The organism is Rhodococcus sp. 06-235-1A (assembly GCF_002258785.1).
Taxonomy (GTDB): Bacteria; Actinomycetota; Actinomycetes; order Mycobacteriales; family Mycobacteriaceae; genus Rhodococcoides.
Window position 1 is genome coordinate 230,685 of record NZ_NOYI01000002.1, and the last position, 57,671, is coordinate 288,355.

51 protein-coding genes and 1 riboswitch (2 of these 52 cut by a window edge) are annotated in these 57,671 nt (G+C 64.7%); of the genes, 28 read left to right on the top strand and 23 right to left on the bottom strand.

From position 1 onward, the window contains the following. Positions 1–411, bottom strand: the start of a protein-coding gene (locus tag CH275_RS01000) for a GNAT family N-acetyltransferase (RefSeq protein WP_094674637.1). Its footprint begins 774 nt before the window's first position; the window shows 411 of its 1,185 coding nt (coding positions 1–411); the start codon lies at positions 409–411; its stop codon lies beyond the left edge, outside the window. Positions 412–559: 148 nt separating this feature from the next. Between CH275_RS01000 and CH275_RS01005 the strand changes: the two genes are divergently transcribed. Next, positions 560–1,213 (top strand): HAD family hydrolase, encoded by a 654-nt coding sequence (locus tag CH275_RS01005; protein WP_094674350.1) that lies wholly within the window; start codon positions 560–562, stop codon positions 1,211–1,213. Here CH275_RS01005 and CH275_RS01010 read toward each other — a convergent pair. After that, complete coding sequence (locus tag CH275_RS01010; protein ID WP_094674352.1) at positions 1,184–1,711, bottom strand: GNAT family N-acetyltransferase; 528 nt, start codon at positions 1,709–1,711, stop codon at positions 1,184–1,186. The genes CH275_RS01005 and CH275_RS01010 overlap by 30 nt on opposite strands. A gap of 49 nt (positions 1,712–1,760) precedes the next feature. Between CH275_RS01010 and CH275_RS01015 the strand changes: the two genes are divergently transcribed. From CH275_RS01015 to CH275_RS01030, 4 genes are all read left to right on the top strand, one after another. Further along, a complete protein-coding gene (locus CH275_RS01015; RefSeq protein ID WP_094674354.1) occupies positions 1,761–2,300 on the top strand; it encodes a hypothetical protein in 540 nt (179 codons plus the stop codon). Between the two features lie 42 nt (positions 2,301–2,342). Beyond that, positions 2,343–3,017: a class I SAM-dependent methyltransferase gene (locus tag CH275_RS01020; RefSeq protein WP_094674356.1), complete on the top strand. Its 675-nt coding sequence runs from the start codon at positions 2,343–2,345 to the stop codon at positions 3,015–3,017. Positions 3,018–3,218: 201 nt separating this feature from the next. Beyond that, a complete protein-coding gene (locus tag CH275_RS01025; protein WP_094674639.1) occupies positions 3,219–5,414 on the top strand; it encodes a sensor domain-containing protein in 2,196 nt (731 codons plus the stop codon). Positions 5,415–5,637: 223 nt separating this feature from the next. Beyond that, positions 5,638–6,054: a hypothetical protein gene (locus CH275_RS01030; protein ID WP_094674641.1), complete on the top strand. Its 417-nt coding sequence runs from the start codon at positions 5,638–5,640 to the stop codon at positions 6,052–6,054. A 12-nt stretch (positions 6,055–6,066) separates the two neighbouring features. Here CH275_RS01030 and CH275_RS01035 read toward each other — a convergent pair whose 3' ends face one another. Next, positions 6,067–6,552, bottom strand: a complete 486-nt coding sequence (locus CH275_RS01035; RefSeq protein ID WP_143546666.1) for a hypothetical protein — start codon at positions 6,550–6,552, stop codon at positions 6,067–6,069. Positions 6,553–6,607: 55 nt separating this feature from the next. On the opposite strand from CH275_RS01035, the gene helR reads away from it, so the two are divergent. After that, positions 6,608–8,824, top strand: coding sequence for an RNA polymerase recycling motor ATPase HelR (gene helR / locus CH275_RS01040; protein ID WP_094674360.1), 2,217 nt, complete (start codon positions 6,608–6,610; stop codon positions 8,822–8,824). Here helR and CH275_RS01045 read toward each other — a convergent pair. Continuing rightward, the gene (locus tag CH275_RS01045) at positions 8,785–9,684 is read right to left on the bottom strand and encodes a LysR family transcriptional regulator (protein ID WP_094674362.1); all 900 of its coding nucleotides are present in this window, start codon (positions 9,682–9,684) and stop codon (positions 8,785–8,787) included. The genes helR and CH275_RS01045 overlap by 40 nt on opposite strands. Before the next feature lie 72 nt (positions 9,685–9,756). On the opposite strand from CH275_RS01045, the gene dapA reads away from it, so the two are divergent. The 6 genes from dapA to CH275_RS01075 all read left to right on the top strand — a co-directional run bounded on the left by dapA (position 9,757) and on the right by CH275_RS01075 (position 16,684). Next, the gene (gene dapA, locus CH275_RS01050; protein ID WP_218828738.1) at positions 9,757–10,701 is read left to right on the top strand and encodes a 4-hydroxy-tetrahydrodipicolinate synthase; all 945 of its coding nucleotides are present in this window, start codon (positions 9,757–9,759) and stop codon (positions 10,699–10,701) included. 6 nt (positions 10,702–10,707) lie between these two features. Then, positions 10,708–13,092, top strand: coding sequence for an ATP-binding cassette domain-containing protein (locus tag CH275_RS01055; protein WP_094674366.1), 2,385 nt, complete (start codon positions 10,708–10,710; stop codon positions 13,090–13,092). 6 nt (positions 13,093–13,098) lie between these two features. After that, the gene (locus CH275_RS01060) at positions 13,099–13,665 is read left to right on the top strand and encodes an isochorismatase family protein (protein WP_094674368.1); all 567 of its coding nucleotides are present in this window, start codon (positions 13,099–13,101) and stop codon (positions 13,663–13,665) included. Positions 13,666–13,672: 7 nt separating this feature from the next. Beyond that, on the top strand, positions 13,673–14,350 hold the full coding sequence (locus tag CH275_RS01065; RefSeq protein WP_094674370.1) for a GAP family protein: 678 nt from the start codon (positions 13,673–13,675) through the stop codon (positions 14,348–14,350). 23 nt (positions 14,351–14,373) lie between these two features. Next, positions 14,374–15,174: a HugZ family pyridoxamine 5'-phosphate oxidase gene (locus CH275_RS01070; RefSeq protein ID WP_094674372.1), complete on the top strand. Its 801-nt coding sequence runs from the start codon at positions 14,374–14,376 to the stop codon at positions 15,172–15,174. A gap of 106 nt (positions 15,175–15,280) precedes the next feature. Beyond that, the gene (locus tag CH275_RS01075) at positions 15,281–16,684 is read left to right on the top strand and encodes an NAD(P)/FAD-dependent oxidoreductase (protein ID WP_094674374.1); all 1,404 of its coding nucleotides are present in this window, start codon (positions 15,281–15,283) and stop codon (positions 16,682–16,684) included. 87 nt (positions 16,685–16,771) lie between these two features. Here CH275_RS01075 and CH275_RS01080 read toward each other — a convergent pair whose 3' ends face one another. From CH275_RS01080 to CH275_RS01115, 8 genes are all read right to left on the bottom strand, one after another. Next, complete coding sequence (locus CH275_RS01080; protein WP_094674376.1) at positions 16,772–17,440, bottom strand: urease accessory protein UreD; 669 nt, start codon at positions 17,438–17,440, stop codon at positions 16,772–16,774. 3 nt (positions 17,441–17,443) lie between these two features. Further along, the gene (ureG, locus tag CH275_RS01085) at positions 17,444–18,148 is read right to left on the bottom strand and encodes an urease accessory protein UreG (RefSeq protein ID WP_094674378.1); all 705 of its coding nucleotides are present in this window, start codon (positions 18,146–18,148) and stop codon (positions 17,444–17,446) included. A gap of 38 nt (positions 18,149–18,186) precedes the next feature. Continuing rightward, on the bottom strand, positions 18,187–18,876 hold the full coding sequence (locus tag CH275_RS01090) for an urease accessory protein UreF (RefSeq protein ID WP_094674380.1): 690 nt from the start codon (positions 18,874–18,876) through the stop codon (positions 18,187–18,189). Continuing rightward, complete coding sequence (locus CH275_RS01095; protein ID WP_094674382.1) at positions 18,876–20,597, bottom strand: urease subunit alpha; 1,722 nt, start codon at positions 20,595–20,597, stop codon at positions 18,876–18,878. The genes CH275_RS01090 and CH275_RS01095 overlap by 1 nt, the downstream gene beginning before the upstream one ends. After that, entirely contained in the window at positions 20,597–21,229 is a 633-nt protein-coding gene (locus CH275_RS01100) for an urease subunit gamma (RefSeq protein WP_094674384.1), read from the bottom strand. Before CH275_RS01100 ends, CH275_RS01095 begins: the two co-directional genes overlap by 1 nt. Positions 21,230–21,314: 85 nt before the next feature. Beyond that, positions 21,315–22,583: a DUF6986 family protein gene (locus CH275_RS01105; protein WP_094674643.1), complete on the bottom strand. Its 1,269-nt coding sequence runs from the start codon at positions 22,581–22,583 to the stop codon at positions 21,315–21,317. Positions 22,584–22,588: 5 nt separating this feature from the next. Then, the gene (locus tag CH275_RS01110) at positions 22,589–23,050 is read right to left on the bottom strand and encodes a PaaI family thioesterase (protein ID WP_094674386.1); all 462 of its coding nucleotides are present in this window, start codon (positions 23,048–23,050) and stop codon (positions 22,589–22,591) included. A 225-nt stretch (positions 23,051–23,275) separates the two neighbouring features. Continuing rightward, positions 23,276–24,037: a hypothetical protein gene (locus CH275_RS01115; protein ID WP_094674388.1), complete on the bottom strand. Its 762-nt coding sequence runs from the start codon at positions 24,035–24,037 to the stop codon at positions 23,276–23,278. A gap of 179 nt (positions 24,038–24,216) precedes the next feature. Between CH275_RS01115 and CH275_RS01120 the strand changes: the two genes are divergently transcribed. From CH275_RS01120 to CH275_RS01130, 3 genes are all read left to right on the top strand, one after another. Further along, a complete protein-coding gene (locus CH275_RS01120; protein WP_094674389.1) occupies positions 24,217–25,692 on the top strand; it encodes an iron chelate uptake ABC transporter family permease subunit in 1,476 nt (491 codons plus the stop codon). A 101-nt stretch (positions 25,693–25,793) separates the two neighbouring features. Further along, positions 25,794–26,789, top strand: coding sequence for a FecCD family ABC transporter permease (locus tag CH275_RS01125; protein WP_373453662.1), 996 nt, complete (start codon positions 25,794–25,796; stop codon positions 26,787–26,789). Further along, positions 26,786–27,658 (top strand): ABC transporter ATP-binding protein, encoded by an 873-nt coding sequence (locus CH275_RS01130; RefSeq protein ID WP_094674391.1) that lies wholly within the window; start codon positions 26,786–26,788, stop codon positions 27,656–27,658. Before CH275_RS01125 ends, CH275_RS01130 begins: the two co-directional genes overlap by 4 nt. A 7-nt stretch (positions 27,659–27,665) precedes the next feature. Here CH275_RS01130 and CH275_RS01135 read toward each other — a convergent pair whose 3' ends face one another. Both CH275_RS01135 and CH275_RS01140 read right to left on the bottom strand, forming a co-directional pair. Beyond that, positions 27,666–30,188 carry a bifunctional lysylphosphatidylglycerol flippase/synthetase MprF gene (locus tag CH275_RS01135; protein ID WP_256990815.1) on the bottom strand — a complete coding sequence of 841 codons (2,523 nt, stop codon included), beginning with the start codon at positions 30,186–30,188 and terminating at the stop codon, positions 27,666–27,668. Positions 30,189–30,316: 128 nt separating this feature from the next. After that, positions 30,317–31,618 (bottom strand): alpha/beta hydrolase, encoded by a 1,302-nt coding sequence (locus tag CH275_RS01140; protein ID WP_094674392.1) that lies wholly within the window; start codon positions 31,616–31,618, stop codon positions 30,317–30,319. A gap of 199 nt (positions 31,619–31,817) precedes the next feature. Between CH275_RS01140 and CH275_RS01145 the strand changes: the two genes are divergently transcribed. The 4 genes from CH275_RS01145 (at position 31,818) to gndA (ending at position 36,853) form a co-directional block, all read left to right on the top strand. Next, on the top strand, positions 31,818–32,234 hold the full coding sequence (locus tag CH275_RS01145) for a BlaI/MecI/CopY family transcriptional regulator (RefSeq protein ID WP_094674393.1): 417 nt from the start codon (positions 31,818–31,820) through the stop codon (positions 32,232–32,234). 23 nt (positions 32,235–32,257) lie between these two features. Further along, the gene (locus tag CH275_RS01150) at positions 32,258–33,214 is read left to right on the top strand and encodes a M56 family metallopeptidase (RefSeq protein WP_094674394.1); all 957 of its coding nucleotides are present in this window, start codon (positions 32,258–32,260) and stop codon (positions 33,212–33,214) included. A gap of 278 nt (positions 33,215–33,492) precedes the next feature. Further along, positions 33,493–35,235 carry a DEAD/DEAH box helicase gene (locus tag CH275_RS01155; protein ID WP_094674395.1) on the top strand — a complete coding sequence of 581 codons (1,743 nt, stop codon included), beginning with the start codon at positions 33,493–33,495 and terminating at the stop codon, positions 35,233–35,235. Positions 35,236–35,401: 166 nt separating this feature from the next. Next, positions 35,402–36,853 carry an NADP-dependent phosphogluconate dehydrogenase gene (gene gndA / locus CH275_RS01160; protein WP_094674396.1) on the top strand — a complete coding sequence of 484 codons (1,452 nt, stop codon included), beginning with the start codon at positions 35,402–35,404 and terminating at the stop codon, positions 36,851–36,853. Between the two features lie 66 nt (positions 36,854–36,919). On the opposite strand, the gene CH275_RS01165 is transcribed toward gndA, so the two are convergent. Next, positions 36,920–37,381 (bottom strand): DUF4262 domain-containing protein, encoded by a 462-nt coding sequence (locus CH275_RS01165; protein ID WP_256990803.1) that lies wholly within the window; start codon positions 37,379–37,381, stop codon positions 36,920–36,922. A 229-nt stretch (positions 37,382–37,610) separates the two neighbouring features. On the opposite strand from CH275_RS01165, the gene CH275_RS01170 reads away from it, so the two are divergent. The 9 genes from CH275_RS01170 (at position 37,611) to CH275_RS01210 (ending at position 50,102) form a co-directional block, all read left to right on the top strand. Next, complete coding sequence (locus CH275_RS01170) at positions 37,611–38,855, top strand: DEAD/DEAH box helicase (RefSeq protein ID WP_256990804.1); 1,245 nt, start codon at positions 37,611–37,613, stop codon at positions 38,853–38,855. Then, entirely contained in the window at positions 38,852–39,751 is a 900-nt protein-coding gene (locus CH275_RS01175) for a DMT family transporter (protein WP_094674398.1), read from the top strand. The genes CH275_RS01170 and CH275_RS01175 overlap by 4 nt, the downstream gene beginning before the upstream one ends. An 11-nt stretch (positions 39,752–39,762) precedes the next feature. Beyond that, on the top strand, positions 39,763–41,199 hold the full coding sequence (locus CH275_RS01180) for a GuaB1 family IMP dehydrogenase-related protein (protein ID WP_094674399.1): 1,437 nt from the start codon (positions 39,763–39,765) through the stop codon (positions 41,197–41,199). 358 nt (positions 41,200–41,557) lie between these two features. Continuing rightward, positions 41,558–42,937: a hemolysin family protein gene (locus tag CH275_RS01185; protein ID WP_094674400.1), complete on the top strand. Its 1,380-nt coding sequence runs from the start codon at positions 41,558–41,560 to the stop codon at positions 42,935–42,937. Further along, positions 42,930–44,072, top strand: a complete 1,143-nt coding sequence (locus tag CH275_RS01190; RefSeq protein ID WP_094674401.1) for a hemolysin family protein — start codon at positions 42,930–42,932, stop codon at positions 44,070–44,072. The genes CH275_RS01185 and CH275_RS01190 overlap by 8 nt, the downstream gene beginning before the upstream one ends. Continuing rightward, positions 44,073–44,987 (top strand): 3-methyladenine DNA glycosylase, encoded by a 915-nt coding sequence (locus CH275_RS01195; RefSeq protein WP_094674402.1) that lies wholly within the window; start codon positions 44,073–44,075, stop codon positions 44,985–44,987. It begins immediately after the preceding gene. A 65-nt stretch (positions 44,988–45,052) separates the two neighbouring features. After that, the gene (locus CH275_RS01200) at positions 45,053–47,227 is read left to right on the top strand and encodes a malate synthase G (protein ID WP_094674649.1); all 2,175 of its coding nucleotides are present in this window, start codon (positions 45,053–45,055) and stop codon (positions 47,225–47,227) included. A 16-nt stretch (positions 47,228–47,243) separates the two neighbouring features. Next, positions 47,244–48,959, top strand: coding sequence for a substrate-binding and VWA domain-containing protein (locus CH275_RS01205; protein ID WP_256990805.1), 1,716 nt, complete (start codon positions 47,244–47,246; stop codon positions 48,957–48,959). Positions 48,960–48,962: 3 nt separating this feature from the next. Further along, positions 48,963–50,102, top strand: a complete 1,140-nt coding sequence (locus tag CH275_RS01210; RefSeq protein WP_094674403.1) for a metallophosphoesterase — start codon at positions 48,963–48,965, stop codon at positions 50,100–50,102. A gap of 60 nt (positions 50,103–50,162) precedes the next feature. On the opposite strand, the gene gcvP is transcribed toward CH275_RS01210, so the two are convergent. The 8 genes from gcvP to CH275_RS01250 all read right to left on the bottom strand — a co-directional run. Then, positions 50,163–53,015 (bottom strand): aminomethyl-transferring glycine dehydrogenase, encoded by a 2,853-nt coding sequence (gcvP, locus tag CH275_RS01215; protein WP_094674653.1) that lies wholly within the window; start codon positions 53,013–53,015, stop codon positions 50,163–50,165. 191 nt (positions 53,016–53,206) lie between these two features. Then, a riboswitch (glycine riboswitch) is annotated at positions 53,207–53,304 on the bottom strand. A gap of 12 nt (positions 53,305–53,316) precedes the next feature. Continuing rightward, positions 53,317–53,997 carry a MerR family transcriptional regulator gene (locus CH275_RS01220; RefSeq protein ID WP_094674655.1) on the bottom strand — a complete coding sequence of 227 codons (681 nt, stop codon included), beginning with the start codon at positions 53,995–53,997 and terminating at the stop codon, positions 53,317–53,319. Positions 53,998–54,264: 267 nt separating this feature from the next. Further along, positions 54,265–54,738 carry a bifunctional nuclease family protein gene (locus tag CH275_RS01225; protein WP_094674404.1) on the bottom strand — a complete coding sequence of 158 codons (474 nt, stop codon included), beginning with the start codon at positions 54,736–54,738 and terminating at the stop codon, positions 54,265–54,267. Between the two features lie 97 nt (positions 54,739–54,835). Further along, entirely contained in the window at positions 54,836–55,573 is a 738-nt protein-coding gene (gene ftsR, locus CH275_RS01230) for a transcriptional regulator FtsR (protein ID WP_094674405.1), read from the bottom strand. Next, positions 55,570–56,067 (bottom strand): oxoglutarate dehydrogenase inhibitor Odhl, encoded by a 498-nt coding sequence (gene odhI, locus CH275_RS01235; protein WP_094674407.1) that lies wholly within the window; start codon positions 56,065–56,067, stop codon positions 55,570–55,572. The genes ftsR and odhI overlap by 4 nt, the downstream gene beginning before the upstream one ends. A gap of 212 nt (positions 56,068–56,279) precedes the next feature. After that, entirely contained in the window at positions 56,280–56,684 is a 405-nt protein-coding gene (gene gcvH / locus CH275_RS01240; protein WP_094674409.1) for a glycine cleavage system protein GcvH, read from the bottom strand. A 40-nt stretch (positions 56,685–56,724) separates the two neighbouring features. After that, complete coding sequence (locus CH275_RS01245) at positions 56,725–57,477, bottom strand: DUF881 domain-containing protein (RefSeq protein ID WP_094674411.1); 753 nt, start codon at positions 57,475–57,477, stop codon at positions 56,725–56,727. A 3-nt stretch (positions 57,478–57,480) separates the two neighbouring features. Then, a protein-coding gene (locus tag CH275_RS01250) for a small basic family protein (protein WP_094674413.1) crosses the window boundary here: on the bottom strand, positions 57,481–57,671 show its 3' end. It continues 253 nt past the right edge of the window; the window shows 191 of its 444 coding nt (coding positions 254–444); the start codon falls outside the window, past its right edge; its stop codon occupies positions 57,481–57,483.

Here is a 57,671-nt window from a genome sequence, read left to right on the forward strand (position 1 = left end):
CCCGGCAGTGCGCGCAACGGCAGAAGACTCGCTCCCGATCACGACGCATTCCGAGTCCGCGATAGCAAGCCACAGACGGGCGATGGCCTCGTCGCTCCACGCCGAGGAGCCGTCCATGGCCAGACCACCGACCGCAGTGGCGGTGTCCGAGACGCAATCGGTCGGAACGACGAAGATGAATCGCGTATCGCCCGTAGTGAATTCACCCACTGTGCGGCTGACTGCTTGCAGCCCGGCGGCACTCAAGACAGGTAGGGCGACCACTATGGTGACCCCTCGGAACTCCTCGATGAAGAAGTCTCGCTCGGACACGGGCACGCCGCTTGATGTCAGTTCGACTGCCGTCTCGCGTGGTGCCGCCCGTCTCGGCCGCAGTGTGCGCGGATTGGCTGACACGTCATCGTTCGTCATGATTGCTTCAGTCTGGACTGTGTGCACCGCACCCCGCAACGTGATCGGAACCGAATGGCGGACATGCGATATATCGGGCGATCCATTATCGCCGTTCGTTTTCACATTCGAATGCGACGGCCGCCCGCAGGCTCGTTATGCTGCGAGGATGGCGACGCGAGGGATCGTGTTTTTCGACATCGACGGAACACTCGTGCCAACGACGTCCAGCGGCAGTTTTCTCGCCGCGCGCCTCGGCCACCACGAGGAACTCGATGACGCCGAGCGGCGGTACGCGGCAGGTGAGCTGACGAACGCCGAGGTAAGTGTCATCGATGCCAGGGGGTGGCGCGGCGTCGATATCAGCACCGTCGATCGATGGCTCGACGACCTTCCGCTGATCAATGGCATCGGAGAGGTGGCGTCCTGGTGCCGCAGTCATCGGATCGAACCGGTACTGGCCTCGCTGGCTTGGCAGCCCGTCAGTCGTTCGATTTCGAGGCGATATGGCTTCACCGTCAACGGTGGACCCCGAGTCGGCGTCTCCGGGTTCGTCTACAACGGGACCGTGGCCGAACACTTCGACGAATACGACAAGCGCGATCGGGCGCTCGCTCTTGCAGTCGAGCGGCACGTGCGAGCGCAGCAGTGCTGCGCGATCGGTGACAGTCGTTCTGATGTTCCCCTGTTCGAGGTTCTGCCCACATCGCTCGCCCTGAACGCCGGCCCGGACGCCCAGGAGGCAGCAAGCGACGGCATGGATACCCAGGATTTGACCGAGGTCATTCCATGGTTACAGGAATGGGAACTCGGCCTCGACTGAACCTCCAGTACGCTGCGTCCGGCGAACGAGTCTGCGCTCGACTCGACCCGATGCTGCGTCCGTCTGCGTGTCGTCCGTTCCGATCCACCCTGCGTTCTCGTACACGCCGATCGCACGTTCGTTGTCCTCGATCACCCACAGCACGCAGGTCTCGCAGCCGACGGAGTCTGCAAAACTGTCGACCGCACGCAGCAAGCGCGTGGCAATCCCCTCTCCCCAAACCTCCGGATCGACAGCAAGGTAGAAAAGTTCGAGGACATCGCCCAGAGGTGCACCCAGCGCGAACCCGACAGATCTACCGCGGCGCTCTGCGACGAGAACACATGCGTCGACGAACTCCAGCCGGCGTCGAATGCCTGCCACCGCCGCCGAAACGTCTCCCGGTTCCACACTTCCATCGCGGATCGCTGTCGAGCGAACCCAGATCGACGCCAACATCTGCGGATCATCGACGTCCCTGGCGTCGACAGAGCGGATGGCACAGTCAACGGATTCCATGGGGTCAGGATACGTTCCATCGACACCGCTGCCGCGATATTCTCGGGCGATGGCCACCAACCCCGCAGTCAGGATCTCCCGGTTGCGTGCGTTGATCGACCACCCCCGCACGGGTAGCTCGGAACGGGACACCGCTCAGCGCATGCTGAATCGGATACTTCGCACGTCGCGGCCGATCACGGACGCTCACCGACAGTACGGTTCGGGGTACAGCCGGCTCGGCCGACATGCTGGCCTCGACAGCATCGCCGAGATGATTCGCGATGACATCACCATGGCCCGGACCAATCGGCTTTCCGCAGCCGAACTATCCGAGGTCGCCCCTCTCGATCCGGTTGCCAACGCACCCAAGGACATACAGATCGACGTCGACGTACTCCACGACTGCGAGATCGTCGTCACCATCAGCTGCATTCCAACCGCTTGGGGCTGGTGCCGCGACGGCGGAATCGACGTCTACTCCCCCGCGCTTCGTGCACTCGTGGATGAGCTCGCGTCGATCGTCGACAGCTTCGACCATTCCGGGGAAGACATCACGAACCGATTCTTCGGTCGAGTTCGCGTCGGAGACACCACTGTGGTGTGGTGACACTGCCGTAGCTCCCGGAAATCCTGAGAGGCGATCGATTCGATGTCAACGCTGTCCACCCGAGCCGGAGCGGCCCCGTACACCAAGCTTGTCCTCCGAGTGTACGACCTCTGGGTCGTCCTGATCTCGAACAATTACGGGTGGCGATGCAACAGAGCGCATTTCAGCGATCTCTACCGTCAACACATCGGCCACCGCCACCTCGAAGTCGGTCCCGGATCGGGCTGGGCACTCGCCAACATCGATCTCCCCGCCGATATCGAACTCACCCTCCTCGACCTCAATGCCAACTCACTCGATCACACGGCATCCCGATTGAATCTCTCTCTCACACTGATCGAGCACGATGTTCTACTGCCCCTGAATGCAAGCGTGGACAAGTTCGATTCGGTGGCGATCAACTACGTTCTACACTGCCTCCCCGGAGAGTGGTCCACCAAGGCCACAGCGCTGACGAACCTTGCGCGGACTCTGACGCCGGAGGGTGTGTTGTTCGGATCGACAGTGATCGGTGTCGACCAGAACTTCTCCGTGCTCGGTAAGGTATTGATGTTCGCCTACAACAAATTCGGCGTGTTCGGGAATCGCCGGGACGATCTGCCGGGCCTTCGTCGAGTACTGTCCGAGAGGTTCGAGCACGTCGAGGTGACGATGGTCGGCAATGTCGCGCTCTTCGTGGCTCGACGCCCTCGTCGACACGCCCGCGCAAGTCCGTAGATCCCGAAGGTCCATCAGCTCGACCATCAGTCGCGCAGCGCCTACGGACCCGCACCCTCCGCCTGGGTCACGCGATACGGTGAAGGGGAACGGTTGGACCACGGATGAACTCTTCGTGGCAATCGTGCACACGGATCGCACCCGCCGAATAGCATCGAACCGGTGCCGCTCGGATTACGGGTGAGTCGGATCGGAGGGGCCGTGGACGACATCACGGGCATTCCAGTGGACCTTCGGTCGTTTCTCGATCGATTTCCCGACTTCGTATCACTGTCCGACTTCTCGGGAAAGATCCTGTACATCAATCCGGCCGGCTTGGAACTGATCGGATCGGCGAGTCTTGCAGCCGCCGTAGAGCTGAGTGCCCTCGAATTCCTCACCCCGGATGGGCTCGAACTCGCGAATGACATCGGAGCCGGTCTGCGCGCCGATGGAATGTGGGAGGGTTACTGCGAGTTACGGCATCACGTGACCGGCACCAGCATTCCGGTGGTTGTCACCGCCTATGTGATCCATTCCGACAACGGTCGGGCGGACGTGGTCGTCTCCACCATTCGCCACCGACAGACAGACGAACGGCGCAATGCTCGAATGGCCGCCGATGCACTCGTCGCAGGCCGGCACGCTCGAGAGCAGAAGGCTCTCGCCGATCTCAGCAGATTCGCCGTCATCGCCGACTTACCGACACTGCTCACCGCCGCTACCGATACCGCAGCAACGTTGATCGGCGTCGGAAACTCGGCAATTGCCCATCTCGAACGTCCCGACGATCCCTACCTGACCATGGACGCAGCAAGCGGCGTACTCGGTGTACGGCAAAGTGTTCCATCGGGCGACGGTTCGTTGATGGGATACGTTCTGGCGAATTCCGAGTCGGCAGTATGCAACGACCGCACTGTCGAGACGCGCTTTCGCACCGAGACCATGGCAGCGTTCGGACTCCGGAGCGGAGTCGGAGTTCCGATCCTCGACGTCGCCGGCGACGCCTGGGGCGTGCTCACGATCCACAGCGCGGAGGCCCGTCACTACCGCGACGAGGAAGTGTCGTTTCTCGGTTCCGTCGCCGGGATCGTGTCCGCAGCGAACCGGCGGATCGATCTGGAACGCCAACTGAGACGACGCAGTACGCACGACGCACTCACCGGGCTACCCAACCGCACGCTCGCCTACGACGTCATCGATGCTGCACTGGCCCGCGCGCGGCAACAGTCCGCCACCGTCGCACTGCTGCTGCTCGACATCGACGATTTCAAGATCATCAACGACAGCCTGGGCCACGAAGCCGGAGACAAGGCATTGGTCAAGTTCGTCTCCCGACTCGTCTCGGCGATTCGGGAGGCGGACACGGTCGCACGCCTGGGCGGCGACGAGTTCCTGATCGTGTGCGAAGGCGTGGACAGTGTCGCGCATGCCGAAGAACTCGCACGACACATCACCAGTTCCATCGCGGTGCCGTTTTCTGCCGTCGATGTTCCGATCCCCCTCAGCGCGAGTATCGGCATCGCTGTGTCCGATCCGAATTCGACGCGACAGGAGCTCATCCATCGCGCGGACTTGGCCATGTACCGTGCAAAGGACAGTGGCACAGGCGGTCACGCCGTCTTCGATCCCACCGACCTCTACGACGCAGATCGCATCAGGTCACTGTCGATCGATCTCCGAGCGGCGCTGCGGGCCGACGAACTCACTCTCGCCTACCAACCACTGGTGGACATCGCCACACGGAAAATCGTTGCAGTGGAGGCACTCGCCCGCTGGAATCACCGCGAACTCGGGCCTATCGAACCAAGCGAATTCGTCGGAGTCGCCGAAAGAACAGGTCTTGCAACACCATTGGGTGCGTGGGCGCTACGTACCGCATGCACGGCCGCGGCGCGGTGGCGAACGTTCTCCGACATCGTGGTTCGCGTCAACGTCAGCGCGCTTCAACTGCGCGATCCCGACTTTCCCACCGAGGTCGCGTCCGTGCTGGCAGAGACGGGACTACCTGCCTCCGCTCTCGGACTCGAAGTGACCGAAACCGTGTGGGTCGCCGATACCGAACGGGTCGCCGATACTGTCTCCGCCCTGCACGCCATGGGGGTGGCTCTCCTACTAGACGACATGGGTAAAGGCCACAGCTCCATGTCGTATCTCGATCGTTACCCCATGTTCGAGTGCTTCAAGATCGACAAGTCGTACATAACCCGGCTTCCTGCCCCTCGGGCTCGCGCGATCGTCTCGGCCATCGTCGCGCTTGCCCGGGCATTCGACGTAACCGTCGTCGGCGAAGGGGTCGAGACAGAGGAACAACTCGATGCATTGGCCGCCGCGGGATGCGATTTCGCCCAGGGGTTTCTGTTGGGACGACCGGTCGACGCCGGTGCAATCGCGGATTTGCTGCTCGCCGGTCCATGAGTCACGAGCGGCCGAGGAGTTCGTGATAACGTGCCGAACCAGAGCTACTCGCATAGCCACCCCAGCTGCAGCAGGCACCCGCGCCGCCTCGGTCAGCGCTCGACGGGGCAAGGTCTCTCACGGATCTGCGACCGAACCTCACTACCTGATGTTGTACGCCGTGTCCTCGACTTCCGACCGGTGCAGCGGTGCGCGGGGCCGGTGCACAGAAACCGGAACTGCAATGACGAAGAACCACGCCGAGAAGCGAGCCGCACGGGCGTACGCGCAATCGCACTCACTCCCCTATCGTCAGGCGCTGACGTCGATGAGAGCCGCCCGCGCCGACCGCATGTCGTTGTCTCCCTTCGCGCAGCGCCTGCTCATCGAGGCTGTCGAGGGATGCGGCATCCGACACTGGGCGCGCGTCGACGAATGGGACGGGGTCGGGCGGGTAGCGATAACCGATCTCGGGGGCGAGCGGTTCGTACTCACCGTCGACAGCGTCCTGGTGGTGCTTCGCGAACACCTCGACCACAACCCGACTCTGCGACCGAACGACATCGACAGCTATTTCGCCGACGAGGCCGTGCAGTCCATTCTGTTCGGCGGCATCATCTACCGACTCGAACTTCATCGCGGTAGGGGTCTGGTCGCATGATCCCCAGTCGAATCAACCTTCTCGCAGCCTGTTTCGGCGATAGTCGGCAACGACAACGAGCAGCCCCGGAATTCCTGCCACAGTCCAGGGCACCACCGCGCCCAACGTCGGAACGACCTGCACCACTCCGAGACCGCAGAAGTCCGACGAGTTTCCACATACGATCGCGTCGTACGGCGCTGCGGTAAGAAACACGAACAGGGCGGTGGTCAGAAAAGACAGCACCCCTGTCGCTACTGCGGCACCGATTGCTATCCGCGGCGCGGACAACCTCCACCAGCACGACGCGAGCAACGCCACGCAGCCGATGAGCCCAACCAGCGCTGTCGCCGCACCGACCTCGCCACCGTGGCTGTCGACGGTCGGACCGAGAAGAAAGCCGAGTTGAACTGCGCCACCGGCAAGCAGGCCGGTTCCGGCGAGAGGAAGACATCCACTCAGTAGCACCGAAGTGCGATCGGGCGAGGGGTTCGGAAAGCGACGACTACCTCTTTCCACTTTCAATGTATAGCGCACCCCGGGGCTTGCGGCAAGACCCCGTAGAGGGCTCAGAATGGCTCGCTGCAACCGCGAATCATTCGATCGGAGTTTTGTGAAACCTGTACAACCCAGCGTCTTCGACCTCCCGGAGCGTCTCGCTCGCAAGCGCGATCCGGAGTTGATCAGTGTTGACCAGCAACACTTTTCGGAAATACATTCGAGTATCGAGACATCTCGAGCCGAGACGATAGAACGGCTGAACACCGCGCAAAGGTCGTCGGGCCGGATGGGTCAGGAGGTGATGGAGCGGGACTTCGAAATCCACCGATTGAACGGACGCCTCGGTTCCCTTCGTCGCTACGGGGTCGATCTGTGCCTGGGCCGCATGGTCACCGCCGATTCGGACGAACCGGTCTACATCGGCCGCCTCGGACTGCTGGCGAGCTCGGGCGTCCAACTTCTGGTGGACTGGCGCTCCCCCGCTGCCGAACCATTTTTCGGAGCTACCCATGCGAATCCTATGGGCTTGACGAGTCGGCGACGCTACCGCTGGACGAACGGCCTCATCACGGATTATTGGGACGAGGTGTTCGACCCGACGGGACTCGACACCGGTGCCGCACTCGACGATCAGTCGGCATTCATCGCCAGCTTGGGTACCGAGCGTTCCGCGCGAATGCGGGACGTCCTCGGCACAATCCAAGCTGATCAGGACGCGATCATCCGAGCGGATGCGCGCGGAGCACTCGTCGTCGACGGTGGGCCTGGAACCGGAAAGACCGTCGTCGCCCTTCACCGCACCGCCTACCTTCTCTACACAGATTCGCGTCTCGGACACAACCGTGGCGGCGTGCTGTTCGTCGGCCCGCACGAGCCGTACCTTGCCTACGTTTCCGACGTTCTGCCGAGTCTCGGCGAAGACGGTGTGCAAACGTGCACCCTCGAGGATCTCGTCACCGAGGGAGCGAACGTGGTGGACGAGACCGAACCTGCTGTCGCGCAGTTGAAATCCTCACTCGACATGATCGACGCCATCGACGCAGCTATCGCGTTCTACGAGCAACCGCCCACACGGAACATGACCGTGGAAACAGAATGGGCCGACCTACCGCTCACACCGGACGATTGGTGCGAGGCGTTCGAGGCACCTGACCCCGGCACTCCACACAACGAGGCCCGTGAACAGATCTGGGATCTACTGGTCACAATTCTCGTGGAGCGATACGACGGCGACGAACCCACCGACCGCATACGACAATCTTTGCAGGACAACGAGTCTCTGCGCACACTGCTGGAAAATTCCTGGACGATCATCGACGCTGCCGACGTCGTTGCGGACCTGTGGAGCGTACCGGCGTACCTGCGTCGATGCGCACCATGGCTCAGCGCCGAGCAGGTGCGCACGCTACAACGAGCCGATCCGACGCGATGGACGCGTGCCGATCTGCCCCTCCTCGATGCCGCACGCATGCGGCTCGGAGATCCCGAGCATTCTCGGCGCATGCGACGCCGAACGGTGGCCGCAGCCACGGAGCGGGCGCGGATGGATCGTGTCGTCGACGAGCTCATGGCCGCCGACGACGACGAGATGATGGCTGCGCAATTCCGCCAGGACGGAATTCGCGATGCGCTCGTCGATCGAGCCGGATTCGAGGAGATCCGTAACGACCCACTGGCCGGACCGTTCGCGCACATCGTCGTGGACGAAGCTCAGGAGTTGACGGACGCGCAGTGGCAGATGGTTCGCCGCCGATGCCCGTCGGGCAGCGTCACCCTCGTCGGCGACCGCGCGCAGTCGCGTCGAGGCTTTTCCGAATCCTGGCTCGAACGCCTCGAAAGAGTGGGAATCGAGCAGGTGAACATTGCCACCCTCGGGGTCAACTACCGCACGCCGCGAGAGGTTATGACGGTGGCCGAGCCGGTGATTCGAGCGGCGTTGCCCGACGCCAACGTCCCGGTGTCGATTCGCAGCAGCGGCGTCCCCGTGGAGTACGGCGACTCGGCAGATCTCTCGTCGATCCTGACGAGGTGGCTGGACTCGAACGCCGGCGGAATCGGTTGTGTCATCGGCGATCCTGCGCTTCCTGCATCGGACCGCATCCGATCGCTGCCGCCGCAGTCGACGAAGGGACTCGAGTTCGACCTGGTCGTCCTCATCGATCCGGACTCGTTCGGATCGGGAATCGCAGGTGCCGTCGACCGATACGTGGCCATGACGCGAACCACGGGGCGGCTGATGATCCTCACCTCTCAGCGCCCGGCCGAGCTCAGTACATCCAGCACTGCATGAATCGCCGGGCTCGCATCCGCGCTGCGCCTCCAGGCCGCGTGTACCTCACGTTTGGGAGTGCGCGCGGGCGGAACTGCAACGAGACCGTCGCTCAGGACAGGCCGCGCAAGTCGAGGTACGAGCGCGAGAACGTCGTCCCCTTCGACCAGTGCGAGCTGCGTGGAGAAGTCGTCGACGAGATGGCGAACATCGACCTCGTCGGGCGTGTCGGCGAACAGCCGCCGAAACCACTGGTGGCACACCGTTCCCGCTGGGCTGGTCACCCACGGGTAGCGGGCGAGGTCGGTGTGGGTCAGCGCCGCCTCGCGTCCGGCAAGCGGATGGGTCCGCTTCATGATGACGTCGCCGTAGTCGGTGTGGATCGGTCGTCGGACGATCGAGGGAGGTGCCGCCGCCGGTACGCCATCGGCGTCGTGCACCAACGCCAGGTCCGCAGCACCCGCGTGCACACTCTGCAGAGCGCGATCGGGATCCTCCTCACCGATGCGCACCGTCAGATCGGGATACTGCCGATTCAGACGATGCAGAACGGGCGCGACCAGGCCGCGTAGGGCCGTCGAAAACCCCACGAGACGAATAACTCCGCGTGCGACGCCCTCATCCGCCGACCTGGCCGACTCGACACAGCGCTCGAGGGCGTGGAACACAGCGTCCGCCGACTCGACCACGGCCCGACCTGCCGGGGTGAGCACGACTCCGCGGCCGGCTTGCGCCAGAACCGGTGTGCCGATCTGCCGTTCGAGCCGCTTGATCTGTTGGGAGATCGCCGAGGAGGTGTAGCCGAGCTCGTCGGCGGCCCTCGCAAGAGTGCCGAGGGTAGCGACAGCGTGCAGCGCGTGCAGGGCACTCACATCGATCATGAAGCAACACTACGCAATAATGCCCAGAATGCATCGCTGGACCCGAGTGATCACGCGGTCCACACTCGGCTGGTGACCATCACCTTGCGTACGCCCTCGTCGATCTTCGGCACCAACCTCGTCGCCACGGCGACCCCCATGCTTCCGGACGGAGCCATCGACCGAGCGGGAGTCGATGCCCTCCTCACTCACCTGCATACGACCCGGTGCGATGGTGTCGTCATCGCCGGCACCACCGGCGAAGCGCCGACTCTGACCGCAGACGAAACATCGGAGCTGATCGAGCAGGCGCGGGAACACTCGAACCGCGATTTTCGGGTAATTGCAGGAGTCGGTACGAACGACACTTCGGCAGGAATGGTCATGGCTCGGTCTGCCGCAGCCGCCGGTGCCGATGCCCTGCTGATCAGTGCCCCCCAGTATTCGCGTCCCACCCAGGCCGGTATCACCGCGCACATCGTCGACATCGCTGATGCCGGTGGGCTTCCCGTCATGGTGTACGACGTTCCGATGCGTACGGGTGTGGCCGTCGACGCGTCGACGCTCGTCGAGCTCTCTCGCCACCCCCTCATCGGTGCCGTCAAGGACGCGAAGGGTGATCTGTACGAGGCCATGACCGTCATGTCCTCGACGGACCTCGCCTACTACTGCGGAATCGACGAACTTGCGCTCCCCTATCTCGCCTCCGGTGCAACAGGATTGGTCAGCGTCATCGGTAACGTGGTGGCCGACCGCAACGCCGAGCTGATCGATGCGGTCCGAGCGGGCGACCTGGTCCGGGCGAATTCGATACAGCGATCGCTGCTGCCGTTGACCGACGCCATCATGCGCACCACACAGGGAGCCATCATGGCCAAGGCCGCGCTCGTGAAAGTCGGCGTCATCGCCGACCCGACCGTGCGACGCCCACTTCTCGAGTCCTCGACGGCCGACCTGAGACGACTCGACGCCGCCCTGTCCGCCACCGGAATCGATCAGGAATCGAGAAGCAGGGCCGTTCCGGTACGACTAGCGTGACTGCTCATGGCGACGAAGAGGGTCACGCAAGGCTCGGCACCGCATGCTGCCGACAGTCACGATTTGATTCGTGTGCAGGGGGCGCGGCAGAACAATCTTCAGGATATCGATGTCGAATTACCCAAGCGCCGACTGACCGTGTTCACCGGCGTCTCGGGCTCCGGCAAGAGCTCGCTGGTCTTCAGTACGATTGCGGCCGAATCACAGCGCATGATCAACGAGACCTACAGTGCCTTCGTTCAAGGATTCATGCCGACGCTCGGTCGACCGGATGTCGACGTCATGGACGGACTCACCACGGCCATCATCGTCGATCAACAGCGCATGGGCGCCAATCCCCATTCCACCGTCGGGACCGCAACCGATGCCAACGCCATGCTCCGGATCCTGTTCAGCCGAATCGGAAAGCCGTACATCGGCTCTGCACAGGCCTTTTCGTTCAACGTCGCGTCGGTGTCCGGTGCAGGCGCGTACAAGGTGGACAAGGGCGGCAGGCAGACCACAGAGAAGAAGTCCTTTTCCGTGACCGGTGGCATGTGCCCGCGCTGCGAGGGCAGAGGATCCGTCAGCGACTTCGATCTCACCGCGCTCTTCGACGCGAGCAAGTCACTCAACGAGAGCGCGATCACGATCCCCGGCTACAGCATGGAAGGCTGGTACGGACGCATATTCCGCGGCTGTGGGTATTTCGACCCCGACAAGCCCATCTCGAAGTACACGAAGAGGGAACTCGACGACCTGCTCTATCGCGAGCCGACGAAAATCAAGGTCGAGGGCATCAATCTGACCTACTCGGGGCTCGTGCCTCAGATCCAGAAGTCGTTCCTGTCCAAGGACGTCGACGCCATGCAGCCGCACATCCGTGCATTCGTCGAACGCGCGATCACCTTCACGACGTGTCCCGACTGCAACGGCACCCGGCTCAACGAGGGCGCTCGGTCGTCGAAGATCAAGGGCATCAACATCGCCGACGCGTGTTCGATGCAGATCAGCGATCTGGCCACGTGGGTCGGCGGACTGAAGGAACCGTCGGTCGCACCGTTGCTCACGACGCTCGGTGAGACCCTCGACTCGTTCGTGGAGATCGGGCTGGGCTACCTCAGCCTGGATCGGCCGTCGGGAACGTTGTCCGGTGGAGAGGCGCAACGCACCAAGATGATTCGGCATCTCGGATCGTCGTTGACCGACGTGACATACGTGTTCGACGAACCGACGACCGGTCTGCACCCCCATGACATCGAGCGAATGAACAATCTACTGCTTCAATTGCGGGACAAGGGAAACACCGTTCTGGTGGTGGAACACAAGCCCGAGACGATCTCCATCGCAGACCACGTCGTCGATCTGGGTCCCGGCGCAGGAAGCGCAGGCGGGCACGTCTGCTTCGAGGGCACCGTCGATGGATTGCGACGGAGCGACACGGTCACAGGCAGGCATTTCGACGATCGGGCAGCACTGAAGGACTCGGTACGGGAGTTCTCGGAGGTCCTCGAGATTCGCGGCGCGGACTCGCACAATCTGCGCGACGTCGACGTCGATGTTCCGCTCGGAATCCTGGTTGTCGTCACCGGCGTTGCAGGCTCGGGCAAGAGTTCACTCATACACGGATCGCTCTCGGGCACAGACGATGTGGTGTCGGTCGATCAGGGGGCCATCCGCGGGTCGCGGCGAAGCAATCCCGCGACGTACACCGGCTTGCTCGAGCCGATCCGCAAGGCATTCGCCAAGGAGAACGGCGTCAAACCTGCACTGTTCAGCTCCAATTCCGAAGGCGCATGCCCGACGTGCAACGGCGCGGGCGTCATCTACAGCGACCTGGCGATGATGGCCGGGGTGGCCACTGTGTGCGAGGAGTGCGAGGGCAAGCGATTCCAGGCTTCGGTTCTCGAGTACCACTTCGGCGAGCGCAACATCGACGAGGTGCTGTCGATGTCGGTCGCCGAGGCCGAGGAATTCTTCTCCGACGGCGCAACGAAACTGTTGCCGGCACACAAGATTCTGCAACGCTTGAACGACGTCGGGTTGGGCTATCTGAAGATCGGCCAACCGTTGACGACGCTGTCGGGTGGAGAACGCCAACGCCTCAAGCTGGCGACGCACATGGCCGACAAGGGCGGGATCTACGTGCTCGACGAACCCACCACCGGACTGCATCTCGCCGATGTGGACAAGCTCCTCGGGCTGCTCGACCGGCTGGTCGATTCGGGTAAGTCGGTGATCGTCATCGAACATCATCAAGCCGTCATGGCCCACGCCGACTGGATCATCGATCTCGGTCCCGGTGCCGGCCATGACGGGGGCCTGGTCGTGTTCGAGGGAACGCCGTCCGATCTGGTGGCAGACGGATCGACGCTGACCGGCCAGCACCTGGCTGCGTACGTGGGGAGCTGAGTTACCGTGACGACCCTGCCCCACAGACCTGCGACCGCACTGGTGATCATCGACGTGCAGAACGACGTGATGGTGGGCGTCCACGAGCGGGAGCGCGTCGTCGCCAACATAGTGGCGCTGGTGTCCCGAGCGCGACAGTCCGCCACTCCGGTGATCTGGGTGCAGCACTCCTCCGAGAAGGAGCTGGCCTTCGGAACGGACGGTTGGCAACTCCTCGGCGAGTTGCCCGTCGATCCCGACGATCCGATAGTTCACAAGAAGCACGGCGATGCCTTCGAAGACACCGGTCTCGAGACGGATCTCGCCGCGTCCCTCGTCGGACACGTCGTCGTCGCCGGCGCGCACACGGATTTCTGCGTCCGGTCCACGCTCCACGGTGCCCTCGTCCGCGGCTACGACGTGACGCTGGTGAGCGATGCGCACACAGCCGAGGACTTGACCGAGTGGGGTGCCCCACCACCTGCGCAGGTCATCGCGCACACGAACATGTACTGGGACAACCAGACCGCACCCGGCCGAACTGCCGAGGCCGTCGCCACAAAGGAGGTCACCTTCACCCGACCGTTACCCTGAACACTCCATGGTGACTCTGCTGCTTGCGCTCGTCGGATTCGCGATACTCGATTCGCTCGACGTGTTGTTGATCGGCGTCACCGCTGCTTTGGCAGTGCACTCGAGAACCACCCGCCGGTCGCCGTTCCGAGCCGGGCTGGCATTCGTCGGCGGTGTGTTCACGGCGACGACCACGTTCGGCATCCTCACCGTTCTCGGCATCGATTTCCTCACCGATCTGTTCGACTTCACGCTCACTCCCACGGTCCGGTATCGCGCGGAACTCGTGATAGGGCTGGTCCTGATCGGCCTCGGTGCTCTGCGCACCACCGAGCGCCGCCCACCGGCCTGGGCCGCCAGAGCCGGCTCCAGCATTCCCGTCGTCGCCCTGACCGGACTGACGATCGGTCTGGTGCAGGGCCCGACGGCGGTGCCGTACCTCGCCGGGTTGACGATGCTCTCGGCCTACGATCCTCGTCCACCGTGGTGGCCGGGGATCGTCGTCGTCTACTGCCTGATCGGACTCTTACCACCGATCCTCGTTCTGATTCTGGCATCGAGGAAGAGTCGACGGTCCAGGCGCGCGTTCACCGCGACCGTCCGGGCCCTGATGCGGTACGGCCCGCCCACGGTGCGTGTCATCTTCGTCGTGCTCGGTGTCGCACTCGTCGCCGACGCTCTCTTTCATGCCCGAGACCTCGTGTAAGTCCTCACCGTAAGCTGCTGCGCATGGCACTCGATCACGGCGATCCCGGTGACGCCCCGTCCGTTCCTCCTCCCCTGTCTCCGGTGGTCGACGACCGCCGTCCCTCTGCAGCCGAGGAAGCTCGCACGATCGCTGCGTCCACCAACATCGCGACTCTGGCCAGCCTGACCACCGATGGCGATCCCTGGGCATCGTTCGTCACGTACGGATTGCACGGCGGCGCTCCGGTTCTGTGTGTCTCCCGGATGGCCGAGCACGGCCGAAACCTCGCCGGCGATCAACGCATGAGCCTGTCGATCGTCGCACCGCAATCGCAGTCCGATCCGCTGGCGTCGGGCCGGATCACGCTCGCAGGCATCGTCGAGCGGCCCGAGGGAGACGAATTGGCCGCTTCCCGCGAGGCGCATCTCTCGGCGGTGCCCGCGGCGAAGTACTACCTCGATTACAGCGACTTCACGCTGTGGATCATGCGCGTGCGCCGGGTCCGCTGGGTCGGCGGATACGGACGAATGGATTCGGCAACCGCCGAGGACTACGCCGAGGCCGCACCCGATCCGGTGTCGCCCACGTCCGCGTACGCGATCGAGCACCTCAATGCCGACCATTCGACGTCTCTGCTCGCGATGGCCCGCCAACTGGGTGGCTATCCCGACGCCACGTCGGCCGAATGCACTGCAGCGGATCGCTACGGACTGGATCTGAAGGTGCTCACGCCACGCGGGGTCGCGTACACCCGAGTCGGCTACGCAACTCCGATCGACTCGGCTGCCGAATTACGGGCCGCGACCGTGGACCTGGCGAAGCGGGCGGCAAACGGGCGGTAGGTTTCGCTGCACACTTCCGTCTGGACCGGTACAGCCACCTTGCCGAGACGCCGAGAAGGATGGCGACTACCGTTGTCCTCACATCTCAACGTCTAGGGAGCAGGTAATGAGCATCCAACCGGTCGAATCGAAGCGTCATCGTGTCGTCGTCATCGGTTCCGGGTTCGGAGGTCTGTTCGGCGTCAAGGCGCTCAAGAAGGCCGACGTCGACATCACCCTCGTCGCCAAGACGACGCACCACCTCTTTCAGCCGCTCCTCTACCAGGTCGCGACCGGCATTCTCTCCGTCGGCGAGATCGCTCCCACCACCCGAGTCATTCTGCGTAAGCAGAAGAACGCCGAGGTTCTGTTGGGCGACGTGCTCAACATCGACCTCGACGCCAAGACGGTCACCTCCAAGCTGCTCGAGCGCATCACCGTCACTCCCTTCGACAGTCTGATCGTCGCGGCGGGCGCTCAGCAGTCCTACTTCGGCAACGATCACTTCGCCGAGTTCGCGCCGGGCATGAAGACCATCGACGACGCACTCGAACTCCGCGGCCGCATCCTGGGAGCGTTCGAGCAGGCCGAACTCTCCGACGACCAGGAGGAGAAGGACCGCCTCATGACGTTCGTCGTCGTCGGGGCGGGTCCCACCGGCGTCGAGCTCGCCGGGCAGATCGCGGAGCTCGCCGATCGCACGCTCGACGGTGCCTTCCGCAACATCGATCCCCGCGACGCCCGCGTCATCCTGCTCGACGCCGCGCCCGCCGTACTGCCGCCGATGGGCGAGAAGCTCGGCCGCAAGGCCGCCGAACGTCTCGAGAAGCTCGGCGTCGAGATTCAGCTCAACGCAATGGTCACCGACGTCGACAACGACGGCCTGACCGTCAAGGAGAAGGACGGCACCACGCGTCGAATCGAGGCGCAGTGCAAGGTCTGGTCCGCAGGCGTGCAGGGCAGCCCGCTCGGCAAGCAGCTCGCCGACCAGTCCGGATCGGAGACCGACCGCGCCGGGCGCGTGCTCGTCGAACCGGACCTCACCGTCAAGGGCCACCCGAACGTGTTCGTCGTCGGCGACCTGATGTCGGTCAAGGACGTTCCGGGTATGGCGCAGGGTGCCATCCAGGGAGCCACCTACGCTGCCAAGCTGATCAAGGCGTCGGTCAAGGGCCAGGACGATCCCGCCCAGCGTGCGCCGTTCAAGTACTTCGACAAGGGTTCGATGGCAACGGTGTCGCGATTCAACGCGGTCGCCAAGGTCGGCAAGCTCGAGTTCGGCGGCTTCATCGCCTGGCTCATGTGGCTTGCACTGCACCTGTACTACCTCGTGGGCTACCGCAGCCGCATCACGACCGTCATTTCCTGGTTCGTGACGTTCCTGGGTCGGGGCCGCGCCCAGATGGCATCGACCGAACAGCAGGTGTTCGCGCGACTGGCCATCGAGCAGCTCAACTCTCTGGAACGTGCAGGTGCCGTCGAGACTGACGGCGCCGAGTCCGACAAGGAACGCGAGAAAGCGGCGGGCTGATCGGCCGCCGGTAACTGCTCTCACACAACGCATCGGTCGACGGGACACCGTCGACCGATGCGTTGTTCGTTTCGAAGTGTGTCGGTCTCACGCACCCGATCGGGCGGGCTGCAGTCGACGTCCCACCGAGGTACTCAGCGAGCCGCCTCCGGACAGCGGCAGACGGACGGTCCCGTTCGCCAGATCGACCTCGGACGTACGGTCATCGGGATACTGCAACGTACTGGACATCGACAGCGGGGCCGACAGCGCGTCGTGCGCGACCGAGCCATCTCCCAGTTCCACTCGGTGACGCAACACCGGACGGTCCCCCACATCGCAATGCATCGCACTGCTCCACCGACCCGACGCTTCCTCGAAGCGTCCGATCTGTGTCCTCTCGCGCAGCCACAGCGTGGAATCCTTCTGCAGCGCAACAGTATTGACCACCGAGTGGGAGGCGTCCGATACCACGACCATCGGCTCGGGGTCGAAGATCAGCGACGCGCCCGCTCCGACCTCGAAGTGCCACTGCGCCGACGAATGACGATGCAGCCCACCGGGCATCGCCAACGACGCCGCCACGCTGCGCACCTCGAGGCGCGCGCCGGCGGCTACCGAGATCCTGACGACGATCGTGTCACCGCCGAGTGGCGTTGCTGCCGTGCCGATCAGATGGACGGTGTCCGGTCCGGTCTGTCGGCCGGCGAGTCCGCCCACAGAAGTGATGCGTGGGCTCCGATGCAGGCTCGCGTCGATGCAGAGCTCGGTGTGCATCGACTAGTGCGTGTGGGCGTGCGCGTCGGCGTCCGCAATGGCTTTCAACTGCTCGCGTACCCATGCCAGCACCGTGGTCGCGGCCGGATCGTCGGTGAGAGAAATCAGCGCAGTCGGCCGACCCTCGCGCACCTGTGCGGCATCGTGCTCCATGACACCGAGATCTGCGCCGACGTACGGCGCGAGATCCGTCTTGTTGACGACCAACAGGTCCGAAAACGTCACACCGGGGCCACCCTTGCGCGGAACCTTGTCTCCTCCGGCGACATCGACGACGAAAATCTGCACGTCGATCAGACCGGACGAGAACGTCGCAGTGAGGTTGTCTCCACCGGATTCGACGAGAATCAGATCCAGAGGCGGGTTGTTGTCGATCAGATCGTCGATGGCGTCGAGGTTGGCGGTGATGTCGTCACGGATAGCCGTGTGCGGACAGCCACCGGTCTGTACCGCGGTGATGCGCTCGTCGGGCAACACCGCATGCCGACGCAGGAAGTCCGCGTCCTCGGTCGTGTAGATGTCGTTGGTCAGAACGGCCAGCGACAATTCGTCGCGCAACTGGCGGCACAGGGCTGCCACCAGCGCGGTCTTCCCGGAACCGACGGGTCCGCCGATTCCCACTCGCAACGCCTCGCCCGCCACCCGTGCGCGCTTGGGCCGATCCAAACCGTGGTCGTGGGGCTCACCGTCGATCAGGTGCGGGGGCATGTCGAACTCCTTGTCGTCAGAGAAAAATGGATCCGTATTCAGGATACGAACAACGGACGATCGCGGACGGCGTGGGCTTCGGCGAACATGTCCAGCAACGGATCCGACAACTCCATCAGTTCGGGCAGGCACTCGCAGATCGCAGCAGTCACGTCGTCGCAGAAGTCGCCCAACCGAATGGTGCACGCGGCGACCTCGGCCGGATCGAGCGCGAGCAGACGCTGCGCCGCGATCGCCGAGCCGGTCATCGTGATGTACACCTGCACCGCGGCCGTGTCGGCAACCGACAAGCCTGCCGCGAGTCCGACATGCCCTGCGGCGACGGCCAGATGCGGCTTGCGCCCGATCGACGTCCAATCATGGTGCGGCCAGGCCGACTTGGCCAACCGGAGCAGACCTCGGCCCTGCGCTCGTGAGGCAGACCTGGCAGCCGGAGACGGTGTCCGTGCGTCGCATTCGGCGTCGGCCTCGTCGGTGTCGAGTGTGCCGTGGACGAGCGCTGCTGCCACCGACGCCGTGGTGGCACCGGAGGTCCTGATGCGGCGCCGAAGGAATGCTTCGAGTGTCGCTACGTCCCGAACGAAGCCCGAGGCGATGGCTTCCTCCACTCCACCGGAGTGCACGTGCCCACCCGTGGGCAAACGGGAATCGGCAAGCGAGAGAAGCGTCGTCACCTGCAGGCGGGCGGCCGACGAGTTGTCGGCGGGCGAGTGTGCAACAGCCGTCATCAGAAGAGGAAATACCGTTGCGCCATCGGCAGTTCGGTTGCGGGCTGCTCTGTCCACACGTCGCCGTCGATCCGCACGGTGAAGGTGTCCGGATCCACCTCGATGTTGGGCAGGGCGTCGTTGAGGGGCATATCGGACTTCCTGATACTGCGCACGTTCTTGACCGGAACCAGCCGTCGATCGCAGTTCAGGCGCTCGGCGAGTCCGTCCTCGATTGCCTGTGGCGCAACGAAATGCAGCGAGGTCGCGGCCGCTGCCTTCGGCGATGCACCGAACATCGGACGGGGCAGTTCGGGTTGCGGAGTCGGGATGGACGCGTTGGCATCGCCCATGGCCGCCCAGGCGATCATGCCGCCCTTGACGACCATGTGTGGACGCACGCCGAAGAACGCCGGATCCCACAGCACCAGATCGGCGAGTTTGCCCGGTTCGATCGAGCCGATCTCGTCGTCGAGGCCATGCGCGACGGCCGGGCAGATGGTGTATTTGGCGACGTAGCGCATGACGCGGTTGTTGTCGGCCCCGTTGTCACCGGTCAGGAAGCCGCGACGAGACTTCATCACGTGCGCCGTCTGCCAGGTACGCAGAACGACCTCACCGATACGGCCCATTGCCTGCGCATCGCTGCCGATCATCGAGATCGCACCCATGTCGTGCAACAGATCCTCGGCGGCAATGGTCGACGGCCGGATGCGGCTCTCGGCGAAGGCCAGGTCCTCGGGGATCGAGGGACTGAGGTGATGGCACACCATCAACATGTCGAGATGTTCGTCCAGTGTGTTCACGGTGTGCGGACGCGTCGGGTTGGTCGAGCTGGGCAGGACGTGCGGTTGGGACGCGACGGTGATGATGTCGGGCGCGTGTCCGCCGCCCGCACCTTCGGTGTGGTACGCGTGGATACCACGACCATTGATCGCGGCGAGGGTGGTTTCGACGAATCCGGCCTCGTTCAAGGTGTCCGAATGCAGCGCCGCCTGCACTCCGGCGTCCTCGCACACTCGCAGACACGCGTCGATGGCGGCGGGAGTCGATCCCCAGTCCTCGTGCAGCTTGAATCCCGATGCGCCCGCACGCAATTGCTCCCACATCGAGTCCGGATTGACCGTGTTGCCCTTGCCGAGCAGCACGATGTTCATGGGCCAGTCGTCGAGAGCTTCCAGCATGCGAGACAGGTGCCAGGCACCCGGGGTGACCGTGGTGGCCTTGCTTCCCTCGGCCGGTCCGGTGCCGCCGGCGATCACGGTGGTGATGCCTCCGCCGAGAGCTTCCTCCTTGATCTGCGGGCAGATCAGATGGACGTGGCAGTCGATCCCGCCGGCCGTCACGATCTTTCCGTTGCCGGCAATGATCTCGGTCGACGGTCCGATCACCAGATCGGGATGGACACCGGTCATGGTGTCGGGGTTGCCGGCTTTGCCCAGTGCCACGATGCGCCCGTCGCGAATACCGAGGTCGGCCTTGATGATTCCCCAGTAGTCGACGACGACCACCCCGGTGATCACCGTGTCGGGAGCACCGTCGGCACGGGTGGCTCGCGACTGCCCCATCGATTCGCGGATCACCTTGCCGCCGCCGAACACCGCCTCCTCGCCGGCAATGCCGGGACCACCACTGCGGTCCTCGGTGACCTCGATCAAAAGATCCGTGTCCGCCAAGCGAATTCGATCACCCGTGGTGGGACCGAACAACTGGGCGTACCGACTCCGACTCATACGCGCCATCAGCTGTCCAACTTTCCGGGAGGTGTCATGCTCAGTCCGTGGACCTCGCGCGTGCCGCCGAGGGGCACGAGCCGAACCGTCTGTTCGATACCGGGCTCGAATCGCACCGCCGTGCCGGCCGGGATGTCCAGGCGGTGCCCGTGGGCCAGCTCGCGATCGAACCGCAGGGCATCGTTGGACTGCGGGAAGTGCACATGAGAGCCCACCTGCACCGGCCGGTCCCCTGCGTTCACGACGGTGAGGCTGATCGATTCGGCACCCTCGTTGATCTCGATATCACCTGCGACGGTGATGATCTCGCCCGGGACGAGGTGCCCGTCGCCTCGTTTCGGTGAGATCGGCTCGTGCACCGTGATCAGCTTCGTACCGTCGGGAAAGGTCGCTTCGACCATCACCTCGGGAAGCAACTCGGGAACGCCTCCGAGAACATCGTCGGCATCGAGAATCTCGCGACCCGAGGACATCAGGTCTGCAACGGATCTCCCATCGCGGGCACCCTCGAGGAGGTGATCGGTGATGACCGCGATCGCCTCGGGATGATTGAGTTTGAGGCCGCGAGCCTGGCGACGCCGCGCGAGCTCGGCCGCATAGCTGACGAGCAGTCGATCCTGCTCGTGCGGAGACAACCGCATTGGAGTTCTCCGTCCCGATCGGTGATGGTGCTCGGCAATTCTGACACGCCTGCGACCTTCCGGCAGCGGAGTGCGCGACCGCCCTTCACCCGAGGGGCGCCGTCACCGATCGATCGAGCAGGCCCCGCAGGACGTCTCGGTCGATACCGGAGGCCACGTCCTGCATTTCGGCGATATCGAACGCACCCGCATCCAGTCCCCGCACCAGCACCCCGGCCAGCGCCTGAGCAGTGGCGGGCTCGTCCATCACTTCGCCGCCCTGGCGATCGAGATAGCCACCCAATCGAGCAGCGGCGACCGGCATGGCCCGGCGAAAGAACCCGAAGGTGGCGAGCCACCGCGTCACCAGGTGGCCGGGGTGCATGTCCCAGCCCTGATAGAAGCCGCGTTCGAGGGATCTGGTGACCAGATCGACATGCCGCCGCGCCGATGCTGCCACCTGTTTCGCGTCGCCCGTCGGCACCACCTGAGTCGAGCCGTCGCACACCCACACTCCGGTCTGTGCGGCCGCCACCAGCATTACGTTTTTCGCGTGGTCCGCCACCGGATGAGCCAGCGACTGTTGAGCGGAGGTGATTCCGCATGCGGCGCTGTAGTCGTATGTTCCGTAATGCAGGGACGTGCAGCGTCCGTTGGCCCGGGTGATCGCCCGAGCCAGGGTCGTCGTGCCGTCGGCCCCGATCACCGCCTGAGGACTTTCGATCTGCAATTCGAATCGCAGGGCGCGCTCGGGGAGTCCGTGCGCGCGCTCCAGTTCCTCGCAGAGCGCGACCACAGCGGTCACCTGCTCCACGGCACGCAGCTTGGGCACGGTGAACACGAAACCGCCGGGCACTCCCCCGGCCCCGTCCAGAACGAGCTCAAGGGTACGAATTCCGCGCCGACGCTCGTGCGCTGCAAGACCTTTGGCGCGAATGCCCAGCCAGGACGGGCCGGCGGAGTCCTTCGCCAACTCCGACAGTGCTGCCCCGACAGCCGTCGCATGCCGGTCCTCGACGGCGTCCGACCGCCACCCGTAGCCGTCCTCGAAGTCGAACCTCAGATCCTGGATGGGGGCACTGTTCAACCTGTCACGCACGAGAGGCAGCGCGTTCACGGTGTCGAGTTCGGCGAACGCTTCGGGGTGGGAATCGAGAATGTCCGAGGCTGCGGCACCCCACTCGGCGTGTACAGCCGCCGAGGCATCCGCCGCCGAGACATAGACGGTATGGGAGGGTTGCCCACCGATTCGGTCACCCGGATAGCGCTGTGCGAGTTCGTCGTCGATGGGACCGAACAATGACTCGAGGCGATCGACAGCGTCGCGGGTCAGCGCGGTGACTGGGGAATCTGGATGCTGGTTGTGTCCCGTCATGGGCATCACTGTCCCAGATGTGCGGTGTTTTCGATATTTGCCAGCCGGACTTTGCCCTGGGCCACCAGGCGTCCACTCTCGTCGGAGATGTCCACCTGCCACAGCTGTTGGGTACGGCCGCGGTGAATCGGATGTCCGTGTGCGGTCAAGGTTCCCGATCGGGTCGCCCGGACAAAGTCGGTGCTGTTGTTGACACCGACGACGTGTCCACGAGAGCCGAACCAGGCCGACCCACCGATACTCGCCACCGACTCGACCACCGAACACAGCACGCCCCCGTGCATGATTCCGGCCGGTTGATGAAGCTGCGGGGTGACGGTCCATTCTGCGCGCACGTCGTCGCCGGACACCTCGAGGTATCGCAGGCCGACGACCCCGTCGAACCCTCGTGCACACAATTCGGTGAGCTGTTCCGGCGTCATGGTGTCGAAGGTGCTCTCCCCCGTGGTGCCGTTCGAGTCCGTCATAGCGTGCCTTCCGGTTGCGTCGAGATGGTCCGGCCGACTCGGCTGTCGACTCTCGTTCAGAGATACACGACGATCGACCCACAAAAATCGGTGGGCCTCTCGTTCGTCGATAGAACGAGAGGCCCACCGTGGCAAGGACCGGGAGTCACTGCAGCCCTCAGGACTCCGGCGCGGTCCGTTGGTACGAACTCAGGATAGGCAAACCTTATTCAGAAAGCAAGAGAGTCACGACGCTCGGAGTCTCGCTCGCCCCGGCACCCCGACGCGCGAGCGGACGGGGGCGCCGGCATCGACCATGGCGTCGAGCAGCATCTGACCCCGGCGAGCCCCCGCAGACGCGCTCGACCCCGCCAGAATCGGTACGTAGGTCGACGCGCCGAGGATGGCGTCGCCCACCAGGGCCCAGAACACCCGCACGTCCAGCGGGGCGCGATCCGAGATCGCGCGAAACACCGCATCGAGCGACGTCGTGCAGCGATGCGCGGTCCAGACCAGCAGAGCCTGCTCACACGGCAGGACGACCGTGCCCGGCGCACCCACAGCCGGATCGTCGGGCAGCACCCTCAGGACCGGCGATGCGACACCCGCCCAGTCGATTCCGCCGTCGCTGTCCATGTGAATCCACAGATTGTCGATACCCGGATCCCAGGCACGACCTTCGAGGACCAGCAGCGCAGACACTCGCCCGACCACCGCATGGATCAAGGCCGTTGCCACCTGAACCGCAGCCGCTTCGGGGACGTCCAGATCCTCGAGCGACCGCCGGTACATCTGCTCGACGCGTCCGTCATCGAGACCGACGGCCAACTGCCACCACCGACGCTTCCCCTCGTTCGCCATCGCTGCCACTGCGTACATCCGCGGGTAATCGGGATTCAGCGAGCGAAGGGTCTCGCACGAGTCGGTCAACAGTGCCGCCCCGCCGGACCGATTCGAGTGTCGATGAACATCGGCCCAGTCCGTGAACGCCACAGTTGCAACTGACACCTGAATGCTCCTTCTGTTCGTGACGGGCGGACTCGCCGCACCCTCGGTATCTATGTAGGTTAGCCTAACCAGATAATCGAGCAGTCAGGCACCGCTACCCTTACCTCGTCACGCACAGAAGGCAAGGGTTCCGTAACCTAAACCAAGTCCCTTCGATACAGCGAGGAGTCACGACCACTGTGACCACAGCTCCGCTACTCGGCCCCCACGGCTCCCGTCGGTCGCCCGACGAGCAGTACGGGAAAGAGGACGTGCCCTCGGGCCCGCCCCCGCGGAGTACCCGCATCGCTGCCGGAGTGATAGACGCCCTGATCGTGCTACTACCGCTGTTCGTCGGATGGTCGATCGTCGACGCTCTCCGCGACGACAATGGCGGCGGACAGGCCGACCGATTCGTGTTCGGAGCGATCGCAGTGTGCGTCGCGGCGGCATTGTTCGTCTGGAACCGCGGGTATCGCGACGGCAACGAGGGGCAGAGCACCGGCCGTCGCTGGCTGGGGCTGACACTCCGAGACAGCGCCACCCACGGCCCCGTCGGCATACGTCGTGCCCTCCGTCGCCAGTTCGGCATCGGCCGCGCGTCATCCGAGATCGTCCGAGAAAAGGCCGCTGCGGCCGAAGGATTCGAGCCGATCCCCAAGGACGGTTCGGTAGCTGCCATCCGAAGGCGGAGGTTGCTCGGCCTGGCAGTCCTGATCATCGCGCTCGTGGCCGGCATCCTCGCCAGTATCGCGATCGGCGCGCGACCCCTGACGTTCGCCGAAATCGCGCACGCTCTACTGAATTCGACGGGCACCGACACCGACATCATCGTGCGCACGTTGCGCGTCCCGCGCACGGTGCTCGCACTGGTCGTCGGCATCGCACTCGGCATCGCGGGCGCTCTCATCCAGGGACACACCCGCAACCCATTGGCCGACGCCAGCCTGCTCGGCCTCAATTCCGGAGCGGCGTTCTTCGTCGTGATGGCCATCTATCTCTTCCGATTCACCTCGCCCAGCCAGTACCTCTGGTTCGCGTTCGCGGGGTCGGCGGTGGCGAGCATCGTCGTGTTCGGACTGTCGTCGATAGGGTCGGGAAGATCGAGCCCGATCAATCTCGCCTTGGCCGGTGCCGGAGTCGCATTCTTCCTCTCGGCGATGACCAATGCCGTCGTGCTTCTCGATCAGACGAGCCTCGACGGCTACCGCTTCTGGGTGGTCGGATCCGTGGCCGGTCGCGGGCTCGATGTCCTGTGGCAGGTGCTGCCGTTCCTGGTGATCGGCGTCCTCATCGCTCTGGCGAGCACTCCGGGCCTGAACGTCATGAGCCTCGGCGAGGACGTCGCTCGGTCACTCGGAACCAATATCGCGCTCACCCGTACCGTCGGCATCCTCGCCATCACACTGCTGACCGGCGCAGCAACCGCAGCATGCGGGCCGATTGCCTTCGTGGGCCTTGTCGTACCCCACATCGCTCGCGCAGTGACCGGACCCGACTACCGCTGGCTCGTCCCCTACGCAGGTCTCATGGGTGGGGTCATGCTCATGATCGCCGACGTGATCGGCCGCGTCGTCGTGCGCCCGGGCGAACTCCAGGTGGGCATCGTTCTTGCCCTGGTCGGAGCACCGTTCTTCATCGCTCTCGTCCGACGCAGAAAGTTGGTCGGCCTGTGAGCACCGATCTGGAACCGAAGACACCGTCGTCCGCCGCGAGTGCCGTTCCCGCCCGGCCTGCGTTCCGCCTCGGCCCGATATCCCTGGTCCGACGACCGTTGATGGTCCTCGTCACCGTCGTGCTCGCCGCGGCCCTGGTGCTGATCATGTGTGTGAACATCGGACGCGGTGACTTCCCCTTGTCGATCGCTCAGGTTCTCGATGTCCTGCTCGGCGGCGGGTCGAGAATCGAGCGATTCATCGTCATGGATCTGCGCCTGCCTCGATCGCTGACCGGCCTCCTCGTCGGGGCCGCACTCGGTATCTCCGGAGCCATCACCCAGTCGATTTCCCGCAACGCGCTCGCCAGCCCCGACATCCTCGGCATCACCGCCGGTTCCAGTGCCGCAGCCGTCGCGCTGATCGTGCTCGGCGGAGGCGGCAGCTTCAGCGGACTGCTCGCCACCCTCGGCCTGCCGCTCGCCGCACTGGTGGGCGGTGTGATCACTGCGATCGCGATCTATGCCCTCGCGTGGCGCAAGGGTGTCGACGGGTTCCGTTTCATTCTGGTGGGAATCGCCGTCAACGCCATGCTCACCGCCGTCATCGGGTGGCTGCTGATCAGTGCCGACATCAACGACGTCTCGCGCGCCCAGGTCTGGCTCAACGGCTCTCTCAACGGTGCGAACTGGGCGTCGGTCTGGCCGGTAGCGGCCGCTGTGGTCATCGTCGGCGGCGGCACCGTCGTCGCGACGTTCACGCTCGGCGCGCTTCGACTGGGTGACGACAACGCCAGATCGCTCGGCGTACGCCTGCAACACAGCCAGGCAGTGATGCTACTCGCCGCCGTCGCTCTCGCCGCCGTCGCTACAGCCGCTGCCGGGCCCATCGCTTTCGTGGCGCTGTCGGCACCCCAGGTCGCCGTACGAATTCTACGAACGCCGGGCCCGCCGATCATCGCGTCGGCGCTACTCGGCGGATTGCTGGTGGTGGCAAGCGATCTGATCGCCCGCACGATTCTGCCGGTGGAGCTACCGGTCGGCATCGTCACCTCGGCCCTCGGCGGACCGTTCCTTCTGTACCTTCTCGTTCGCAGTAATCGAAAGGCTTCCGTATGACAACCAGCCACGCCTCGCGTCTCATCGCGGAAGATCTCAGCCTCGGTTACGGTGACCGCACCATCGTCGACCACCTCGACCTGGAGATACACACCGGGGTCATCACCACGGTCATCGGTCCCAACGGCTGCGGCAAGTCGACGCTCCTGCGTTCGCTCGGTCGCTTGCTCAAGCCCAAAGCCGGCAGTGTGATGCTCGACGGACGGGCGATCTCCTCGATGAAGACCAAGGAGGTTGCCCGCACTCTGGGCATGCTGCCGCAGGCACCGACCGCTCCCGAAGGACTCACCGTCGCCGACCTCGTCTCGCGTGGCCGTCACCCGCATCAGTCCTGGATCAGACAGTGGAGCTCGGACGACGAGGCCGAGGTGGCGAACGCACTCGAGCTGACCGGAGTCGGCGATCTCGCCGATCGGCCCGTCGACGAACTGTCGGGCGGCCAGCGGCAACGCGCATGGATCTCGATGGCGTTGGCCCAGGGCACCGACATCCTGCTGCTGGACGAGCCGACCACCTACCTCGATCTGGCGCACTCGGTCGAGGTGCTCGACCTGGTCGACCGCCTGCACGACGAACTTGGCCGCACCATCGTCATGGTGCTGCACGACCTCAACCTCGCGCTTCGCTACAGCGATCGGTTGATCGTCATGAAGGAAGGGCAGATCGTCACGTCCGGTCGGCCTCAGGATGTCATTTCCGAGCAGCTGTTACTCGACGTGTTCGGGCTGGAGGCCGCCGTCATCGACGATCCGATGTCCGATCGCCCGCTCGTCGTTCCGATCGGCACGCGGCACGTATACGGGTCGATCGGCGGGCCTCAGAAGTCACGCAATCGCTCGGCCGCGGGCACCTCCACTACGCTCCAGTAGCGCCCCGTCACCGCTCGATCATGGTGCGTACCAGTTTCAGACCCTGACCGATCGACACGTCCGGCAGGTAAGCCCGCCCGATCGCGTTTCCGATGCTGGGCAGTGCGGCCGGATCGGCGAATGTCATGTGCATCGGTTCGTAGCGCGGCTGGAATTTGGATTTGAACGCCAACAGTGACCGGAATCCGTAGACGGGTTCGAGAGTTCGTCCGAGGACGTCCAGTAGTCGCTCCAGCAGTCCCGACAGAGTCGACTGCTCAGCGCTCGCCACGTGTTCGGGTTGCTTTTCGTCGACCTTGGCCAGCGGTGCACCGGACAAGCTGAGGAATCGAGCGCCTTCCTGCTCGAGCAGCAGGGCAGCCGACGCGATGAGGAATTCCATCGTGGGCCGAAATCCCTCGGACCGACGTCGCATGAAGTCGAGCGTCCAGCCGACGATGACGCCGTCCTCGTACACCGGCATCCACGAGGTCACTCCGTGCACCGTCCGATGCTCGTCGACGGCGATCAGACACCGGACGTTCTCGTCGTCGACCTCCTCCAGACCGCCGAGGGTGAACCCCATCTCGGGCATGCCCTTGTCCGCTACCCATTCCTCGGAAATCGCGGTGATCTGGTCGGTGATCGCCAGTGGCGCCGAGGGGAAACGAATCCACTCGGCGACGACACCTGCCTTCTTCGCCCGATTGAGAGCGGTCCGCACGTCCTGGAATCGTTTGCCGGTGAAGGCGATTCCGTCCAGGTCGAGCACCGTCTCCTCACCCACCTGGATTCCGCCCCACCCGAGTGAATCGGTGACTCGACGAACATCACGGGTGACCGAGTAGAAGCACGGTATCCACCCGTTCTCCGACGCGAACTCGGCGAAGTCGACGACGTTGTCTCGCAGGGACGCCCGCGGCCCGACAGGATCGCCGGTGGTGAGCGCCACCCCGGAGATGACGCGGTACGCGACGTAGCTGCGCCCATCCGGACCGAACCAGTACTTGTTGCCGCGCCACGTCGTCATCCACGACAGAGCAGAACCACTGCTCGACATCAGCAGTCCGCGTGCCCGTTCGGTCGCGTCGGTTTCCGTCCCGTACACCGGAGTGAGGAAGGTGCTCGCGGCGAACACGCACACCACAACCCAGAACACCACGCCTGTCCACTCGAACAGCAAGGTGGTCGGCACGCTCTGCGGCAGCAGAGCGGGTTCGAGCCACTGCAGATAGACCGGCGGAACCAAACGCTGCGGGAAGTCCGCCAGCAGGCCACCGAACGACGGCGAATCGGCGAACCCCCCTCGCGCCAGGTACCCGCCGATCGAATACACGAGCCCGAGTGCCACGCCGACTCCCACCACCGACGCCCCCCACCGCCGATAGGTGCCCGAGGGCGCCGACACATCGAAGAACCTTCGGGTGACGATCAGGACCACCAAAACGATCAGCGGCAACAGGAACGGCACCGCGGTGCGATAAGCCGTCGGTGATTCGAGACCGTAGAACAGGGACTGGTCGTCACCGGCCTCGAGGAACCGAATGGCGAAGTTGGCCACCGACAACGCGAGCAGAACCAGTTGCGAGACAACCGCCATCGCCCATGCGAAACGTCGGCCCCGGCGGAGCCCGTCGCTGACCACCAGCAGGAACAGGGACGGCATGATGCTCAGGATGGTCGGTCCGACTCCCCCGAGCCTGAGATCGAGCAGACCGCGGCGGCATTCCACCGGGTCGGTGATCGCATCGGCGCAGATTTCACGGACCTCGGCCGCTGTGTACGGAACCCCTCGAACGACGTCCCGAAGAACCGCGAACGGACCGACCGCGTTGGGACTGAGGGCCGCCAGCACCGGACCGAGAGCGCTCGCGGCCACGATCAACGCAACCAGCACTCGGCCTTCGCGCTGGGTACCCGCCAAACGGGGACCACGCGCCGAACGGCCGACGATCCACGGCCCGGCAACCAGACCGATGACCGCGGCGGCCAGTCGAACCACGTCCTGCAGGTGCCCGCCGAACAACGCCAACGTCACCAGTAGCGCCACTACGCCGACGCGAATACGTCTGCGCCACAACGTATCCATTCGCGAAGTCGCAACGAGCACCACGCCGAATATCCAGGTCGTCGGACCCACAGCGGTTCCGACGTGCAATCGGAAGCCCCAATCGGCGTCGAAGGTCTTGGCCAGAGCAGCAAGACCGAGACCGAGTAGCGAACCGGCCACCTGTGTGACGAATGCAGCGATAGCGAAGCGACGGGACCCGATCCGGCGCTCGATGGGCGCAGCGGCGAGGAGAACCGCCACGGTCGCCACCAGACAACCGGCGATGTTGGGTGCCGCCAATCCCGATGTCAGCGGAGTCCACAGGTGCCAGTGCTCGAACGGCATGATGCCCACGGCAAAGAACCTGTCCAATTCGCCGCGGTCGTCCAGTACTGCCGCGGCGATGCCGGTAACCCATACGATCGCCAGCAGCGCGAAGCTGACGGGGGCTCCGACCGCACCGAACACGATGAGTGACCACAACCGCAGCAGCTGACGCATCGCCGCGGATGATCCCAACCTCAACGCCTTCGTCCGCCTCGCTACCCACGATGGTCCGGCGGGCTCCCCGGCTTCGGCCGATGCCATCGACGAGGTGGCTGCTGCCGGTGGCTCCGGCTCGGTCACGTTCACGAAATCAACCCTGTCCTCGTTGCCAGCCATGGGAGCTCACGGCGGAGGCCTTCCGACCACACCGCGAAGCTGTGTCCGCCCGGTACCTCCACGTATTGCACGTCCATTCCGGCGGCCTTCGCTGCGTCGTACATCTCTTGTTGGCCCGGCTTGTAATCCTTGTCGTCCGAACCCACGACGAAAATACCGGCCGAATCGGGGTACTGACGTGATTTGAGCAGGTCGAGCGGGTTGATCGCGGTGAAAGCCGCAGAATCGCCACCGAAGGCCTGCTGCACTGTTCGATCCCGATCGCCGAGAGTGGGTTCGCGCTGACCGGACAGGTCGAGGAACGTGGGATAGACGTCCGGATGATTGGTCGCCATCTGAATCGAGCAGGTCCCGCCGTAGGACAATCCGCCGATGGCCCAGTGCGCGCGATTCCGGTCCACCTGCAGCGCGTTGTCGATCCAATCGGGAACATCCTTCGACAGGTACGTGTCCACGTTCCCCAGCGGTGAATCGACACAGAGCGGATTCGCGATGGACGACCCGGTGCCGTCGGCGACGACCACGACCGGCGCCAGGCCCGCATGATCACGGGCGAAGTTGTCCATGGTTTGGGCCAACTTTCCTCCGTTCAGCCAGTCTTCGGGCGCCCCCGGCTGCCCAGCGAGCAACACGAGAACCGGGAGGAGCGGACGAGGATCGGCGAAGTACGCAGGCGGTAGGTAGATCTCGGCGTCTCGGGCGGAGAAGTTCGACGCCGTGGCCGGAATGGAGGCGGACGTGATTCTCCCGGCGGCCGCCAGATCTGCGGGCGCGGTCCAAACGGAATCCAATGGCGTGCCGGTGACGGTCTGCGCTACGTCGGCCGCCACGTCCGAGAATTGGATGCGGGCAGCGGACTCGACCCCGAGAGCATTGCCCACGGTGGGATACGCGTCGAACTCGAGGTTGACGTGCAAGGCCGCCGTCGCCACAACGAGCACCGCCGCTGTCACCGACGCAATTTTGCCCACCACCCCGCGGGCCGCGATCAGGCGAGAAGCCACGGCGAACAGCGCAGCCAGTCCCACCCCGATCCACACGTAGATGGAGGTGGCGATCGGATCGGGGAAGGGTCGCCACACCTTCTCGACCACCACGTAGCCGACTGCCGTGACCACGATCGCGCCCGTCGCCGCGATCGGCAACGCACGTGTGGAGTATCTACGGGACGTCGAGACGAGCAGCCACAGTCCACCGAGTGCGCCGAGAACGGACACGATCACCGGTACCGGGCCATCGATCAACGACAGAGAATCGAACCAATCCACGCGATGTCTCCGCTCAATTCGCCGAAGTCGGGCCGAGGGGCGGCACGATCACTGGACAGAATATTCACCCCTGGATCCTTGCGGTCCAGACCCACCGATTCGATGCCGTCTCGGGTATGACCGAAACCACACCACCTGAGCGAGCGGTACTACCACCAGTAGTACGCATCCGCGTCGGAGTAGCCGTAGACTCGGACGAATGGCAGGTCTTGGTGAACTAGAGCGCGCAGTGATGGACCATCTGTGGGAGTCCTCGGATCCCCAGACAGTTCGTCAGGTCCACGAGGCGCTGGCAACACATCGTGAGCTCGCTTACACGACGGTGATGACGGTGCTGCAGCGGTTGGCGAAGAAGAAGTTGGTCGTTCAGCAACGCGACGATCGTGCGCATCGGTACGCACCTCTGCACGGACGCGACGAGTTGGTCGCGAGCCTGATGGTCGACGCGTTGTCGCAGGCACCAGCGTCCGGTGGCCGCGCTGCCGCACTCGTCCACTTCGTCGGACAGGTGGGTGCCGACGAAGCCGCCGCACTCCGTGAGGCACTCGCCGCGCTGGAAGTGGCACAATCGACGAGAGAGTCCCCTTCGGCTGGAGATGGCCGTCCGACGGACTGACGCTCGCCGTAGTAAGTGAGGACATGAACTCGACGACTGCGTTGGTATTCGCGGTACTCGCGCTGATTCTGGCGGGGCCGGTGCCGGCCGTGCTCGCTCGCGCCAGTTGGCCGTACAGGTCCCCGCGTGCAGCGCTGGTTCTGTGGCAGGCAATTGCGCTTGCCGCTGTGTTGTCCGCGTTCAGCTCCGGTCTCGCCATCGGCGGACTGCTGCTGGTCCCCGGCCCGGACGGTCGCCCCACCACGGCACCCACCGACGAGATCGACGCGCTCGGACTTCCCCTGTGGATCCTGTACGTGTTCGTACTCGCGATCACGCTCGGCATCGGTGCCAAGTTGATGTTCTCCGTCGTTCAGGTAGCAGTCCGAACCCGCCGACGCCGCTCTCGACACCGCATGCTCGTCGACCTGCTGGACCGAAACAACCTGAGCGAAAATCCTTTTCGTGGCCTTCGTGACGCAGACATCCGCGTACTCGATGCGGCGGAACCGATCGCATACTGCCTGCCGGGCCTGCGCCAGAGGGTGGTTCTGAGCCGGGGAACACTCGCCAACCTCTCCGAAGCCGAAGTCACCGCCATCCTCAGCCACGAACGATCACATCTTCGTGCCCGCCACGACCTCGTGCTCGAAGCATTCACCGCCGTCAACGAAGCATTTCCGAGAATCGTGCGCAGCAAGTCGGCCCTCGGCAGCGTGCAACTGTTGGTCGAACTTCTCGCAGACGACTCGGCAGTCAAGGTCACCGGACCCACCCCACTCGCTCGGGCCTTGATCACGTGCGCCGGGTCCACTGCACCACGAGGCGCGATGGCCGCAGGCGGACCGCACACCCTCATCCGCGTTCAACGGTTGAGCGGACCTGGACGCGACGTCCGCATCGCTGCGGCCGCCTACGCCGCCGCTGTGGTGATCCTCGTTCTCCCGACGATCTATGTGGCCATGCCGTGGCTGGAGGAACTGAGCAAACTGGTCGGCTGAATCGCCTATCGGTCGGGGTCGTACAGGTCACATCGACTCAGGGTGAACAATTCGCGGTGCGTCGAGTACAGTGGAACTCGGTCGCCATCGCGACCATGCAATCGAAATGGCACAAACAGCCCCACTTTATGCGGTTCTCATCCGCATTCTGATGGCCAGGTGACAGTGCCCTGGCTCGTATCAATGTGTTCTGGCTGTTTTTCGTGTTTCCCTTCTCGTTCGGGTGCTCTCAGCTTCGGGCTTATTGGCGTGCCCGTAATCCGGAGAGGCTTTACTGCGTGACCCACGCTGTTTCCAACACACCCGTTTCCACCACGTCCGACGCCACGGCTGCCACGACGCCCGCAGCGGCACCGGCGTTCACCTTCGCCGAGCTCGGGCTTCCCGAGGCCGTCGTCGCCGCTTTGGCGCGCAACTCGATCACGGTGCCCTCCCCCATCCAGGAGAAGGCCCTTCCCGACGCCATCGCAGGTAAGAACGTTCTCGGTCGCGCGCAGACAGGTTCGGGCAAGACCCTTGCCTTCGGCCTGCCGATTCTGCAGCGCCTGTCGCTGCACACTGACCGACCGGCCGCCAAGCGCCCGCGTTCGCTCGTACTGGTTCCGACCCGCGAACTCGCTTTCCAGGTCGTCGAATCTCTCGCTCCTTACGCCAACGCGCAGGGCCTTCGGGTCATGCCTGCCGTCGGCGGCACCCCGTTCAACAAGCAGGTCGAGCAGCTCCGACGCGGAGTCGACGTACTCGTCGCCACGCCCGGCCGCCTCGCCGACCACCTTCGTCAGGGCACGTGCATCCTCGATTCCATCGAGATCACCGCACTCGACGAGGCCGACCAGATGGCCGACATGGGCTTCCTGCCCGAGGTGCGTGCCGTCCTCGCCGACACTCCGGCAGACGGACAGCGCATGCTGTTCTCGGCCACCCTCGATCGCGAGGTTCAGTCACTGGTCCGCCAGTTCCTGCCCGACCACGTCGAGCACTCCACCCAGGACGGCAAGGCCAGCGTCCGGACCATGGACCACTACGTCCTCATGGTCGACCGGGGTCAGAAGGATCTGGTTCTCTCCGAGATCGGTGCCCGCGAAGGCGGCCGCACCATCATGTTCGCGCGTACCAAGCTGGGTTGCGACGGAATCACCGATCGCCTTCGTGCGCTCGGTATCGCCGCGGAGTCACTGCACGGTGGCAAGGCACAAAATCAGCGCACCCGCGTTCTCGAGCGTTTCAAGAACGGCCGCACCCCCGTCCTCGTCGCCACCGACGTTGCTGCTCGCGGAATCCATGTCGACGGTATCGACCTGGTCGTTCACGTCGATCCGCCCGCAGACCACAAGGACTACCTGCACCGCGCAGGACGTACGGCACGCGCCGGCGAGAAGGGCACCGTCGTCGCGATCGTGCTCCCCAACCAGCGTCGTCAGGTTCTGCGTCTGACCGGTATGGCCGGCGTCAAGGCCACCGCCGTCAACGTCTCGCCCGGTTCGGCCGAACTGAACAGCATCACCGGCGCGAAGAAGCCCACCGGTGAGCCGTTGCGCGCCGAGTCCACTCCGCGCGACCGGAACAGCCGTCCCGGCTACCAGGGCTCCAATCCCCGCAGCGGCGGTGGATACCAGGGCTCCAACCCCCGCTCCACCGGCGGATACCAGGGCTCCAATCCCCGCAGCGGCGGTGGATACCAGGGCTCCAACCCCCGCTCCACCGGCGGATACCAGGGCTCGAACCCCCGCAGCGGCGGTGGATACCAGGGCTCCAACCCCCGCTCCAGCGGTGGATACCAGGGCTCCAACCCACGCAGCGAGGGTGGATACCAGGGTGACCGACCGCGTCGCACCGAGTCGAGCTCGTACCGCGGCTCCGAAAGCCGTGGCTACGAAGGCCGCAGCTCCGACAACCGGGGCTCCGACAACCGCCGCCCGGCGTCCGCGCCCCGCCAGGACGAGAACCGGTCGGGTGGCTTCCGTAGCCGCACCGAGCGTCGCTCGTACGACGGCTTCGAGGGTCCGGCCCGCAGCCACTGATCGGTTCGCAACCGTGAGGTCGTGAATCGACCGGAGCATATTTCGACGACACGAGGTGTCGCATTCTTCGCGAATGCGGCACCTTTTGTCGTTGTCCACGGACAGGTTTGAGCTCTGCTCGGGGGGTTGGCTCGCGCGACGTCGCTCGGCAGGGAAAGCTGTCTGTATGACCTCAGCAGCAGAACCGACAGAACTGGCTCAGATCGGAGTCACCGGACTCGCCGTCATGGGCTCCAACATCGCGCGCAACTTCGCTCATCACGGTCACACCGTCGCGTTGCACAATCGCAGTGTCGCCAAGACCGATGCCCTGATCGCCGATCACGGCAGCGAGGGCTCGTTCATCCGTACCGAAACCATCGAGGAGTTCGTTGCGGCTCTTGCGAAGCCGCGCCGGGTTCTCATCATGGTCAAGGCGGGAGACCCGACCGACGCGGTGATCGAGGAGCTCGCGGGCGCGATGGAGGAGGGCGACATCATCATCGATGGTGGCAACGCGCTCTACACCGACACCATCCGCCGTGAGGCCGCCATGAAGGAGCGCGGCCTGCTCTTCGTCGGTGCCGGCATCTCGGGAGGCGAGGAAGGCGCACTCAACGGCCCGTCGATCATGCCGGGCGGCCCGGCCGAGTCCTACAAGGCACTCGGGCCGCTGCTCGAGTCCATTGCGGCTCAGGTGGACGGCACGCCGTGCTGCACTCACATCGGACCCGACGGCTCCGGCCACTTCGTCAAGATGGTGCACAACGGCATCGAGTACGCCGACATGCAGCTCATCGGCGAGGCGTACAACCTGTTTCGCGACGCCCTCGGTTACACCCCGGCGCAGGTTGCCGATGTGTTCACCGAGTGGAACAACGGTGATCTCGAGAGCTACCTGGTCGAGATCACCGCCGAGGTCCTCCGCCAGGTCGACGCCAAGACCGGCAAGCCGCTGGTGGACGTGATCGTCGATGCCGCCGAGCAGAAGGGCACCGGCCGCTGGACCGTGAAGGCGGCCCTCGACCTCGGCGTTCCCGTCACCGGTATCGCCGAAGCTGTCTTTGCCAGGGCACTCTCGGGATCACGGGCTCAGCGCAAGGCAGCCGTCGGGCTGGCCTCGGGGACGCTCGCCGACAAGCCCACCGACGCAGAGCAGTTCACCCACGACATCAGCCGGGCTCTGTACGCGTCGAAGATCGTGGCCTACGCACAGGGCTTCGATCAGATTGCGGCGGGCAGCGCCGAGTACGACTGGAACCTGCATCCCGGTGACCTCGCCACCATCTGGCGCGGCGGTTGCATCATCCGCGCACGGTTCCTCGACCGCATCAAGGACGCGTACGACGACAACGCCGAGCTCCCCAGCCTGATCCTGGCACCGTACTTCCGTGAGGCAATCGAGAACGCGATCGACAGCTGGCGTCGCGTCGTCATCACCGCGGCCTCACTCGGCATTCCCGTTCCTGCGTTCGCGTCCTCGCTTTCCTACTACGACGCCCTGCGGGCCGAGCGGCTACCCGCGGCCCTGACGCAGGGACAGCGCGACTTCTTCGGAGCGCACACCTACGAGCGAACCGACTCGGAAGGAAAGTTCCACACGCTCTGGAGCGGCGATCGCTCCGAGATCGAGGCCTGAGCAACCCTCGTCCACCGGTGGCGCTGCGTGCTTCATGCGGCGCCACCGGTTCGTGGACGATCGCAGTCAGTAGGGCAACGGACCGAGCACCGGTTGGACCACCGTCGAGGGAATGCCCTCCCACGGCAACGAACCCTCGCAGTCCTTCCACACGGCCTGAACGGCGCTGAAGCACCCCGTGCCGTACAGGTCCGATGCCGCGTGGAGAATGTCTGCACAAGCCGGTACGTCGATGGTGAAAATCTCGAATCCTGCTGCCCAGCAACCGATTCCAGATTCGACCTCCAAGAGACCCGAAGCGACCGAAGTGCCGAGCGCGTTCAGTATTCGTGAAGATTCGTTCGGGTCGCGACCCGTCACGACGATTTCCGGACTTCCGAAACCGGTGAGACCGACGGTGTAGCAGAATGCCGGATGGATACCGTCCCGGTCGACCTCCGATTCGACGTACTGCAAGGCCCATCCGAATCGATCGATGGCGCTCTTCACCTCTCCGATGTACTCGTCGACGCCGTAGCCGTCACACATCCTGCACATAGCTCCCCCACTCGGCGAGCGGTCGCCCCCACAGCAACCGCGATGTCGAACGCATTCGAACGTGCGTTCTACGCCCGAGTATTGCGCGCGGCACCGACAAGAACATTCCATGCGTGTTCGACGCGGCGGTAAGGTCACAGCCATGCCGGGTCAATCCGCTTCATCATTCGCAGACCTGGGACTCCCGGTGGTTCTCGTACATTCGCTAGAGAAGGCGGGTGTGTCCCATCCCTTTCCGATCCAGGTTGCCGCAGTCCCCGACGCACTTGCCGGCCGCGACGTACTCGGACGCGCCCCGACCGGATCGGGCAAGACGCTTGCGTTCGGGCTTCCACTGCTCGTACGACTGGCAGGTCGTCGAAGCGAGCGAGCGGCACCGCGTGGGCTCGTGCTCGCTCCGACTCGGGAACTCGCACTCCAGATCCACGAGGTACTCGACCTGCACGGTGCCACGTTCGGCCTGCGGACCGTCGGTGTCGTAGGCGGTGTCCCCCTCGAACGAAATGTGCGCGAGATTCAGCGCGGTGTCGACATCGTGGTCGCCACCCCCGGTCGTCTCAACGACCTGCTCGAGCGGCGTTCCATCGCGTTGAATCGCGTCGAGATGACCGTCGTCGACGAAGCGGACCGAATGGTGGACATGGGGTTTCTGCCCCAGATCGAATCGCTGCTGGCCGCGACGCCGCCCGACGGCCAGCGCTTGTTGTTCTCGGCAACCCTCGACCAGGACACCGACCGCCTGGTCGAGAGGTTCATGGACGATCCGGCTGAGCACTCCACTGCCGAATCGGTGAGCACGCCCGACATTGCGCACTACGTGTTCGAGGTCGACGCCGCGCGCAAGACCGATGTCGCTGCCGCACTTGCGAACAGGGACGGTCGCACGATGCTGTTCGTACGTACCACCCACGCGGTCGATCGACTCACCGACGAGTGTCGCCGACTGGGCGTACCCGTATCGTCGTTGCACGGCAACAAGACTCAGGCGCACCGCACGCGTTCGCTGGCCGCCTTCGCGGACGGGAGCTCGGCTGCGCTGATCGCAACCGACGTCGCAGCGCGCGGTGTTCACGTCGACGACGTCACGCTGGTGGTGCACGTCGACCCACCGATGGATTCCAAGGACTACGTGCACCGTGCAGGCCGAACCGCGCGAGCCGGGGCCAGCGGAACCGTCGTGACGTTGGCTACCGAAGATCAGTTGGCGCGAGTGCGCGCCATGGCGGACGAAGCGGGAATCTCGGCCACCGTCGTCGATACCGACGCGGACCCCGTCTCGTGGCGCCGGATCACCGGCGCTCGCACCCCCATCGGCAGACCACTGTCGAATCCGGCCGACACCTCGCGATCCGCCCGCGGCGATCTGCCGGAGCGAGGGGCACGACGGGGTGCCGCACCCGCGCGGCACGAACGGCGTGGCCGAACCGGAGGCAATCGGGGCACCGGCCGAGGACGACGCGGGTGACCTCGCCCTGGTTGTCGGTTGTGCTCGCTCTGATTTCGGCGTTCCTGTTCGCGTGCGCGGCGGTGGCGCAACAGAGCGCCGCTGCGTCCGTTCCGGAGGGAACGTCGCTGGTGTCGGCCCTCGTTCGTAGTCCTCGATGGTGGATGGGCGTGATCGGAGACGGGGGTGGCTATGCGGTACAGATCGCGGCGCTCTGGGTCGGTTCGGTCCTCGTCGTGCAGCCGCTGCTCGTCACTGCCCTGCTGTTCGCACTACCGATGTCGGCGAAATTCGCGCGCCGATCCCTGCCTGGGTCGACCTGGGCACTCGCGTTTCTCCTCGCCGCCGCGCTCGCGGTCTTCATCGTGGTGGGCGACCCGAGCGAGGGCACAACCGACGCTCCTCTCGCAGCGTGGATCGTGCCTCTGATCGTTGCCGCTGTCGTGATCGGGGGCGCGGCAGTGGCCGGTCTGGTGCTGTCCTCCCCCGGCCTGCGGGCCCTGCTTCTCGGAGCTGCGGGAGGTCTGCTGTTCGGACTCGCTGCAGCTCTCACCAAATTCGTGACCGACCTCGTCGACGCCGATCCACTTGCAGCATTGACGGCATGGCAGACCTACGCGCTGATCGGGTCCGGCGTTGTCGGTTTCTACTTGCAACAACGCGCGTTCCAGGTGGGGCCGCTGTCTGCATCGATGCCGGCCGTCACGATCTGCGAACCCCTCGGTGCGGCATTCATCGGAGTGACGGTCCTGGACGAGAGAATCAGAACCGAGGGCGCAGCCCTGGCGACGATCGTGGTGGCGATCGCCGTCATGATCGTCACCACCGTCCTCCTGTCGCGCACTCAGGCGGCGAACACTATCGATTCGACGGCAGCAGACCGGGCGTCGAACACAGGAACTTCGTCCGACCGGTAGTCTCGATCAACGTGCAGTTCCTCGATGGTCACCAGCCGCCCTACGATCTCACCTACGACGATGTCTTTCTCGTCCCCAACCGAACCGATGTCACCTCGCGTTTCGACGTCGACCTGAGCACGGTGGACGGCTCGGGAACGACCATCCCGATCGTGGTGTCGAACATGACGGCAGTATCGGGTCGGCGGATGGCCGAGACCGTCGCCCGCCGCGGTGCCATCGCCGTCATCCCGCAGGACTTGCCGACCGAAGCCGTCGCCGACACCGTCGCATTCGTCAAGAGCCGTGACCTGATCGCCGATACACCAGTGGTGCTCGGGCCCAACGCGTCCGTGTCCGACGCGTTGGCGCTGGTACACAAACGAGCTCACGGATCGGTCGTGATCGTCGAACACGGAAAGCCGATCGGAGTCGTCACCGAGAGCGCCTGCACCGACGTCGACCGATTCGCCCGGCTCAGTTCTGTGGCGTCTGCCGATTTCGTGCGCGTTCCCCGCCATGCGTCGCCCAAGGAAGTGTTCGAGAAGATCGAGGCGGCACATGCTCACCTTGCTGTCGTCGTGGAGGACGACGGCTCGCTGGCAGGTGTCGTGACGAGAACCGGCGCAGTTCGGACGGGCATCTACGCCCCTGCCGTCGACGCGTCGGGGCGCCTGCGGATCGCTGCGGCTGTGGGCATCAACGGCAACGTGGCGGAGAAGGCGACCGCACTCGTCGAGGCAGGTGCCGACGTTCTGGTGATGGACACGGCTCACGGACATCAGGAGAAGATGCTCGACGCTCTCGCCGCAGTGCGTGCTCTCGATCTCGGAGTACCCCTCGCTGCCGGGAACGTGGTGTCGGCGCAGGGCACGCGCGATCTGGTGAAGGCAGGCGCGGACATCGTCAAGGTCGGCGTCGGGCCGGGCGCGATGTGTACGACGCGGATGATGACCGGTGTCGGGCGCCCTCAGTTCTCGGCAGTGGCCGACTGTTCCGCTGCAGCAGCAGAACTCGGAGCCTCGGTGTGGGCCGACGGCGGCGTGCGGCACCCCCGTGACGTTGCGCTCGCCCTGGCCGCAGGGGCAGCGAACGTCATGATCGGCTCGTGGTTCGCCGGAACCTACGAATCGCCCGGCGACCTGCGGGTGGACGCGTCGGGCAATCGCTACAAGGAAAGCTTCGGCATGGCGTCCAAGCGGGCGGTTGCCGCACGTACCGCGACCGACGGTGCATTCGACCGCGCCCGCAAGGCCTTGTTCGAGGAGGGCATTTCCAGTTCTCGGATGCGCCTGGATCCCGACCGCCCCGGCGTCGAAGATCTGATCGATCACATCTGTGCCGGAGTTCGGAGCACCTGCACCTACGCAGGAGCCCGCAGTCTCCCGGAGTTGGCCGAACGCGCGGTTCTTGGAGTTCAGTCCGCAGCCGGATTCGCCGAGGGGCGCCCCCTGCCGTCCGGGTGGTGACCCTCGTTCACGGTTAGACTCTCCAACAGCAATCACAGTTGTCCGCGCTCGCTGTGCGCCCGAGGCCGATCACTCGTGCCGGGGTGCCGTCGAATCGTAGGTCCCGCACGGGTGGGGTCACAGCGCGGACCATACAGAAGGGAATCAGGTGCCCGAGGCACCCACTATCTCGGTTGCCGGTTCGGCAACCGCGGAACAGCACGACGAGAGCTCCACTTCGGAGGGCTCCTCTATCGAGCCGGGAGAGAAACCCGGCGACACCGAACCCGTCGACCACGCGCATTCCGGTGGCGCAATGCTTCTGTCCCAACTTCGGCGGCCCCGACCTCGACGGCCCCAGCTCGGGCGGATCTGACGCGTGGCCACCCTCATCACCATCGTCAGCCTGCTCGGCTTCGTCGCCCTGACGGCGGGCACCGCTCTGTTCGTCGCAGCCGAGTTCTCCCTCACCGCTTTGGAACGCAGTGCGGTCGAGTCCCAGGCCCAGAACGGCGACATGCGGTCCCGGCAGGTTCTGCACGCGCACAAGACGCTGTCGTTCCAGCTGTCCGGCGCTCAGCTGGGCATCACCATCACGACGTTGATCACCGGCTATCTGGCCGAACCTGTGTTGGCCGGTTTCATTCGGCCGGTGGCCGACGCGCTCGGTGCGTCCGAGGCACTCGCATCGGGCATCTCACTTGCCGTGGCGCTGATCCTGGCGACATCGTTCTCGATGATCTTCGGTGAACTGGTCCCGAAGAACATCGCCATCGCGAGGCCGATGTCGACCGCTCGTGTCACCGCGGGGGCAATGGCCGGGTTCTCATTGGTCTTCAAGTGGGCGATCAACGGTCTCAACGGCTCGGCGAACTGGTTGGTTCGCCGGCTCGGGGTCGAGCCTGCCGAAGAGTTGAGATCGGCGCGTTCGCCGCAGGAACTGGGCTCGCTCGTCCGCACCTCGGCGCGGCAGGGGTCCATCGACGAGAACACCGCCCGGCTGGTGGATCGGTCGTTGCAGTTCGGCGATCGAACCGCCGAGGAATTGATGACGCCACGAGTGAAGATCGAGACGCTCGGCACCGACGCGACCGTGGCCGATCTGATCGAAACCGCGGCGCGTACCGGCTTCTCCCGCTTTCCGGTGGTCGACGGCGATCTGGACGACACCGTCGGCGTCGTCCACATCAAGCATGCGTTCACCGTCGCGGGAGCGCATCGTCGTTCGACGACGGTGGAGTCCCTGGCTCGCGATGTACCGGTCGTACCGTCGAGCCTCGACGGCGATGCGGTGATGGAGCGGGTGCGCGCCGACGGTATGCAGGTGGCGCTCGTCGTCGACGAATACGGCGGTACCGCGGGCATGGTCACGATGGAGGATCTCATCGAGGAGATCGTCGGGGACGTGCGCGACGAGCACGACGAGCCGGAACTCGACGTTGCCCGTTCGGGCGACGGTTGGGACTGCGCCGGGCTGCTTCGCATCGACGAAGTCGCCTCGGCCACGGGGTATTCCGCACCGGAGGGCGAGTACGAGACCATCGGTGGCCTGGTTCTGTCGGAGCTGGGCCGCATCCCGACCGAGGGTGACGCGGTTGCCCTGCCTCACCCGGCGAGCGAGGACCCTCTCGAGGGCGACGGCGGCTGGGTGGCACGGGTGATCCGCATGGACGGTCGTCGGATAGACCGCGTGTTGATCTTGCCCGTCGACGCCGCAACGGTTGCTCGAATGAGATCGGAGGGAGAGATCGATGGGTGACTTCCTCGGAGTCGGTCTCGCCGTTCTCCTGCTGGCCGGAAATGCGTTCTTCGTCGGGGCCGAGTTCGCGCTGATTTCCGCTCGGCGCGATCGACTCGAAGCGTTGCTCGCGCAAGGCAAGAAGCGTGCGCAAAGTGTCATCGAAGCCGGTCAGAATCTCTCGCAGATGCTTGCAGCGGCCCAACTCGGAATCACGATCTGTTCGATTCTTCTGGGCCGGGTGGCAGAACCGGCGGTGGCGCATCTCATCGAGGTTCCGCTCGACGCGATCGGAATTCCCGAGTCGTTTCTGCACCCGATCGCCTTCGCCATCGCGTTGACTCTCGTGGTGGTTCTGCACATACTCGTCGGCGAAATGGTTCCCAAGAACATCGCGATCGCAGGCCCGGAGAGCACCGCGATGATTCTGGTGCCGATCCATCTGCTGTTCATCAAGGTGGCGCTGCCGCTGATCTCGTTCTACAACCTGTGCGCCAACCTGACCCTCCGGTTGCTGCGTATCGAACCCAAGGACGAGCTGAGTTCCTCGGTATCGGCGGTCGAGTTGTCGCAGATGATCGGCGAATCGCGGTCCGAGGGATTGATCGATGCCGAGGAGCATCGCAGGCTGCGGCAGGCACTCGAGACGTCCGGTCGGACCGTCGCCGAGGTACTGATTCCCAACCATCAGGTTCGCAGCATCGAGTTGTCCGGCCCCGAGCACACTCTCGGACCCACCCTCGGCTCCGTCGAACGGGCCGTCATCGAGACCGGCTTCTCCCGCTATCCGGTACGCGATGCCGGAGGTGCGCTGGTCGGTTACCTACATCTCAAGGACGTGCTCGACGATATGGCCGACGAGTCGGCCGGGCCCGACACGGTGATTCCCCGAAGCGATGTTCGATTACTACCCGTCGTCTCCATCGATACCGTGCTCGACGACGCCCTGACCAAGTTGCGACGCGCCAGCAGCCACCTCGGAGCGGTGCACGACGCAACCGGTGCCACGGTCGGCATCGTCGCACTCGAAGACCTGGTCGAAGAGTTCGTCGGTACCGTTCGCGACGGAACGCACCGCGTGGCCGGTCCTCGGCCGGGTCAATCTTCGTCGAGTATCGGGCCGAGCTCGTCGAGCACTCCCCCGCGGAACGCGTAGATGTCCGGCCCGGCGTCGCTGACCGAAGCGGAGTGGACCACCAGACAGGCCTCGCACGTCGCTCGGGTCGGCAACCTCGTCGGTGACTACCTCACCGATCGCGGCCACGGCATCGTTCACCCCGTTCTGGACTTCCTGTTCACGTATTACAGTCACCGTCCGGGTCAACTGCGCCGGTGGAATCCTGGCCACGGCATCGTCCTCACCGGCGATCGCGCCCGTGACTACGCGGAGTTCGCGTCGTACGAGCAGGTCGAGACAGGCGACGGTCCGGGCTTTCGGGTGCGATCGGATCTGGTGGAACGCCGCCGATCGAGTATCGAGTTCACCCTCGGCCTGCTGACCGCCACCGCCGAGCGAGCCCCTCTGCTCGGCTGCTTCGGTCTGCACGAGTGGGCCATGGTCTACCGCGGGGGCATCTCCGCGCAGCGGCACGAGCACGTGCCACTGCGGCTCGGCCGTGACGGCACAGATGCTGTGGTGGATTCGATGACGTTGCGGTGCACGCATTACGACGCCTTCCGGTTCTTCACCCCCGACGCCGCGCCGCGCAACACTCTGACGCTGTCGCCACAGTCACGGCTGGGCACCGAACAACCCGGCTGTATCCATGCATCGATGGATCTGTACAAGTGGTGCTACAAGCTGGGACCACTGATCGATTCCGAGTTTCTGACCGACTGTTTCGAGCTGGCCCTGCATGCGCGAACGATCGACATGCGCGCGAGTCCGTACGACCTGAGCGACTACGACCTCGAACCCATTCGGATAGAGACCGCGGCCGGTCGAGCAGAGTATGTGCGCGCGCAGGGAGAATTGTCCGACGAAGCGGCACCTCTACGCTCGGCGTTGATCGCTCGATGCCAGAATTTACTGATCGGCGGCGAGTTCGGCGTCGGACCTACCGCCGAGTAACATCGACAGCGTAGTCGTGGGGACACCGGTCACCGGTGTCCGTGACCGGAAAGAGTGAGGAATTCATGACCGATCGTGTGCAGGCTGGTGGACTTCAGGTCGCCAAGGTCCTATTCGATTTCGTCGAGAAGGAGGCGCTGCCGGGTACCGACGTAGATTCGGATGCCTTCTGGACCGGTGCCGCGTCGGTGATCGCCGATCTCGCTCCCAAGAACAAATCACTGTTGGCCGTCCGGGACGAGATTCAGGGCAAGGTCGACGCCTGGCACGGCGAGCATGCGGGTCCGAACTACGACCGCGCCGCCTACAAGGCATTCCTGAAGGAGATCGGCTACCTGCTCGACGAGCCCGCCGACTTCCAGATCACGACGGCCGGTGTGGACACCGAGATCACCACCACTGCCGGCCCGCAGCTCGTGGTGCCGGTTCTCAATGCCCGGTTCGCGATCAACGCATCCAACGCGCGCTGGGGTTCGCTCTACGACGCGCTCTACGGAACGGATGCCATTCCCGAGACCGACGGTGCCGAGAAGGGATCGAGCTACAACAAGGTTCGCGGTGACAAGGTCATCGCGTTCGCTCGCGACTTCCTGGACGAGGCGCTGCCGTTGAGCTCCGGCTCGCACGTCGGCACCACCGGATACGTGGTCGACGCGGCATCGCTGACGGTGACTCTCGCGGACGGCGGCACAGTCGGTCTGAAGGACCCGTCGCAGCTGCTCGGCTACCAGGGCACCCCGGACGCACCGTCGGCGATCCTGTTCGTGCACAACGGTTTGCACTTCGAGATCCAGATCGACCCCGAGAGCCCGATCGGCCAGACCGACGGGGCGGGCGTCAAGGACGTCCTGCTGGAGTCCGCGGTGACCACCATCATGGACTTCGAGGACTCCGTCGCTGCAGTCGATGCCGACGACAAGGTTCTGGGGTACCGCAACTGGCTCGGTCTGATGAAGGGCGATCTCACCGAGGAGGTCTCCAAGGGCGGCAAGACATTCACTCGTGCGATGAACAAGGACCGTACGTACACCTCCGTCGACGGTTCCGAACTGACGTTGCACGGCCGCTCGCTGTTGTTCGTGCGCAACGTCGGTCATCTGATGACGTCGGACGCAATCCTCGATGCCGACGGCAACGAGGTGCCGGAGGGAATTCTCGACGCGCTGTTCACCTCGTTGGCCGGCCTGCACTCGCTGACCGCAGACAACGTGCTGTCCAACTCCCGCACCGGTTCGCTGTACATCGTCAAGCCGAAGATGCACGGACCGGACGAGGTCGCCTTCACCGCGGAGCTGTTCGGACGGGTCGAACAGGTTCTCGGGCTGCCTGCCAACACGCTCAAGGTCGGCATCATGGACGAGGAACGCCGCACGACGGTCAACCTCAAGGCGTGCATCCAGGCCGCCTCCGAGCGTGTGGTGTTCATCAACACCGGCTTCCTCGACCGCACCGGCGACGAGATCCACACCTCGATGGAGGCAGGACCTGTCGTCCGCAAGGGAGCGATGAAGGGCGAGAAGTGGATCGCCGCCTACGAGGACTTCAACGTCGACACCGGCCTGGCCGCAGGCCTCGAAGGCAAGGCACAGATCGGTAAGGGCATGTGGGCCATGCCCGATCTGATGCACGACATGCTCGAGCAGAAGATCGGCCACCCCAAGGCCGGCGCCAACACGGCGTGGGTTCCTTCCCCCACCGCTGCGACCCTGCACGCTTTGCACTATCACAAGGTCGATGTGTTCGCCCGTCAGCACGAGATCGCACAGGCCAAGCGCGCCACGGTCGACGACATTCTCGAAATTCCTCTGGCTCCGTCCACCGACTGGACCGACGAGGAGAAGCAGAACGAACTCGACAACAATTCGCAGTCGATCCTGGGCTACGTCGTGCGGTGGATCGACCACGGCGTCGGGTGCTCGAAGGTTCCCGACATCAACGACATCGCTCTCATGGAAGACCGTGCGACGCTGCGTATTTCGAGTCAGTTCATCGCGAATTGGCTGCGTCACGGCATTGTCACCGAGGAGCAGGTGCGTGAGTCGTTGAAGAGGATGGCTCCGGTGGTGGATCGTCAGAACGAATCGGATCCGACGTACAAGCCGTTGGCTCCCGACTTCGACACCAACATCGCCTTCCAAGCAGCCAGTGACCTTGTCTTCCTGGGCACCAGCCAGCCCAACGGCTACACCGAGCCGATCCTGCATCGCCGCCGACGGGAGTACAAGGCCGTCAACGCCTGACGGTCTTGTCGACCCCGTGGGTGAACATCGGAACTCAGGGCGCGGGCGTTCGATAGCCGCCGGACCCGTCGTCGTCGTGATCACGATCGCGGTGCTCGTTGCTGCCGTGTTCGGATGGTTCCAACTACGAGATCGTATTTCCGATCAAGGGGTCGAGGCTGCCGACAAGTGTGTGGAGGGATCGGCGGTGCTCACCGTGGCCGCCGATCCCGACATCTCCGGACCTGTCGAGCAACTGGCTGCTCGGTTCGACGCCACCGCGCCGGTGGTTCGGGATCACTGTGTGACAGTGCAGGTTCGAGCGACGGCATCCGATGCAGTGCGGACGGCCCTGAGTGCCGGTATCGACACGTGGGACGCGGGAGCTCTCGGTCCGCGGCCGGGTCTGTGGATACCTCAGTCGTCGGCCGATGTCGAGGCAGTGACGGACCGGGGTGCCGTCGACGGCACCCCTCGGTCGCTGGCGTCGAGTCCTGTCGTGCTCGCGGCACCGACCGCCGTGGCCGACGCCGTGAACGCTGCGGGCTCGAGCTGGGCCGACCTAGTCCGACTGCAACGTGACCCGCAGGCTCTGGGGCTGAGTGAATGGGGTGGACTGCGCCTGGCGGTGCCGACCGGCTCCGACACGGGCGCAACCACTCTCGCGGTCGCCGCGATCGCGGCCGGTGTCCGAGGCGATCCGACCGAGGCACTGACCGTCGAGCAGGCCTCGTCGAGAGAGCTGGTCTCGGCGATGTCGGAACTGGCCGTTACCGACACCGGAGCCGCGGCACTGTCCACCTCCACGACTTACGACGCGCTCGCGATCCTCGAGAACGCACCTGGCCCCGACGCCCCCTTCCATGCAGTTCCGGTCACCGAACAGCAGCTGGCATCGACCGATTCGTCGACTCTGACCGCTGTTCGTCCCCAGGGTGCGACGCCCATCGCCGATCATCCTGCTGTCGTGCTCTCGGGCGACGAGACATCGACCCGAGCCGCGGCGGCATTCGTCGATTTCATTCGACAGCCGGAGGGTGCGCAGACACTCAGGGATGCGGGGTTCGGCGTCGACGAGGCCGAGTACAACGGCGTCGTCGCACCTCCGTCGGGTCCAGTTTCGGACGCGCTGCTCGCCGTGCTGCGCAATCCGGTCCTCCCCCGCCGCGCAACCGTTCTGCTCGACGTGTCCGAGTCGATGGGCACCACCGAAGGCGGCGCGACACGGCTACAGAACACTGTTCGCGCGCTGAACGAGCAGTTTCAGCGGGTGCCCGACGCCACCGAGCTGGGACTGTGGAGCTTCAGCGAGGATCTCGACAGGGCCCTGCCCTACCGGATCGACGTGCCGACCGGCCCGATGACGGTTCCGATCGGTACGACGCCCAGACGCGCTGCACTCGATTCCACTGCGGCGTCGTTGACGCCGGCGACCGGGTCGTTCACGTATGCCTCCGTACTGGTGGCATATCTCGACGCCGTGGCCGGATACGTTCCCGGCCGCGACAATTCCGTCGTGCTGATCACCGACGGACCGGACGACTCGTCCTTGTCCGAGGAGGAGTTGCTCGCCGACCTGACCTCCGCGGCCGATCCGGCCCGTCCGGTGGCGGTGAACATCGTGCGTATCGGCGACAACCCCGACGCCTCCTCGTTCGCCGACATCGCAGCTCGGACGGGCGGCACCGTGGACGCGGTGCCGACATCGGATTCACCAGACCTCATCGATCGACTCGGAAAGTTGCTGTACTAGAACATGTCTCGCGTAATTTTTGTCGGTGTCTTCCTACTTCTCGTCACCCTGTTCCTGCACTGGCGGTTTCTCTCCGTCACCGAGGCACCGAAACGGCTGAGGCGGCCGGTGGATCTACTGCTGGCACTGCTGTGGTTGTGTGCGGTGATCGGGTTCGGCAGCGGCGTCGTGCTGGATCCGTCCTGGGCCCGCGTTCCGGCCTTCGTCGGCCTCACGTGGCTAGCCGTGGTGCTGTACCTGTTCCTGGGAACCGTGCTCGTCGGGCTGGTGTGCACGGTACTTCGAGTGATGTTCGCAGTGATGCGGCGCGAATCGAACAACGCCAGGTTGCGGGTATCGAGGATCGGCTCCTCCATCGTTGCGCTCGTCAGCGTCGTCACAGTGGGGTACGGACTCGTCGAGGCCGCGACTCCGCGTGTGACGAACACTGCCGTCGCTTTGGGCGGGCTGCCGGCCGAATTCGACGGCGTTCGAGTGGCATTGGTGTCCGACATCCATGCCGGGCCCTCCCGCGGTGCGGACTTCGTGCGCAAGGTCGTCGATTCGGTCAATGCCCAGAAGCCGGATGTGGTGCTGCTCGACGGCGATCTCATCGACGGGACAGTCGAGCTGGTCGGTGCCGACCTCGAACCCCTGCGCGAACTCGACGCCCCACTGGGGGTTTTCGCGGTGAGTGGCAATCACGAATTCTACGCGGGCGACGGCGGCGAGTGGCTCGACTTCTGGTCGACCCTCGGGATAGACGTGCTGCGAAACGAACGCACGACGATCACTCGTGGTGATGCCGCGATCGACATCGCCGGAATCAACGACGCCACCGCGCCCGCCCCGTACGAACCCGATCTCGCTGCTGCCCTGAACGGAATCGATCCGGACCGATTCGTACTACTGATGGCGCATCAACCCAAGCAGGCAGTGGAGGCGTCGGACTTCGGAGTCGACATGCAGGTGTCCGGACATACCCATGGGGGCCAGATATGGCCGATCCGGTACCTGGTGCCGCTACAGCAGCCGAGTGTCGAAGGGCTGGACGCGATCGGTAACACCACGCTGTACACCACCCGCGGCGCGGGCGCGTGGGGTCCACCGGTGCGCGTTGCCGCTCCGCCCGAGATCGCGATGCTCGAACTCACCCGGGGTTGAACACTCGGGAGCGGTGACGACAGAGCCCGCCACGGCGACGTGACGGGCTCTGTTCTCGGCTCAGGCGAAGGCCTCGATCGGCGGGCATGAGCACACCAGGTTGCGGTCGCCGTGCGCGCCGTCGATGCGTCGCACCGCCGGCCAGACCTTCGGACGGTCGTAACCGGCTGGGTAGGCCGCCAGCTCCCGTGAGTACGGGTGATCCCAGTCCGCAACCAGACACTGGGCGGTGTGGGGCGCTCCCCGAAGTGGGTTGTCGTCCACGGTCCATTCCCCGGATCCGACGCGATCGATCTCGCCTCTGATAGCGATCATCGCGTCGCAGAACGCATCGATCTCCTCGAGGTTCTCGCTCTCGGTGGGCTCCACCATCAGGGTTCCGGGAACCGGGAAGCTCATCGTCGGCGCGTGGAATCCGTAGTCCGCCAGCCTCTTCGCCACATCGTCGACGGTGACGCCGGTGTCCTTGGTCAGTCCGCGCAGATCGAGAATGCACTCGTGGGCGACCATGCCGTTGTCGCCGGTGTAGAGCACCGGGAAGTACTCGTCGAGGCGGCGGGCGATGTAATTGGCCGACGCGATTGCGGTCAACGTCGCCTGTCGGAGGCCCGTCGCACCCATCATCGCGATGTAGGCCCAGGTGATGGTCAGGATCGAGGCGCTGCCGAACGGGGCCCCGGACACTGTCGGTCCCGATCCCAGTTGCGGTGCCAGCGGATGACCCGGAAGGTACGGCTGCAGGTGCGACCGCACACCGATGGGTCCGACGCCTGGCCCGCCTCCGCCGTGCGGGATGCAAAAGGTCTTGTGCAGGTTCAGGTGGCTGACGTCGCCGCCGAAGCGGCCGGGGCGCGCCAGACCGACGAGAGCGTTGAGGTTGGCACCGTCGACGTACACCTGACCACCAGCATCGTGAACCGCTGCACAGATCTCGGAGATTTCGTGTTCGTACACGCCGTGCGTGGACGGGTAGGTGATCATGATCGCGGCGAGAGTCTCGGCGTGTTCGGCGATCTTCGCGCGCAGGTCGTCGACATCGACGTCGCCGTTGGGCCGGCAGGCCACCACCACGACGCGCATGCCCACCATCACGGCCGAGGCCGCGTTGGTGCCGTGAGCGCTCGACGGGATCAGGCACACCACGCGCTCGGCGTCCCCGTTGGCGAGGTGGTACCGACGAATGGCAAGCAGCCCCGCGTACTCGCCCTGACTTCCCGCATTCGGTTGCAGGCTCACCGCGTCGTAGCCGGTGATGTCGACGAGCCACCGTTCGAGGTCTGCGATCACGCGCAGTAGGCCCGGCACGTCCGACGACGGAGCGAAGGGGTGCTGACGGGCGAACTGCGGCCAGGTGATGGACTCCATCTCCGCGGTGGCATTCAGCTTCATCGTGCAGGAGCCCAGCGGAATCATGCTGCGGTCGAGCGCAATATCCTTGTCGGACAACGCCCTGAGGTACCGAAGCATCGCCGTCTCGGTGCGATGTCGGGTGAAGGCAGGGTGCGTCAGATAAGCCGAGGTGCGAGCCATGTCGGCCGGCAACGATTCCGACCCGACTCCAGCGGCCTCGGCACCGAACGCCGCGAGCACACTCGCGATGTGCTGCGCCGTGGTCGCTTCATCGCATGCGACAGCGACGTGATCGGAATCGACGAGCCGCAGATTGATCCCGCGCTGCTTCGCGTCGTCGACGACGGCCTGAGCCCCGCCGGGTACCTGTGCGAGGACGGTGTCGAAGAACTCGGTGTGCACCACCTGGACGCCTGCGCCCCGCAGACCTGCCGCCACGGTTCGAGCGTGCGAGTTGACCCGAGTTGCTATGGCGCGCAAGCCGTCTGCCCCGTGGTAGCTGGCGTACATCGCGGCGACGATGGCCAGCAGTACCTGCGCGGTACAGATATTGGAGGTCGCCTTCTCGCGGCGAATGTGCTGCTCGCGGGTCTGCAGCGCCAATCGGTAGGCCCGGTGGCCGTCCGCGTCGAGCGACACCCCGACGAGTCGGCCGGGGAGCTGACGGGAATGACCGGACCGAACTGCGAGGTACCCGGCATGCGGCCCGCCGTATCCCATCGGAACCCCGAATCGCTGAGTGGTTCCGAAGCAGACGTCGGCACCGATCTCACCGGGCGGAGTCACCACAGTGGCTGCCAGCAGGTCCACGCCGACGGCAACCAACGCACCTTGCTCGTGCGCGGCTTCGATGGTCGCGGTCAGGTCGACGAGACGCCCCGACGCTCCCGGCGTCTGCGCCAGTACACCGAAGAATTCTCCGTCGGGCAGACCGTCGGTCAGATCGGCGTAGACCAGTTCGATCCCCAGCGGTTCTGCGCGGGTGGCGAGCACCGCCTTGGTCTGCGGGAAGATATCGACATCGACCAACAGCCGAGGCGACTTCGACGCTCGGTTCGCGCGTCGCATCAAGGTCATGGATTCGGCTGCCGCCGTCGACTCGTCGAGCATCGACGCATTCGCTAGGTCCATACCGGTCAGATCGGCGACCATGGTCTGAAAGTTGAGCAACGCCTCGAGTCGACCCTGGCTGATTTCGGGCTGATACGGCGTGTACGCGGTGTACCAGGCCGGATTCTCCAGAATTCCGCGGGTCAGTACCGGTGGGGTGAGGGTGTCGTAGTAGCCGAGACCGATCATGGACGTCGCCACGGTGTTCTGCCCGGCGAGATCTGCCAGTGCGGCGAGGGCCTCGTGCTCACTCAGCGCGGGCGGAAGCGTGGCCAAGCCGTCGGGAACGCCGTCGACGACGGTATCGAGAATGGACGAGGGAACAGCTTTGCGCGCCAGCTCGTCGAGACTCGCGACACCGATCGTGTCGAGGATACGGACCAGCTCGGTGGTGTCGGGGCCGATGTGTCGATCGACGAAAGTGTGTGCGGGCGAGGCAGTTCGGTCGGTCACGATGTTCTCCCAGTGTCCCAAGACGAGGCGTCGGACGACCGAGGCATACGCGTCGGCCGCTCCTCCCCCTCTGTCGTGTGCCCGCTGACGCGTGCGCCTGAGAGATTCGGTCGACCACGACACACATCAACAGTGCGCCGGCACCTTTCCCCTTGGGCGGGTGGGTGCTCCCACCACTTTCCAGAGTTGTCGAAGCCCACACGGTCCGTGTGCCTGAGAGATTGACGGGGAGGTATTGCTCCTTCGGCGTCCGAGACTGGGTGCCTCGGAACTCTCCCGCGCAGGCGCGACGGTAGAAAGTCTAGCCGGTCTTGCGGCTCGCGCGATTCTTGCGTCGTGACGCCAACTCGTCCTCGGGGCTCGGCTGGCTCTCGCCGCCGTCGGCTCGTTCGGCCGGGAAGTCTGCGATGGTGCCGGTGAGCTCGCGCATGGCACCGTTCACTGCGATTCCGAATACACCCTGTCCACCCTGGAGTAGGTCGACTACCTCCTCGGCGGAGGTGCACTCGTACACGGTGGTTCCATCGGAGAAGAGGGTGATGTTGGCGAGATCGCCCACACCGCGCTGACGCAGGTGATCGACTGCGACACGAATGTTCTGCAACGAGATACCGGTGTCGAGCAGACGCTTGACGATCTTGAGTACCAGCATGTCCTTGAACGAGTACAGCCGCTGACTTCCCGAGCCGGCTGCGCCGCGAATCGACGGTACGACGAGCCCGGTACGAGCCCAGTAGTCGAGTTGGCGATAGGTGATACCGGCGATCTGGCAGGCACTGGGCACTCGGTAGCCCACGAGTTCGTCGGGAACCGAATCGTCGGGAAAGAGCCCCGGCTGAATATCCTGGGGTGTGCCGACCCGGGTGTTCGACGCCTCGTCGGGGGTGTCGACCCGAGCATCGGCATCGACGGGCGTTGCCTCGGTCCGGCCGGTGGCATCGGACTCTCGACTGCCGTGATGCTGCTGCGGCTGATCTCCCACTGACTGCTCCCTCTCGGATGTCTCACTGCGTTCGGATCGAGTCAGTACTGCGATCCGTCCGAGACCAGAAGTCTCGGTGTACTCGCGTGAAGTCATACCGTGTACCAGGCAAGAGTACGCCTCGGCGATGCCGGAGAGGCGTGAACTGCACCAGATCCGAACCAGCGGCGATGAACTTCACTGGCTCGAACGTTAGGGGGACGATCGCGCAGATTCAACGCAACGCGCCGTAAACCTGAACCTAAAGTTGAGGTTGAGACTCTTCTGTTACCCGTCAGTGGCTTTGAAGTCGTCCGGCGACACCGATTCGAGGAACTCCTTGAACTTCTCGACCTCGTCCTCGCGCTCGTCGGGCATGATCAATCCGGCCTCGGCGAGTACGGGCTCCTCGGCGAATATCGGCACCCCGGCCCGCAGCGCGATGGCGACGGAATCGGACGGCCGAGCGGACACTCTGACATCCTTGTCGAACACGAGATCTGCATAGAAGGTGCCCTCCTGCAGATCCACGATGCGTACTTCCTTGAGTTCGTGCCCCAGTGCCGAAATCAGGTTCTTGACGAGATCGTGGGTGAGCGGACGAGCAGGTTGGACACCCTGCTGCTCCAAAGCGATTGCCGCAGCCTCGGTTTGACCGATCCAGATCGGGAGGTACCTGTCGCCGTCGGCCTCGCGCAACAGCAATACGGGCTGATTCTGCGGCTGTTCGACGCGAATACCGACCACACGCATCTCACTCATCGTGTCTGCCTCTCACCTCGAGAAATCCGGGCTGCACTCGGCTGGCTCAGCTCGTCGTAGTCGAGTCTATTGGAATTCGAATCGGAGCGAGCGAAGGTCACCGGTCGAGCGCTCCGCGCACCGCCGCTTTGACCAGGCAGGTGTGCAGAGTCAACGACAGCGCTGCCAGCTCGCGAATCATTTCTTCGGCGCGATCACGAGCGCCGGCGTCTCGCCCCTTCGCGACAGGCCCGGCGATCTGTGCGACCAGGCCTGCTTCGCGATCTGCCGCAAGTTTGAACGCACGAAGATGACGTACTTCGAGACCGAACTGCAACATTGCGTGTGCAGTTCGGGCGAGCGTCACAGCACCGTCGTCGTAGAACCCGGCCTGCCCGGGAGTGATCAGCCCGCTGCGCAACAGCTCCGTCAGGAAGGCATCGTCGATGCCGGCCTGCGCGAGAAGATCAGCTTTGCTGATGCGAACCTCTCGGTCCGGCAGGAACTCCTCGGGCGAGACCTCTCCCGCCGCGATGGTCAGCGACCGCGGACGCTTGACCGACGCATCGGCTCGCTCGACGGTGGCGACGCCGTGATCGATCGCTTCCAATTGCTCTTTGATGACCTTGAGCGGTAGGTACTGATCACGCTGGGCGGTCAGTACGAATCGCAGACGTTCGCAGTCTGCGATCGAGAAGCGCCGGTAGCCGGACGGTGTGCGCTCCGGAGAGATCAGACCCTCGGCTTCGAGGAATCTGATCTTCGAGATGGTCACATCCGGAAAGTCGGGCCGAAGTCGATCGAGGACGGAGCCAATCGACATCCCCCCGTTGGACTGCTGCCCGACGGCGGTCACTGGCTTCCTGCACCCGCAGACGTGTCGCCGATCTGAGATCCGTTGCCGCCCCGAGGTCCTGTCAGGAACACCAACCGGAACTTGCCGATCTGTACCTCGTCGCCGTTGGCCAGCACTGCCGAATCGACCGGCTCGCGGTTGACGTAGGTGCCGTTGAGGCTGCCGACGTCCACCACCTGGAAGTCGTCCTCGTCCTGCCGGAATTCGGCGTGCCGACGGCTGACGGTGACGTCGTCGAGGAAGATGTCACTGTCGGGGTGCCGTCCGGCAGAGGTGGTGGGCTGATCCAGCAGGAACCGCGATCCGGCGTTGGGGCCGCGCTTGACGACGAGCAACGCAGCACCGACAGGCAATCCCTCGACACCCGATACCGGAGCTTCGGTGCTCTGGGTGGCCGCGGAGTTGTCCAGCTCCTGGAGGAAATCTGCACGGAAGACCGAGGTGGTCTCGGCCGGCGACTCCCCGTAGTTGCTGTCGTTGTCGTTCTGGCTCACCGTTACTCCTTCTCAGTCCGTTCACCCGGGCAGAGAGCGCCGCGGGTAACGCAGTACATGGTCTTCACATCTGGTGTTGCTTGGCGTTCGGTGTTGCGTGCTGTCGCACGGCGCGCTGGACCTTCGCCCCGACAGGGTATTCGCTCGGTGTCGACCGTACCCTGCGCAGTGGGGACCGTGTGGCCGGTTGGCCTGTGTCGACAACCGGCCGATCACTCGGCCGTGATGAGAGCATATCCGGCGGCATCGAGCATCTGCGCCAGTGCCGCGTCCAACTCCTCCGGTGACGAAACTTCGAGGTCGATCAGCCAGCCTCCGGTGTAGGGTCCGGAGTTCACCTTGTCCGGCTCACCGTCCAGATCCTGGTTCACGGCAATCACTTTCGCAGTCAGCGGACTGAACACGTCGGACACGCTCTTGGTCGATTCGACTTCTCCGAGCGACTCACCCGCTGTAACGGCATCGCCCACTGCCGGAAGCTGAACGAACACCACGTCGCCCAGTTGAGCCTGCGCGAAATCGGTGATGCCGATTCTGACCGTTGCGGGACCCGTTCGCTGCACCCACTCGTGTTCGGGCGTGTAGTGCAGATCAGCTGGTGTGTCGATGTCGCTCAACGCGGCATTCCCTTCGATCGTGGCCCGGTCGATCGGGCCGTCAGTTACCGGGCTGAGCGTATTGACGTGGGCGCGGATCCCGCAAGGCGGAGACCGTGACCTGGTCCGACTGCGTGATACGCGACGTCGCCCCATTGCGGGTCACCGTGTCGACCACACCTCCGGGGATGTTCAGCGCCGACGCGAGAGTCGGCGGGTCCCCGATTGCCGTGAATGTGTACGGCGCTGCCAGTTCTCGACCGTCGACCACCACCCGACCGGCGGGGCCGGCGATCCACGAGTCGACGCCGATGCGCACGACACCGTCGCTGCCTTCGATCTGGAGTGCTTCGGCTCCGGCGGCTCGCAACTCCTGCATGGCGTCGAGCAGCACTTCGGATCCGACGCCGGAGTTCGGATCCTCGATCACCAGGGCCACCCCAGGTCCCTCGGCTGCGACGGTACCGACTTGAATCGACAACGCAGACAATCGTTCCTGAGCCTCTGCCACTGCGGCCTCCGATCCCGAGCCGGATTGGCGCAGAGTCGCCAACGTGTTCTGCAGTGTGCTGATCTCATCGCGAATGGACGCCTCCCGCCGAGTGAGGGTGTCCAGCACGACCAGCAGATCCTCGGGCCGCGAATTCTCCAGACTGTCGGATGTTTTCGTCTCTCGTACCTGCGTGGCGATTCCGATTCCCAGCACGCACAGAAGCGCAAGGGCCAGGATTCCGAACGCCGTTCCGCGCCTGCGTCGATCTGCATCGGTACCCCGCGCGCGCCAGTCGTGGCGTCCGGTGCCCGTACTACTCACGTTCTATGCCCCGAACAGACGGCGGCGGAGCGCAGTCGCGTTACCGAAGATGCGAATGCCGAGTACGACGACTATCGCGGTCGACAGCTGCGTTCCCACCCCCAGTTGATCGCCGAGCCACACGATCAGAGCCGCCACGAGCACGTTGAAGACGAACGAGACGACGAACACCTTGGCGTCGAATATGCCGTCGA

Bases quoted from the DNA above. Each gene is read 5' to 3' on its own strand.
- CH275_RS01005 (WP_094674350.1), top strand. From the start codon at position 560: ATGGCGACGCGAGGGATCGTGTTTTTCGACATCGACGGAACACTCGTG.
- CH275_RS01010 (WP_094674352.1), bottom strand. From the start codon at position 1,711: ATGGAATCCGTTGACTGTGCCATCCGCTCTGTCGACGCCAGGGACGTC.
- CH275_RS01015 (WP_094674354.1), top strand. From the start codon at position 1,761: ATGGCCACCAACCCCGCAGTCAGGATCTCCCGGTTGCGTGCGTTGATC.
- CH275_RS01020 (WP_094674356.1), top strand. From the start codon at position 2,343: ATGTCAACGCTGTCCACCCGAGCCGGAGCGGCCCCGTACACCAAGCTT.
- CH275_RS01030 (WP_094674641.1), top strand. From the start codon at position 5,638: ATGACGAAGAACCACGCCGAGAAGCGAGCCGCACGGGCGTACGCGCAA.
- helR (WP_094674360.1), top strand. From the start codon at position 6,608: ATGGCTCGCTGCAACCGCGAATCATTCGATCGGAGTTTTGTGAAACCT.
- CH275_RS01045 (WP_094674362.1), bottom strand. From the start codon at position 9,684: ATGATCGATGTGAGTGCCCTGCACGCGCTGCACGCTGTCGCTACCCTC.
- CH275_RS01055 (WP_094674366.1), top strand. From the start codon at position 10,708: ATGGCGACGAAGAGGGTCACGCAAGGCTCGGCACCGCATGCTGCCGAC.
- CH275_RS01065 (WP_094674370.1), top strand. From the start codon at position 13,673: ATGGTGACTCTGCTGCTTGCGCTCGTCGGATTCGCGATACTCGATTCG.
- CH275_RS01070 (WP_094674372.1), top strand. From the start codon at position 14,374: ATGGCACTCGATCACGGCGATCCCGGTGACGCCCCGTCCGTTCCTCCT.
- CH275_RS01075 (WP_094674374.1), top strand. From the start codon at position 15,281: ATGAGCATCCAACCGGTCGAATCGAAGCGTCATCGTGTCGTCGTCATC.
- CH275_RS01080 (WP_094674376.1), bottom strand. From the start codon at position 17,440: ATGCACACCGAGCTCTGCATCGACGCGAGCCTGCATCGGAGCCCACGC.
- ureG (WP_094674378.1), bottom strand. From the start codon at position 18,148: ATGCCCCCGCACCTGATCGACGGTGAGCCCCACGACCACGGTTTGGAT.
- CH275_RS01090 (WP_094674380.1), bottom strand. From the start codon at position 18,876: ATGACGGCTGTTGCACACTCGCCCGCCGACAACTCGTCGGCCGCCCGC.
- CH275_RS01095 (WP_094674382.1), bottom strand. From the start codon at position 20,597: ATGGCGCGTATGAGTCGGAGTCGGTACGCCCAGTTGTTCGGTCCCACC.
- CH275_RS01100 (WP_094674384.1), bottom strand. From the start codon at position 21,229: ATGCGGTTGTCTCCGCACGAGCAGGATCGACTGCTCGTCAGCTATGCG.
- CH275_RS01105 (WP_094674643.1), bottom strand. From the start codon at position 22,583: ATGACGGGACACAACCAGCATCCAGATTCCCCAGTCACCGCGCTGACC.
- CH275_RS01110 (WP_094674386.1), bottom strand. From the start codon at position 23,050: ATGACGGACTCGAACGGCACCACGGGGGAGAGCACCTTCGACACCATG.
- CH275_RS01125 (WP_373453662.1), top strand. From the start codon at position 25,794: ATGGTCCTCGTCACCGTCGTGCTCGCCGCGGCCCTGGTGCTGATCATG.
- CH275_RS01130 (WP_094674391.1), top strand. From the start codon at position 26,786: ATGACAACCAGCCACGCCTCGCGTCTCATCGCGGAAGATCTCAGCCTC.
- CH275_RS01135 (WP_256990815.1), bottom strand. From the start codon at position 30,188: ATGCGTCAGCTGCTGCGGTTGTGGTCACTCATCGTGTTCGGTGCGGTC.
- CH275_RS01145 (WP_094674393.1), top strand. From the start codon at position 31,818: ATGGCAGGTCTTGGTGAACTAGAGCGCGCAGTGATGGACCATCTGTGG.
- CH275_RS01150 (WP_094674394.1), top strand. From the start codon at position 32,258: ATGAACTCGACGACTGCGTTGGTATTCGCGGTACTCGCGCTGATTCTG.
- gndA (WP_094674396.1), top strand. From the start codon at position 35,402: ATGACCTCAGCAGCAGAACCGACAGAACTGGCTCAGATCGGAGTCACC.
- CH275_RS01165 (WP_256990803.1), bottom strand. From the start codon at position 37,381: ATGTGTGACGGCTACGGCGTCGACGAGTACATCGGAGAGGTGAAGAGC.
- CH275_RS01190 (WP_094674401.1), top strand. From the start codon at position 42,930: ATGGGTGACTTCCTCGGAGTCGGTCTCGCCGTTCTCCTGCTGGCCGGA.
- CH275_RS01195 (WP_094674402.1), top strand. From the start codon at position 44,073: ATGTCCGGCCCGGCGTCGCTGACCGAAGCGGAGTGGACCACCAGACAG.
- CH275_RS01200 (WP_094674649.1), top strand. From the start codon at position 45,053: ATGACCGATCGTGTGCAGGCTGGTGGACTTCAGGTCGCCAAGGTCCTA.
- CH275_RS01210 (WP_094674403.1), top strand. From the start codon at position 48,963: ATGTCTCGCGTAATTTTTGTCGGTGTCTTCCTACTTCTCGTCACCCTG.
- CH275_RS01225 (WP_094674404.1), bottom strand. From the start codon at position 54,738: ATGAGTGAGATGCGTGTGGTCGGTATTCGCGTCGAACAGCCGCAGAAT.